Source organism: Hyphomicrobium nitrativorans NL23 (assembly GCF_000503895.1).
Lineage (GTDB): Bacteria > Pseudomonadota > Alphaproteobacteria > Rhizobiales > Hyphomicrobiaceae > Hyphomicrobium_C > Hyphomicrobium_C nitrativorans.
This window is the reverse complement of record NC_022997.1, coordinates 1,617,937-1,674,170: the sequence shown is the minus strand read 5'-3', so window position 1 is coordinate 1,674,170 and position 56,234 is coordinate 1,617,937. Positions and strand designations below refer to the sequence as shown.

53 protein-coding genes, 2 tRNA genes and 1 pseudogene (1 of these 56 running past the window's edge) are annotated in these 56,234 nt (G+C 62.8%); 21 read left to right on the top strand and 35 right to left on the bottom strand.

What is annotated here, in order from left to right:
- Positions 1–84 precede the first annotated feature (84 nt).
- A complete protein-coding gene (locus tag W911_RS17790; RefSeq protein WP_081717674.1) occupies positions 85–771 on the bottom strand; it encodes a DUF4145 domain-containing protein in 687 nt (228 codons plus the stop codon).
- Positions 772–1,205: 434 nt separating this feature from the next.
- Positions 1,206–1,281 (bottom strand) — tRNA-Arg (locus W911_RS07720).
- A 120-nt stretch (positions 1,282–1,401) separates the two neighbouring features.
- On the opposite strand from W911_RS07720, the gene W911_RS07715 reads away from it, so the two are divergent.
- A complete protein-coding gene (locus tag W911_RS07715; protein ID WP_023786978.1) occupies positions 1,402–1,917 on the top strand; it encodes a SixA phosphatase family protein in 516 nt (171 codons plus the stop codon).
- Positions 1,918–2,005: 88 nt separating this feature from the next.
- Here the strand turns inward: W911_RS07715 and W911_RS07710 are convergent, their stop codons facing one another.
- The 4 genes from W911_RS07710 to W911_RS07695 all read right to left on the bottom strand — a co-directional run bounded on the left by W911_RS07710 (position 2,006) and on the right by W911_RS07695 (position 4,627).
- A complete protein-coding gene (locus W911_RS07710; RefSeq protein ID WP_023786977.1) occupies positions 2,006–2,362 on the bottom strand; it encodes a response regulator in 357 nt (118 codons plus the stop codon).
- A 458-nt stretch (positions 2,363–2,820) separates the two neighbouring features.
- Entirely contained in the window at positions 2,821–3,681 is an 861-nt protein-coding gene (locus W911_RS07705; protein ID WP_023786976.1) for a response regulator, read from the bottom strand.
- 146 nt (positions 3,682–3,827) lie between these two features.
- Entirely contained in the window at positions 3,828–4,385 is a 558-nt protein-coding gene (locus tag W911_RS07700; protein ID WP_023786975.1) for a sigma-70 family RNA polymerase sigma factor, read from the bottom strand.
- 2 nt (positions 4,386–4,387) lie between these two features.
- Positions 4,388–4,627, bottom strand: coding sequence for a NepR family anti-sigma factor (locus W911_RS07695; protein WP_023786974.1), 240 nt, complete (start codon positions 4,625–4,627; stop codon positions 4,388–4,390).
- Positions 4,628–5,399: 772 nt separating this feature from the next.
- Between W911_RS07695 and W911_RS07690 the strand changes: the two genes are divergently transcribed.
- Both W911_RS07690 and modA read left to right on the top strand, forming a co-directional pair.
- Positions 5,400–6,293 (top strand): GGDEF domain-containing response regulator, encoded by an 894-nt coding sequence (locus W911_RS07690; RefSeq protein WP_023786973.1) that lies wholly within the window; start codon positions 5,400–5,402, stop codon positions 6,291–6,293.
- A gap of 181 nt (positions 6,294–6,474) precedes the next feature.
- A complete protein-coding gene (gene modA / locus W911_RS07685) occupies positions 6,475–7,281 on the top strand; it encodes a molybdate ABC transporter substrate-binding protein (protein WP_023786972.1) in 807 nt (268 codons plus the stop codon).
- A gap of 63 nt (positions 7,282–7,344) precedes the next feature.
- Here the strand turns inward: modA and W911_RS07680 are convergent, their stop codons facing one another.
- The gene (locus W911_RS07680; protein WP_023786971.1) at positions 7,345–7,761 is read right to left on the bottom strand and encodes a winged helix-turn-helix domain-containing protein; all 417 of its coding nucleotides are present in this window, start codon (positions 7,759–7,761) and stop codon (positions 7,345–7,347) included.
- A 185-nt stretch (positions 7,762–7,946) separates the two neighbouring features.
- Between W911_RS07680 and W911_RS07675 the strand changes: the two genes are divergently transcribed.
- Positions 7,947–9,626 (top strand): hybrid sensor histidine kinase/response regulator, encoded by a 1,680-nt coding sequence (locus W911_RS07675; protein WP_023786970.1) that lies wholly within the window; start codon positions 7,947–7,949, stop codon positions 9,624–9,626.
- A gap of 12 nt (positions 9,627–9,638) precedes the next feature.
- On the opposite strand, the gene W911_RS07670 is transcribed toward W911_RS07675, so the two are convergent.
- Positions 9,639–10,370 (bottom strand): response regulator, encoded by a 732-nt coding sequence (locus W911_RS07670; RefSeq protein WP_041317949.1) that lies wholly within the window; start codon positions 10,368–10,370, stop codon positions 9,639–9,641.
- 215 nt (positions 10,371–10,585) lie between these two features.
- Here W911_RS07670 and W911_RS07665 point away from each other — a divergent pair, with 215 nt between their 5' ends.
- Together W911_RS07665 and W911_RS07660 are read left to right on the top strand one after the other, a co-directional pair.
- On the top strand, positions 10,586–11,098 hold the full coding sequence (locus W911_RS07665; protein WP_023786968.1) for a hypothetical protein: 513 nt from the start codon (positions 10,586–10,588) through the stop codon (positions 11,096–11,098).
- A 124-nt stretch (positions 11,099–11,222) separates the two neighbouring features.
- Positions 11,223–13,922 (top strand): bifunctional acetate--CoA ligase family protein/GNAT family N-acetyltransferase, encoded by a 2,700-nt coding sequence (locus W911_RS07660; protein ID WP_023786967.1) that lies wholly within the window; start codon positions 11,223–11,225, stop codon positions 13,920–13,922.
- 27 nt (positions 13,923–13,949) lie between these two features.
- Here W911_RS07660 and ccoS read toward each other — a convergent pair whose 3' ends face one another.
- The 11 genes from ccoS to W911_RS07610 form a co-directional block, all read right to left on the bottom strand.
- A complete protein-coding gene (gene ccoS / locus W911_RS17785; protein WP_023786966.1) occupies positions 13,950–14,108 on the bottom strand; it encodes a cbb3-type cytochrome oxidase assembly protein CcoS in 159 nt (52 codons plus the stop codon).
- Complete coding sequence (locus W911_RS07655; RefSeq protein ID WP_023786965.1) at positions 14,105–16,330, bottom strand: heavy metal translocating P-type ATPase; 2,226 nt, start codon at positions 16,328–16,330, stop codon at positions 14,105–14,107. The genes ccoS and W911_RS07655 overlap by 4 nt, the downstream gene beginning before the upstream one ends.
- Positions 16,315–16,830 (bottom strand): FixH family protein, encoded by a 516-nt coding sequence (locus W911_RS17300; protein WP_023786964.1) that lies wholly within the window; start codon positions 16,828–16,830, stop codon positions 16,315–16,317. Before W911_RS17300 ends, W911_RS07655 begins: the two co-directional genes overlap by 16 nt.
- Complete coding sequence (ccoG, locus tag W911_RS07645; protein ID WP_023786963.1) at positions 16,827–18,329, bottom strand: cytochrome c oxidase accessory protein CcoG; 1,503 nt, start codon at positions 18,327–18,329, stop codon at positions 16,827–16,829. The genes W911_RS17300 and ccoG overlap by 4 nt, the downstream gene beginning before the upstream one ends.
- 37 nt (positions 18,330–18,366) lie before the next feature.
- Positions 18,367–19,239, bottom strand: a complete 873-nt coding sequence (gene ccoP / locus W911_RS07640; RefSeq protein WP_023786962.1) for a cytochrome-c oxidase, cbb3-type subunit III — start codon at positions 19,237–19,239, stop codon at positions 18,367–18,369.
- Positions 19,226–19,459, bottom strand: a complete 234-nt coding sequence (locus W911_RS07635; protein WP_023786961.1) for a cbb3-type cytochrome c oxidase subunit 3 — start codon at positions 19,457–19,459, stop codon at positions 19,226–19,228. The genes ccoP and W911_RS07635 overlap by 14 nt, the downstream gene beginning before the upstream one ends.
- Positions 19,460–19,462: 3 nt before the next feature.
- On the bottom strand, positions 19,463–20,197 hold the full coding sequence (ccoO, locus tag W911_RS07630) for a cytochrome-c oxidase, cbb3-type subunit II (protein ID WP_023786960.1): 735 nt from the start codon (positions 20,195–20,197) through the stop codon (positions 19,463–19,465).
- Positions 20,198–20,211: 14 nt separating this feature from the next.
- Complete coding sequence (gene ccoN, locus W911_RS07625; protein ID WP_023786959.1) at positions 20,212–21,888, bottom strand: cytochrome-c oxidase, cbb3-type subunit I; 1,677 nt, start codon at positions 21,886–21,888, stop codon at positions 20,212–20,214.
- Positions 21,889–22,031: 143 nt separating this feature from the next.
- A complete protein-coding gene (locus tag W911_RS07620) occupies positions 22,032–22,730 on the bottom strand; it encodes a helix-turn-helix domain-containing protein (protein ID WP_023786958.1) in 699 nt (232 codons plus the stop codon).
- A gap of 138 nt (positions 22,731–22,868) precedes the next feature.
- Positions 22,869–23,681 (bottom strand): universal stress protein, encoded by an 813-nt coding sequence (locus W911_RS07615; protein WP_023786957.1) that lies wholly within the window; start codon positions 23,679–23,681, stop codon positions 22,869–22,871.
- A 37-nt stretch (positions 23,682–23,718) separates the two neighbouring features.
- Positions 23,719–24,051 carry a hypothetical protein gene (locus W911_RS07610; protein ID WP_023786956.1) on the bottom strand — a complete coding sequence of 111 codons (333 nt, stop codon included), beginning with the start codon at positions 24,049–24,051 and terminating at the stop codon, positions 23,719–23,721.
- 152 nt (positions 24,052–24,203) lie between these two features.
- Between W911_RS07610 and W911_RS07605 the strand changes: the two genes are divergently transcribed.
- From W911_RS07605 to W911_RS07585, 5 genes are all read left to right on the top strand, one after another.
- Positions 24,204–24,641 (top strand): DUF805 domain-containing protein, encoded by a 438-nt coding sequence (locus W911_RS07605; RefSeq protein ID WP_023786955.1) that lies wholly within the window; start codon positions 24,204–24,206, stop codon positions 24,639–24,641.
- A 73-nt stretch (positions 24,642–24,714) separates the two neighbouring features.
- On the top strand, positions 24,715–25,452 hold the full coding sequence (locus tag W911_RS07600; RefSeq protein ID WP_244438638.1) for a sulfite exporter TauE/SafE family protein: 738 nt from the start codon (positions 24,715–24,717) through the stop codon (positions 25,450–25,452).
- A gap of 41 nt (positions 25,453–25,493) precedes the next feature.
- Positions 25,494–25,835, top strand: a complete 342-nt coding sequence (locus tag W911_RS19080; RefSeq protein ID WP_023786953.1) for a c-type cytochrome — start codon at positions 25,494–25,496, stop codon at positions 25,833–25,835.
- Between the two features lie 56 nt (positions 25,836–25,891).
- Complete coding sequence (locus W911_RS07590; protein WP_023786952.1) at positions 25,892–26,224, top strand: c-type cytochrome; 333 nt, start codon at positions 25,892–25,894, stop codon at positions 26,222–26,224.
- A 76-nt stretch (positions 26,225–26,300) separates the two neighbouring features.
- The gene (locus W911_RS07585) at positions 26,301–27,887 is read left to right on the top strand and encodes a bifunctional aminoglycoside phosphotransferase/ATP-binding protein (protein ID WP_023786951.1); all 1,587 of its coding nucleotides are present in this window, start codon (positions 26,301–26,303) and stop codon (positions 27,885–27,887) included.
- 75 nt (positions 27,888–27,962) lie between these two features.
- On the opposite strand, the gene W911_RS07580 is transcribed toward W911_RS07585, so the two are convergent.
- The 6 genes from W911_RS07580 to W911_RS07555 form a co-directional block, all read right to left on the bottom strand.
- Positions 27,963–29,306, bottom strand: coding sequence for a globin-coupled sensor protein (locus W911_RS07580; RefSeq protein ID WP_023786950.1), 1,344 nt, complete (start codon positions 29,304–29,306; stop codon positions 27,963–27,965).
- Between the two features lie 330 nt (positions 29,307–29,636).
- Entirely contained in the window at positions 29,637–30,980 is a 1,344-nt protein-coding gene (gene hemN / locus W911_RS07575; RefSeq protein WP_023786949.1) for an oxygen-independent coproporphyrinogen III oxidase, read from the bottom strand.
- 156 nt (positions 30,981–31,136) lie between these two features.
- Positions 31,137–32,120 carry an L-histidine N(alpha)-methyltransferase gene (gene egtD / locus W911_RS07570; protein ID WP_023786948.1) on the bottom strand — a complete coding sequence of 328 codons (984 nt, stop codon included), beginning with the start codon at positions 32,118–32,120 and terminating at the stop codon, positions 31,137–31,139.
- Positions 32,120–33,460: an ergothioneine biosynthesis protein EgtB gene (gene egtB / locus W911_RS07565; protein ID WP_023786947.1), complete on the bottom strand. Its 1,341-nt coding sequence runs from the start codon at positions 33,458–33,460 to the stop codon at positions 32,120–32,122. Before egtB ends, egtD begins: the two co-directional genes overlap by 1 nt.
- 266 nt (positions 33,461–33,726) lie before the next feature.
- A complete protein-coding gene (locus W911_RS07560) occupies positions 33,727–36,897 on the bottom strand; it encodes an efflux RND transporter permease subunit (protein ID WP_023786946.1) in 3,171 nt (1,056 codons plus the stop codon).
- Between the two features lie 27 nt (positions 36,898–36,924).
- Positions 36,925–38,121 carry an efflux RND transporter periplasmic adaptor subunit gene (locus W911_RS07555; RefSeq protein WP_023786945.1) on the bottom strand — a complete coding sequence of 399 codons (1,197 nt, stop codon included), beginning with the start codon at positions 38,119–38,121 and terminating at the stop codon, positions 36,925–36,927.
- 222 nt (positions 38,122–38,343) lie between these two features.
- Between W911_RS07555 and W911_RS07550 the strand changes: the two genes are divergently transcribed.
- On the top strand, positions 38,344–38,964 hold the full coding sequence (locus W911_RS07550; protein WP_051388529.1) for a TetR/AcrR family transcriptional regulator: 621 nt from the start codon (positions 38,344–38,346) through the stop codon (positions 38,962–38,964).
- A gap of 7 nt (positions 38,965–38,971) precedes the next feature.
- Here W911_RS07550 and W911_RS07545 read toward each other — a convergent pair whose 3' ends face one another.
- Together W911_RS07545 and W911_RS07540 are read right to left on the bottom strand one after the other, a co-directional pair.
- Entirely contained in the window at positions 38,972–39,358 is a 387-nt protein-coding gene (locus W911_RS07545; RefSeq protein WP_023786944.1) for a DUF930 domain-containing protein, read from the bottom strand.
- 163 nt (positions 39,359–39,521) lie between these two features.
- The gene (locus W911_RS07540) at positions 39,522–39,722 is read right to left on the bottom strand and encodes a hypothetical protein (RefSeq protein ID WP_144083557.1); all 201 of its coding nucleotides are present in this window, start codon (positions 39,720–39,722) and stop codon (positions 39,522–39,524) included.
- Between the two features lie 173 nt (positions 39,723–39,895).
- On the opposite strand from W911_RS07540, the gene W911_RS07535 reads away from it, so the two are divergent.
- Positions 39,896–41,443, top strand: coding sequence for an MFS transporter (locus tag W911_RS07535; RefSeq protein WP_023786942.1), 1,548 nt, complete (start codon positions 39,896–39,898; stop codon positions 41,441–41,443).
- A gap of 13 nt (positions 41,444–41,456) precedes the next feature.
- Here W911_RS07535 and W911_RS17295 read toward each other — a convergent pair whose 3' ends face one another.
- Positions 41,457–42,683 (bottom strand): SH3 domain-containing protein, encoded by a 1,227-nt coding sequence (locus W911_RS17295; protein ID WP_051388528.1) that lies wholly within the window; start codon positions 42,681–42,683, stop codon positions 41,457–41,459.
- A gap of 292 nt (positions 42,684–42,975) precedes the next feature.
- Between W911_RS17295 and W911_RS07525 the strand changes: the two genes are divergently transcribed.
- From W911_RS07525 to W911_RS07515, 3 genes and pseudogenes are all read left to right on the top strand, one after another.
- Positions 42,976–43,518, top strand: a complete 543-nt coding sequence (locus W911_RS07525; protein ID WP_023786941.1) for a DUF2478 domain-containing protein — start codon at positions 42,976–42,978, stop codon at positions 43,516–43,518.
- Positions 43,519–43,914: 396 nt separating this feature from the next.
- Positions 43,915–44,973 carry a nucleotidyltransferase family protein gene (locus tag W911_RS07520; RefSeq protein WP_023786940.1) on the top strand — a complete coding sequence of 353 codons (1,059 nt, stop codon included), beginning with the start codon at positions 43,915–43,917 and terminating at the stop codon, positions 44,971–44,973.
- 826 nt (positions 44,974–45,799) lie between these two features.
- Positions 45,800–45,979, top strand: a pseudogene (locus W911_RS07515) (tyrosine-type recombinase/integrase); the annotation flags it as partial.
- 91 nt (positions 45,980–46,070) lie between these two features.
- On the opposite strand, the gene W911_RS07510 reads toward W911_RS07515, so the two are convergent.
- Positions 46,071–46,979 (bottom strand): AraC family transcriptional regulator, encoded by a 909-nt coding sequence (locus W911_RS07510; protein ID WP_023786938.1) that lies wholly within the window; start codon positions 46,977–46,979, stop codon positions 46,071–46,073.
- Between the two features lie 97 nt (positions 46,980–47,076).
- Between W911_RS07510 and W911_RS07505 the strand changes: the two genes are divergently transcribed.
- Entirely contained in the window at positions 47,077–47,820 is a 744-nt protein-coding gene (locus W911_RS07505; RefSeq protein ID WP_023786937.1) for an SDR family oxidoreductase, read from the top strand.
- Positions 47,821–48,043: 223 nt separating this feature from the next.
- Here W911_RS07505 and W911_RS07500 read toward each other — a convergent pair whose 3' ends face one another.
- The 3 genes from W911_RS07500 to W911_RS07490 all read right to left on the bottom strand — a co-directional run bounded on the left by W911_RS07500 (position 48,044) and on the right by W911_RS07490 (position 50,869).
- The gene (locus tag W911_RS07500; RefSeq protein ID WP_081717672.1) at positions 48,044–49,705 is read right to left on the bottom strand and encodes an inverse autotransporter beta domain-containing protein; all 1,662 of its coding nucleotides are present in this window, start codon (positions 49,703–49,705) and stop codon (positions 48,044–48,046) included.
- A gap of 644 nt (positions 49,706–50,349) precedes the next feature.
- A tRNA-Glu gene (locus W911_RS07495) sits at positions 50,350–50,425 on the bottom strand.
- A 78-nt stretch (positions 50,426–50,503) separates the two neighbouring features.
- On the bottom strand, positions 50,504–50,869 hold the full coding sequence (locus W911_RS07490; RefSeq protein WP_023786935.1) for a hypothetical protein: 366 nt from the start codon (positions 50,867–50,869) through the stop codon (positions 50,504–50,506).
- 141 nt (positions 50,870–51,010) lie between these two features.
- Between W911_RS07490 and W911_RS07485 the strand changes: the two genes are divergently transcribed.
- Together W911_RS07485 and rpoH are read left to right on the top strand one after the other, a co-directional pair.
- Complete coding sequence (locus tag W911_RS07485) at positions 51,011–52,078, top strand: RluA family pseudouridine synthase (protein WP_023786934.1); 1,068 nt, start codon at positions 51,011–51,013, stop codon at positions 52,076–52,078.
- 296 nt (positions 52,079–52,374) lie between these two features.
- Entirely contained in the window at positions 52,375–53,262 is an 888-nt protein-coding gene (rpoH, locus tag W911_RS07480; protein ID WP_041316411.1) for an RNA polymerase sigma factor RpoH, read from the top strand.
- 80 nt (positions 53,263–53,342) lie between these two features.
- Here the strand turns inward: rpoH and W911_RS07475 are convergent, their stop codons facing one another.
- The 3 genes from W911_RS07475 to W911_RS07465 form a co-directional block, all read right to left on the bottom strand.
- Positions 53,343–53,600, bottom strand: a complete 258-nt coding sequence (locus W911_RS07475) for an SEL1-like repeat protein (protein ID WP_023786932.1) — start codon at positions 53,598–53,600, stop codon at positions 53,343–53,345.
- Between the two features lie 265 nt (positions 53,601–53,865).
- Positions 53,866–54,498: a glutathione S-transferase N-terminal domain-containing protein gene (locus W911_RS07470; RefSeq protein ID WP_023786931.1), complete on the bottom strand. Its 633-nt coding sequence runs from the start codon at positions 54,496–54,498 to the stop codon at positions 53,866–53,868.
- 27 nt (positions 54,499–54,525) lie between these two features.
- A complete protein-coding gene (locus W911_RS07465) occupies positions 54,526–55,494 on the bottom strand; it encodes a quinone oxidoreductase family protein (protein WP_023786930.1) in 969 nt (322 codons plus the stop codon).
- Between the two features lie 144 nt (positions 55,495–55,638).
- On the opposite strand from W911_RS07465, the gene W911_RS07460 reads away from it, so the two are divergent.
- A complete protein-coding gene (locus W911_RS07460; RefSeq protein WP_210163477.1) occupies positions 55,639–56,100 on the top strand; it encodes a hypothetical protein in 462 nt (153 codons plus the stop codon).
- Positions 56,101–56,209: 109 nt separating this feature from the next.
- Positions 56,210–56,234: the 5' end (the start) of a DedA family protein gene (locus W911_RS18135; RefSeq protein WP_023786928.1), read on the top strand. 995 nt of this gene lie beyond the right edge of the window; 25 of the gene's 1,020 nt are visible here — the first part of the coding sequence; its start codon is at positions 56,210–56,212; the stop codon falls past the right edge of the window.

Below are 56,234 nucleotides of genomic sequence, written 5' to 3'. Positions count from 1 at the left end.
GGACACGAGGTCTAAACCTGGCATCTGGCGCTATCCACAAAACCCTCAGCGTCCGTACCGCCAGCAAGATGCTAGCCTTAGGGACTAGGGAATCTTGGCGCTTTTGAGCTTTTGCATTCGTGCAATGAGCGTCTTGTGTTGGTACAATGCCTTTAGGATTTCCTTCGCTACCTCTACCGCAATCTCAGCTTCCTCCTTGCCAATAGCAGCATATTCTTTGGCTTCGATATGGGCAGCATCGTTGCCAAGGATTTTTAGTTCCATAGCCCCATCCAGAAGCGCCTCGGACAGCGGAACCTTGCTACGAAGATCGTGGAGGCGCTGGTGTAAATTGGGCCCTGTAGCCCCTTCTCTCTCACATATCTCTTCAAGAAGGCGCCTAACCATGAGCGCTGTGGCCTTGTAGGCTTCAACGGAATGACAAGCTACGGCTTCCGATAGAGTCGTGAGAAGATTGGCAGGTATACTTGTTCTGTCAAAGTCAAGTCGCGTAGGGGGTAAAACCTTTAGTAGCCCCATGAGGTTCTTCACAATTAGGACCACGCCCCGACAACTGGAGTTGGGGCATTGGTATACGCCCACCGAATGCTCCGTGAGTGCCAGTTCCCGTCCTTTTTGGTACGTGAGAACGCGATGAAGGACGTTGTTGAACGCACCATTTTCATTGCAGTGGGGACACCTGATAGAGATGTGACGGCTATTGTCCGAGAGCTTCTGATCGCCGCCAACTTGGTAGGGATTGTTATTTGTGCCTACGTCGATTTTCGCCATCTTTGATCCTCAAGGCAAATTGAGAAGTGCAATCGAGTAGCTAAGGCCTCTAGAATTTCTGCTGGCAATTTAGAAGGGGTAATTCCCTACGCGTACAGGGGGTGCCGCCCCCCACATCCCCCCAGGCAACCGCTTTATCCCCAGCGGAGGGTCCGTGAAGGAACAGGGTTCGACCCTCTCTTTGTTGTCTTCCCTCCTTGTGTCTTGGCCCCGTAGCTCAGTGGATTGTGAGCACCTTCATCCGAGCGCAGCGAGGACGAGGAGTGAGGACTTGTCCGAGCGACGAGGGTGCGAGTCGTGCGAGCTTAGCGAGCGCGGAGCATCAGGAGAACGAAACAGTGATTTCGCATACTAAACGCATACCAAATCATGGTAATATCAGCATGCCGCCATCTTAGGCGAACCACTAGGTCATTGATAAGATTCCAGATTTGTGGCGACCCCGGCAGGATTTGAACCTGCGACCCTCGGATTAGGAATCCGATGCTCTATCCACTGAGCTACGGGGCCAGGACGCGATGCGGCCTGCGACCCGTCCCCTCAATAATGGGTTGCAGGTTAGACATCAACAATTGACCGGCGCCTCATAAGCCCCCTTGACGAAACATCGCGTCTGGCCATGCTCGGGTCATGCTGACGCTCACCCTCCTCCGCCACGCCAAGTCGAGCTGGACCGACCCATCGCTCGACGACCATGACCGCCCGCTCGCAAAGCGTGGGGTTAAGGCCGTCCCTCTGGTCGCCGACTTCATGCGCCGGGAAGGGATTTCACCGGACATCGTCCTGTGCTCCGATGCGATGCGCACCCGCGCGACGCTGGCGCTGCTTCTTGCCCAACTCGGCACGCCCAATCCCCGCGTGGTCTACGACGAGACGCTCTATCTCGCAGCCCCGCAGACCATACTGTCGGCGGTCGCCGAAACCGGGGAGAAGCATGTCCTGGTCGTCGGGCACAATCCCGGCCTGCACGCCCTCACGCTTGAACTCGTGGGCGACGGAAATCACAAGCTATTGTCTGCACTCGCCCGCGAGTTCCCGACCGCGGCACTTGCCGTCCTCACGTTCGACGTTGCGAGCTGGAATGACGTGAAACCGCTGAGCGGCCATCTCAAGCACTTTACGACACCGCGAAAGCTTGCCGACTGAGGCATACGGATATGCCGAACGAACGCATTCGTGTCCCCCTGAAAACAGGCGGCACGCGCGACAACATGCAAAAAAGAAGAAGAGGCGCTTAGAACGGCGCGGGCGCAACCAACTCGTCAACGATCTTGCGCACGACCTCGAAATCGAACGGCTTGGAGACCGTAATACGCTCCCGGAATGCATCCGGCATAGCGTGCACGCCGTGCCCGGTGGCAAATGCAAAGGGAATACCGCGCCGGCCCAGCGCTTCCGCCACCCCGAAACAATCGTGATCGCCAAGCGTCACATCGAGGATCGCCGCATCGATCCGCGTCGAGGCCACAAGTTCGAGCGCCTGACTTTCGGAATGCGCAGGCCCGACAGTTTCGTGACCGTACTCCGCGAGCAAATCGCTGAGCATCATCGCGATCAGGGCTTCATCGTCGACGACCAAGACACGCGCCATGCTGCAACCAATCTCTCTGGCCGAGGCCACCCTGCTTAAACTAGCGACACATAACCGACCTTCCCCAAAGGGAAATCGCACTCATGGTACAGCCGAAGACGTCGCGCGTGAATCACGTTTTTGTTGTCCGTCGACGAAATGACGACGCACCATCGCGACCGTCCTGACACCCGACTTCGTAATCCACGCAAAGCCTAAAATAGGCAAAGCAAAGCATCCCTAGACAGGGAATACCCGGGCGAAGCAGGCCCACATACAGAACAGTCGGCCAGCTGACCCAGCGTTTCAGGCAGAAAACCTGCGCCGTTCCGGGCCGGATAGACCCTCTCACCAGAGGCTCCTCTACCGTCGTCGCTCGGCGACGACATTCCCGTTGAGGAACCACGTCGAGAGGCCCGCCGCCGAGCGCCAGTGTGCTGTCCCGGCGCGCAATGCCCGCCAGCAGCATTAGGAACGACTCAGGGCCGGGCCGCACGCGCACCCGGAGGCGACGATCCGGCCAGACGCGCATCCTGAGGGTTGCCCACTCCCGCCGTCGGTTCCGGGATACGGGCGCTGGTTCCGAAGAACAGCGCCTGGCTCACCAGGGCGCGCACGGTGTTGGGCTCGAATGGCTTCGTGATCAGAAAGGTGGGCTCCGGTCGCTCGCCGGTCAGCAAACGCTCGGGGAAGGCCGTAATGAAAATCACCGGCACATTGAACCCGAGCAGGATTTCGTTGACCGCATCGAGCCCGGAGCTGCCGTCCGCCAGATGAATATCGGCGAGCACGAGACCTGGCTTGCGCTTGCGGACTTCCGCCAGCGCCTCGCGATGCGTGCGGGCGACGCCGGAGACGCGGTGCCCGAGATCTTTCACGAGCGCTTCGAGATCCATAGAGATCAGTGGCTCGTCTTCGATGATGAGCACGTCCGTCGCCGTCTGCTCGGCGATCTGCGTGCCGGCTTCCTCGATGAGTTGAGTCACCGTCTCAGGCGTACAGTCCAGAATTTCGGCAATCTGCTGCGTGGTAAATCCTTCGACCGACGCAAGCAGGAACGCCTGCCTCGGCATCGGCGTGATCGCCTCCAGGCTGCGGTCGGCCTGCGTCTTCGGAGTGGCGGGCTCTTGATTGACGCTGATCGAGTTCCAGACTTTGAGGAAACACTTGTAAAGCCCCACCCGCTTCATCTGCCCTTGCGGAAAGCTCTCGGGATCGGCGACGAGCGTTTCCAGAACGGCCACGACGTAGGCATCTCCGCTTTCCTGGCTTCCCGTGAGCGCGCGAGCGAAGCGCCGAAGATACGGAAGATGAGGCGCAATCGTTTCGGCAAGTGACATCTGCAATTTCTCCCTGCAATGCGAGCTCAATCGACGCTGCCGACGAGCCGCGACCCTCGGTATCAAACGCGGGGTCGAAACCCATGGTTCCGAGATAAAACAAAGCTTCTAGATCAACACGTTACGATATCAGATCACTCCCGCAATCAACCTCGCACGGCATCCTTCACCAGCTTGTCGGCGACATGTGCCCCGGAACTGCCCTGTCCGCCCTTGAGATCGGGATCGCCCAGGATCTCGACAAGTCTGTTCCTTGCTCTGTTGACGCGGCTCTTGATCGTTCCGACCGCGCATCCACAAATCTCGGCGGCTTCTTCGTATGAAAAGCCTTCGGCACCGACGAGAACCAGCGCCTCGCGCTGATCCGACGGCAACGTGCCGAGCGCCGTACGAAAGTCGGCAAGGTCGAGATGGCCGTGCTGCTCGGGCGGCACAGACAAGGAATTCTGATATTGCTCGTCGGGGTCGTCGACCTCGCGGCGCAATTTACGATGCTGCGAGAAATAGACGTTGCGCAGAATCGTAAAGAGCCACGCGCGAAAGTTTGTCCCAGGCGTGAACGAGTCGCGGCTGTTCCACGCCTTGACCAGCGTCTCCTGCACAAGGTCGTCCGCACGCGCCGGATCGTTGGCGAAAGACCGCGCGAAGGCGCGGAGATGAGATATCGCCCCGACGAGATCGTGCTCGAAGTCAGGTGCTGCCATGGTTAGCCTTTGCCCGCGTTGCCACCCGCCGGCCCACGATCGCTCTCGGCCAGTTTCAGATCGTCGAGCAGCTTACGAAACTTGTCAGGCACCTCTTCGCGCACGACCTCTTCATAGCTCTCGCGAAGTCTGCGTCCGAGCGCGCCCTGGATCGCAGCATCGATGCCCGCAGCCGGCTCGTCGTCCATGTCGCTCTCCCCGGCGACATGCTGTGTCGGCTGAACGGATTTCGGAATGGTCATTGTGTAGTTTCCCTCTGAACGTCCGCACATGACGCCAGTCCTTCACATCGGGGTGTTAAAATACCGGCGCCGGGCTCCCTCTGACCGGCAAACCCGAAAAATGTCGCGGCGGGCGCGATACGGCCGGATGTCTTTGCGCCTCCCGCCACCCGACGGAGGGTGGCCCACAAATCCGGCGGTGTCTCTTCCATCCGTGCAATGCCCCCGGCGGAACATCTTCGGACAGATGCCCGAAAGCAGCAATTTTAATGACTTTCAATGTCCTACCGCCCCGGCGCGTGGTCGATATATCCTTAGGCCCGCGCATATGGCCGCTGTAGCCAGCATCGGAAACGCAAGACTCTCGCCCTGGTTCCGTGATGACGAACGAAAGTTTTCGCATCGTCAAAAAAGGCGTGTCGTCAAACTGGCATACCGAGCCAAGGCTTTGTGGAACCGCCCTGCCCGTTCGGCGTTACCCCGCAACCCCCGGCTTCCGACGGGGACCCAAGCCGGGGCGGCCCGGGTTTTTTCGGCCGCTCGAACAGTTTGCGTAGCTGACGCCGCTCGCACCCCCTCCCCGACCCTAGAGCACGGGTGGCGTCATGCTCGTGGTGCCGGCAGGCAGCTCCCTCCCGAATCCTGCCGCCGGCACCACTCTCCTTCCTCCTCTCGCGAAGACGGATCAGGTTCAATCCCCTGCCGCGACCTGCCCATCACGATCCGGTAATTATGTATTCACGCCGCGCGTGTACAGATCGGGCGCAGAGCCGCCAAAAAACGATTACAAAAGATGCATGTCGTCATCGTCGATCCCAGCCGGGTCGTCCAACAGAAGCTCGCCGTCGAACTTGAAGAGACGGGATGCCGTGTGGACTGCTTCTCGGCGTCGGACTTAGCGCTGCAGTACGTTCAGCAGGCGCGATCGGTTGACGTTGTGTTAACCAGCCTCGAACTTGAGCCCATCCCAGGCCTGGAACTATGCTGGAGCCTCAGAACCATCGTCGGCGAAAAGCGCCCGCTCCATATCATCGTCATGTCGTCGAATTCGAGCGAGCGAGCGCTCGCTGAGGCCCTGGATTGCGGCGCCGACGACTTCACGCTCAAGCCTGTGCGCCGACAGGAAATGATGGCTCGCCTTCGCGCCGCCAATCGCATCATTACGATGCAGCGCCAGCTCATCGCACTCGCGCAGACCGACGAACTCACGGGTGTGATGAACCGCAGGGCCTTCCTGTCCCTGATGGAGGAAAAGCGCCGTGAGCTTGCCCCCGGCGACAATCTTACGGTCTGCCTGCTCGACATCGACCGCTTCAAAAAGATCAATGATACTTACGGCCACGACGTCGGAGACATGGTGATCACCAAGGTGGCCGAACTCGCCGGCGAGGAAGCGCCGATTGTCGCCCGCCTCGGTGGCGAGGAATACGCCCTCGCGTTCCCGGTTCTCGACTGCACGGAATCCGCGCGCTGGTGCGAGGTGATCCGCGAAAGCATCTCGGCTTATCCGTTCGCATGCAAAGACGCGACCTTCAACATCACGTGCAGCATCGGTATCTCGGCCTGGCACACGGACGAACCTCTCGGAGCCGCCCTGAAACGCGCAGACGTTGCGTTGATGGAGGCGAAGCAGAGCGGCCGCGACCAAATTCGGATTGAAGCGAGAGCCGAGACTTTGCCGGCGTAAGGGATAGGGCGCGCCCGCTGACAGGACAGCGCCTCCCTCGAGTTTCCGCAATAGATGTCAGGCCCTCCGCAATCTCCCGCGTTCCGGGAATAGATCTTGCGCGCCGGATCACGCCGCCCCTTGACAGAAGATTGTCACATCATGGCTATATCCATTTCGATATAGCCAAAAGAGTCGCCCCATGATTTCATTCACCCGCCGTTTGGTGCTTGCCCTCGCGCTCACCCTGTTCGCAATGCCGCTGGCGCACGCGGAGCAGCCGCGGCCTTCAGCAAACTCCGCAACCGACACGAAACCCGTCGTCGTGTTCGCCGCAGCCAGCCTTAAAACCGCTCTCGACCGCATCGCTGCGGACTGGCAGGAAAAGACGGGCGCCCGCGTTTCGCTGTCGTATGCCGCATCGTCCGCCATCGCCAAGCAGATCGAAGCTGCGGCGCCCGCGGATCTCTTCTTCTCCGCCGATCTCAGGTGGATGGACTGGCTGTCGGAGCGCAAGCTGATCGCCGAAGGCACGCGCAAAACCCTCCTCGGCAATGCGCTTGTCCTGATCGCCCCGAAGGACAGCACCATCGAACTCAAGATCGAACCCGGCTTCAAGCTCGCCGAAGCGCTCGGCGCCGGACGCCTCGCCATGGGCGAGCCCAAGTCCGTTCCGGCAGGCACCTACGGGCAGGCCGCGCTCGAAAAGCTCGGCGTCTGGGATCAGGTTTCGACCAAATTTGCAGGCGCCGAAAATGTGCGCGTCGCACTGGCCTACGTCGCGCGCGGCGAGACGCCGCTCGGCATCGTCTACGCGACCGACGCAAAGAGCGAGCCGAGTGTCAAGGTCGTCGACATCTTCCCGGCCGGCAGCCACCCGCCGGTCGTCTACCCGGTTGCGCTCACGGCCTCGTCCACGAACCCCGATGCGAAGGCCTTCCTCGATCACCTCTCTTCGCCTGAGGCGCGCGTCGTCTTCGAGGGCCAGGGCTTTACGTTTATCGACTGATCCGTCAACGCGTCAGGCGCAATCGCCTGACGCGTCCTCCGTCGCGGTCTTCACTCGCCGGCATCACGGGTCGTTGTTGATGTCCGATTCGAAAGCGACGAGTTCCGAGCGTACCACCTCCGCCGTGCGATCCTCGATGCGCCGGTAAGCGGCAATCACAGCTCGGCCGAAATCCGTGAGTTCCGCGCCGCCCCCATGCGCTCCCCCGGCGGCCGTGGTCAGGATAGGCCGCTTGAACAGCCGCCCGAACTCGTCCATCAGCAGCCATGCGCGCCGATAGGACATGCCGAGTTCACGCGCGGCAGACGAGATCGATCCCGTACGCGCAATGGTCTCAAGCAAATCCACCTTGCCCGGCCCGATCTTCCGCTCCGCCGAAAACACGATGCGAAGCCGCAGCGTCGCGCGCGAAAGCGGGCCCTTGTCGGCAATGAGTTTGCGCCGAGGCACGTCGGCCTTCATCTTCTTCTGACCCGCCATGGAGCAGCCTTCCCCCTTCCTCAGCACCCGCCTTTGGCGAAAACTCTACCGCGCAGGCGACACGGAGGCGAGAGGCAACACGGCCTGTCCATTGCCGGGATCATCCGGGATCGGCAATTCGGCGCACCCGATTGGCGCATTGCGCCTCTGATGCTAGAAGGCCAGGAAACGTTTCGAGAGACCCCATGGCCGAGACGCCCCGCCCAGATCCGAAGCGCGACCCCCATGAGGATCTGCGCATCGCCGAATCCCAGATCTCGGCGATCCTGACCATCGCAGCAGACGCGATCATTTCTCTCGATCAGCGGTTCCGCATCACGCTTTTCAACGAGGGCGCGACGGCAGTCTTCGGCTACACCCCCGACGAAATCATCGGCCACCCGCTCGAACGGCTCATTCCCGAACGCTTTCGCGCCATTCACCCAAGCCACGTTGCGGATTTTGACGCGGCATCCGTCGCGGCGCGGAAAATGGGCGAGCGCCAGGAAATCTTCGCGCTCCGCAAGGATGGGACGGAGTTTGCGGCCGAAGCCTCCATCGCCAAGCATCAGGTGGGCGGCAAGAAAATCTACATGGTGGTGCTGCGCGACGTCACGGAGCGTAAGCGTACGGAGGCCGCCCTCGCGCTTGCGAACACGGAGCTCGAAAAGCGCATCGCCGCGCGCACGCGCGATCTCGAAGCTGAAATCCGTCGCCGCGAGGAAACCCAGGCCGCCCTCATCCAGTCCCAGCGCATGGAAGCGTTCGGGCAGCTCACAGGCGGCGTCGCGCACGACTTCAACAACCTGCTCACCATCGTGACGGGCAACCTCGAATTATTAGCCACCGAGATCCGGGACGAAAGCGCCAGCACCTATTTGAAACGCGCAACCGACGCGGCAGACATGGGCGCGGCCCTCACCAAGCGCCTGCTGACCTTCGCCCGCCGCCGCCGGCTCACCCCCCAGGTCGTGGACGTGAACGAGTTGGTGCTCGGCCTCACGGAAATGCTGAAGCGTTCGCTCGGCGAGCCGATCACTCTCACCACCATTCTCGCCGGCAAGCTGTGGCGTACCCGCGCCGACCCGAGCGAACTGGAAAACGCCATCCTGAACCTCGCGCTCAACGCCCGGGACGCCATGCCGTCCGGCGGACAGCTCGTGATCGAAACACGCAATGTGTCGACATCCGAAACGGCAGGCCCGCCCGTTCTCGCAGCGGGAGACTACGTTCTCGTCTGCGCCACCGACACCGGCGAGGGAATGGCTCCCGATGTTCTGGAAAAGGCCTTCGAGCCGTTCTTCACGACGAAGGAACAGGGGCGCGGCACTGGCCTCGGCCTCAGCACGATCTATGGGTTTGCCGAGCAATCGGGCGGCCACGCCACCATTACGAGCGCCCCATCCATGGGAACGACCGTGAGCCTCTACCTGCCCCGCGCCGACGCCGCGGGGGAGCCCGTTCCAGCCGCCGGACCTTCGGAACCCGTCCCACTCTCGGAGAACGCGGAAACCGTTCTCGTCGTCGAGGACAATCCCGACGTGCGCGAGCTGACGCTCCAGCGCGTCGAGGGCCTAGGCTACGTCGTCCAGGAAGCCGAGAACGGCCCCGACGCGATCCGCTTCCTGAAGGCAAACGAACACGTCGACCTCGTCTTGAGCGACATCATGATGATGGGCGGTATGTCGGGATACGATCTGGCCCGGTGGATCAAAACGGAAATGCCCCACATCCGCGTCGTGCTGACGACGGGCTACGCCGCGGAAGAGGCCCAGCAGGATCCCGCAGGTCTGGTCGACGCACCCATTTTGTACAAGCCCTATGCCAGAGCCGACTTGGCGACGACCCTTCACACCGCCTTGCATGCGAGCGCATCGCCTGTCTGAGGCATCGGATACTCAGGAACGCTTGACCACACCGGCAAAGGCATAGCCCACGCCGCGCACCGTCTTGATAAGCTGCGGGCGCTCGCTCTCCGGCTCAACCTTGCGCCTGAGGCGCGCAACGAGACCGTCGATCGAACGATCCATCGGCGTCCAATCGTGCCCCTTGAGCAGATCCATAAGCTCGTCGCGCGAGAGAACGCGCCCCGGCCGCTCGACGAAAATGAGAAGCAGATTGAACTCCGCCGTGGTGAGCGCACACACGGTGCCCGTAGGGTCGGTCGCCTCGCGTCGCGCCACGTCGAGCGCCCAACCGTCGAACGAAAAGCGGCGGCCGTCCGGGGCCGAAATCGCAACGTCGCTCTCGGCATTGACATAGCGCCGGAGCACCGCCCTGACCCGCGCGACGACCTCCCGCATCACGAACGGCTTGGCGATGTAATCGTCGGCGCCGAGTTCAAGCCCCACGATGCGATCGATCGCATCGCCCTTGCCCGTGATCATGATGATCGGTGTATTCCGCCGCGCACGCAGATCCCGCGCGAGCTTGAGCCCATCCTCTCCGCCGAGCTTGAGATCGAGCGTCATCAGCGCCACGGGCTGGCTCGCCAGATGCGCCTCCGCCTCGGCACTGTTGCCCGCTTCGAGCACGCCGAATTCTTCGGCTTCGAACCCTGCCCGGAGAAGGGCGCGGATCTCGGGCTCGTCGTCGACGATCAGGATTTGCTGAGAGCTGGTCTGGGACATCTTCGAAACGATTGAGCGGAAGAGATGAATTGATGCGCCACGTCTGGAGAAGCAAGGCGCCTGACACATCGTGACACACTTTCGCACAATGACATCATACACCCGAGACGCTCACCCCCACTAATGCCTAAGCCACAATGCCTCACTCGCAAAGGCCTGGTCCGCAGAGGACAGAGTTGCATGATCAGCTCCTTATGGGGTCACCCGGAGACCACATGGTAGCCGCCGTCGAAGGAAAGGCCCGTCGTTCCGAGGCCGCCCCCGCCGGGCCGCGCGCGCTGGTGCCTGCCAGCCCGGAGCCATCAGTCCGGGAGCGGGAGACCTTTGTGCTCGGCATATTCGCCGAACCCGATGCGGCCAGCACCGCGATCCGCCGGCTCTCCGCCACGCCTGAAGGCGGCGAAGACATCTTGCTCGTCTCCAGATCCAGCCTTCCCTCGGCCTGGCCGCCGTTCGATACCCTTTGGGCAAGCTTGTCCGTCCGGGACAACGCACAGCCGCACGCCGCGGAATCGCACGGATCGACATGGCTCGCACGGCATGTGGAACGAAGGCTCACCGCGGGGGCATCCATCGTTGTCGCGCGGACCGAAGGCCCCGAACGGCAACTCGCCGTCTCTCGCGCGCTCCTCGATGCCGGTTGCGACGTCCTCCTCACTCACGACGTCACAGCGCCCGATTCTGGCACAGAGGGAAACCACGCACACAACCCTGTCATTTTTCGATGACGTAGTGCCGCCTTGACCGCACCCGCAGGCCACGAAACCTTTGTCCCCGACATGACATCATGAGTGGCACGTCGCGTGTTCGGCGGCCAACACGCCGAGCACGAGAATTCGAGGAAATCCCCGCATGACCGTTCGCAATCTGGAGTTTGCCTTCTCGCCCAAGTCGGTCGTCTTTGTCGGCGCGAGCCCGAAACCTGGGAGCATCGGACGCATCGTCGCCCGGAACCTGTTATCGGGCGGCTTCGGCGGAGAGATCTTCCTCGTCAATCCGCGCTATCGGGAGATCGAGGGCACGCCGTGCTACGCATCCGTTTCGGCGCTCTCCAGCACGCCGGACTTCGCCGTTATCGCGACGCCGCCGCAGACGATCCCCGGCGTCATCGCCGAACTGGCGGAAAAAGGAACCCGTGCCGCCATTGTCATTACCGCCGGCATCGATGCCGGCTTGCGTCAACGAATGCTCGAAGCATCCCGCGAGACATGCCTCAGAATCGTAGGCCCCAATTGCCTCGGCATGCTCCTGCCGCACCTCGGCCTCAACGCGAGCTTTTCTCATCGCATGCCCAAAAAGGGCGACCTCGCGTTTCTCTCCCAATCGGGCGCCCTCGTCACCGCCGTCATCGACTGGGCCGTCTCGCGCGGGATCGGGTTCTCTAAAGTCGTGTCCATGGGCGAAATGGCCGACGTCGACTTCGGCGATACGCTCGACTACGTGGCGGGCGATCCGGAGAGTAAGGCGATCCTCCTCTATGTCGAGCAAATCACCCATGCGCCGAAGTTCCTCTCCGCAGCCCGCCGTGCCGCGCGCGCCAAGCCCGTCATCGTTCTGAAATCCGGCCGCCACGCCGCCGGCGCCAAGGCCGCCGCATCCCATACAGGTGCGCTTTCCGGATCCGACGCCGTCTACGACGCCGCCTTCCGCCGTGCGGGCCTCGTGCGTGTCCGCGATCTCGGGCAGCTTTTCGGCGCGGCTGAGATCCTGTCGTTCGCACCCCGACTCACGGGCGAGCGGCTGACCATTCTGACCAACGGCGGCGGCGCGGGCGTGCTGGCCGCCGACCGGCTCGCGGATTTCAACGTCGAGCTGCCCGAGCTCCCGGCTGAAACCGCCGCCGCCCTCGACTCGGTGCTCCCCCCCACATGGTCGAAGAACAATCCGGTCGACATCATCGGCGATGCAGGCCCCGAGCGCTACGAAGCAGCCCTCAAGATCCTGCTGGCCGACAAATCCTCGGACGCCGTTCTCGTCATCAACTGCCCGACGGCCCTCGCCTCCAGCGAAGAAGCTGCAGGCGCCGTGATCCGCGCGGTGAAGAGCGAAGAACAACGCACCGGACGCCGCAAGCCTATCCTCACAAACTGGCTTGGCGACGGCGCCGCCGAAGAAAGCCGCCGTCAGTTCGCTGCTGCCGAGATTCCGACCTTCGATGCCCCCGCCGACGCAATCGAAGGCTTCATGCAGCTTGTCTCCTACAGGCGCTCGCAAAACGAGCTGATGCGCACGCCGCCTCAATCTCCAGCGAGCCTCGCACCCGATGCGGATAAGGTGCACAGCATCATCCACGGCGCTCTTGCAGAGGGCCGCTCCATGCTCACCGAGTGGGAGTCGAAATCCGTGTTCGCCTGCTACGGCATCCCGGTGACGGACATCACCGTCGCGCGCGATCCCGACACGGTCTTCGACGCGGCAGGCAAAATTCTCGGCCACAGCAAGGCCTGCGTGATTAAGATCCTCTCCAAGGACATTTCCCATAAGTCCGACGTGGGCGGCGTACGTCTCGGGCTCCGCAGCGCCGAGGAAGCACGCGAAGCCGCTCGCGCCATGCTGGCCGACGTGGCGCGCCTGCGCCCGGATGCCAAGCTCGACGGCTTTGTCGTGGAGGAAATGATCGAGCGCCCCGGCGCGCATGAGCTGATCGCCGGCATGAGCGAGGACGCAACCTTCGGCCCAACGCTCATGTTCGGAGCGGGCGGCACAGCCGTCGAGGTGATGAAAGATACGGCTCAGGCATTGCCGCCGCTCGACGCACTCCTCGCCCGCGACGTAATCCGCGAAACGCGCATCAGCCGTCTCCTCAAAGGCTATCGCAATCGCCCGCCCGCGGATCTCGACGCCATTGCGGATGTGCTGATCCGTATCAGCTCGCTGGTCACGAACCATGCCGAAATCCGCGAGATCGACATCAATCCGCTGCTCGCCGACGAAAAGGGATGCATCGCCGTCGACGGACGCATGCGGGTCGTGGACGAAGCCAAAGAACCGCGACGCCCGCTCGCGATCAGACCCTACCCGGCCAAGTGGGAGACGACACGCGACCTCGAAACCCTGGGCACCATCCACCTCCGGCCCATCCGGCCGGAGGACGAAACGCTCTACGAGGCATTCTTCCAGGCCGTCACGCCGGAAGATTCGCACATGCGGTTCTTCTCCGTGCAGCCCGACAGGTCGCACCGTTTCGTGGCGCGGCTAACTCAGATCGACTATGCGCGCGAGATGGCCTTCGTCGCGGTGTCGAACGAGGGCGAGCTGCTTGGCGTGAGCCGTCTCTCCGCCCATCCGGATTACGTCCGCGCGGAATATGCCGTACTGGTGCGATCCGATCTCAAGGGGCGCGGTCTCGGATGGCTCCTGATGCAGCACCTCATCGATTACGCCCGCGCAGAAGGCCTGAAACAGCTTTTCGGAGAAGTCCTCGCCACCAACACGACCATGCTCGACATGTGCCGTGCGCTCGGCTTCCGTATCGAAACCGCACCCGGCGACATCACGATCCGCAAAGTTACGCTCGATCTCTCCGAAAACCGGAAGGTGGCCGCCACCTGATCGCACGCACCGCACGCGAAGCCCCCGTCAAGACTGCGGCTTGTCGTCCTCGTCGTCGGAGATGGCGCGCCAGCCGGAGCCTTCGAGGTCCTGAAACTGCCCCGAGTTGAGCGCCCAAATGAACGCGACGAGCCCCACGGCGCCAAGCGCAAGCGCGCAGGGAATGAGCCAGGCTAGAGCGGTCATCTGCGCCCTCCCACGGAAGAAAGCCGAAGCCGCGCCGTCTTGAGCCGCAACGCATTGAGCGTGACGGCGATCGACGACAGCGACATGGCGAGCGCCGCGATCAACGGCGTCACGTGCCCTGCCATCGCCATAGGAACCGACACGGCGTTATAGGCAAGCGCGATGGCGAAGTTCTCGATCGCCATGCCCTGCGACGCACGGGCAACTTTGATGGACTCGACCACCGGGCCGAGGTCCTCGCCCTGGAACACGGCATCCGCCGCCGTCTGGCTGATGTCGGCCGCCGTCGACGGCGACAGCGACGCATGCGCCGCGGCCAGCGCCGGCGCATCGTTCAGCCCGTCGCCCACCATCAGCACCTTGCGGCCCGACGCCTTGAGCGCATCCAAAACCGCGATCTTGCCATCCGGACGCACGGCGCCCTGCCAATCCTCGATCCCGACCTCATGCGCAACGCGCCGCACGGTTTCTTCGCGATCGCCGGAGATCAGGTAGACGCCGTAGCCCGCGCGCAGAAGATTGGCGACCACATCCGGCGCATCGGAACGAACCGCATCGTCGAAATGGAACGCAACGGGAGCCTGCCCGGCAACACCATACCACAGCGAGCCGGTTCCGCTATGCAGACCCGCCACGCCCTCGACCCATGACGCCGATCCGAGCCGCCGCTCGCCCGAGGCGGTGGCTGCCGAAAGGCCAGAGCCCGGCACCTCACTGACACCTTCCGCCGGCCGCACATCGAGGCCGCGCGCCTCGGCCGCCATCAGCACTGCCTTCGAATACGGGTGCCGGCTGGCAATCGCGAGAGACGCGGCTTCGGCCAGCGTCGCATCGTCGATATCCCGGGCATTGCTCAACACCGGAGCGCCGCGTGTCAGCGTCCCGGTTTTATCGAACACAACCGTATCCACTTCGGCCAACCGCTCCAATCCGTCGGCCGCCTTGAGAATGACGCCCTTGCCGAACAGCCGGCTCGTCGCCGTCACCTGCACAGCCGGCACTGCGAGCGCCAACGCGCAGGGGCAGGTGATGATCAGCACGGCGATGGCATGCGTGAGCGAAAGCTCCCAGCCCGCGCCCGCGATCATCCAGCCGATGAACGTCGCAGCACCCAGCACATGCACCGCGGGCGCATACTGGCGCGCGGCACGGTCGGCAAGACGCACATATTGCCCGCGCCCTTGTTCCGCCGCCTGCATCAGCCGCGCGATCTCTGCAAGCAGCGTGCTGTCGTCCGTCGCAGTGGCCTCGACCACCACCGGGCGCGTAAGATTGACGGTCCCCGCATGCACAACACCACCCATGCCGACCGCTTGCGGCAGCGTCTCCCCCGTGATCAGGCTCGCATCGACATCCGTCACGCCATCGACGATGCGCCCGTCCACCGGAATGCGCTCGCCCGCCGCAACCTGCACTTTCATGCCCGGAGCAAGCGCGCGCGCGCTGACGCGGCGTGCCGTCCCGTCATCGTCGAGCACGAGCGCACCCAACGCCTTGAGACCGAGGAGGTTCTCGGCCGCGCCCCGCGCACGCACGCGAACGCGTTGATCCAGATAACGCCCGATGAGAAGGAAGAACGTCAGCATGATCGCGGCATCGAAGTAAACGTGCGACGTCCCGCGCATGGTCTGGTAGAAGCTCATGATCGTCGCAAGAGAAATGCCGAGCGAAATCGGCACATCCATGTTGAGACGACGCCCCTTCAGCGCCTCCAGCGCAGAGCGGAAGAACGGCTGCGCGGAATAGGCGATCGCCGGCATCGCGATCAGCGCCGACAGCCAATGGAACAGCGCCGCGGCCGCCTTGTCCATGTCGCTCGCTTGCCCGGCCCACACGGAAACCGAAAGCAGCATCACGTTGGCCGCCGCAAATCCCGCGACACCGAGGCGGCGCAGAAGATCGTCCGCCCGCGCCACATCTTGATCGCCGCTGGCTTCCACCGCCTCGGCGGCGCGAAAGCCCGCACGCCCCAGCGCATCGACCAGGGCCTGGACCTCGACCCGATCCGGATCGAACGTCACCGAGGCCCGGCGCGCCGAAAGATTGACCCGCGCCTCCGAAACGGCGGAGATAGCCTTGAGACAGCGCTCGATGGACGACATGCACGCACCGCAGTGCATGTTCTCGACGACGAGCGACACGGTCTCCTCGCGCGCCTCTATCCGCTGGGTCTGCGCGTCGAACACGCCATCCGCAACGCCAAGCTTCAGGGCGCGATCCACAGCCGTCTCCTCACCTGATAATCCGGCGCGGCGCCGTCTTCGGAACGTGCGGAAACCCGCAAATCGACAACCCACGTCCCCGGCTCGGCATCTGCAAACGCAGCCTCGTAGACGCCAGGCAAAACCTCAGCCAGCTTGAGCGTGCGGTCGAATCGGTTGGTAGCCGGTCGCCCCACATCGGCAACGACATGTCGCCGCGCGAGGGCAACACCGTCCCGATCTTCGAGCGACACGCTCAAGCGGAGCGGCGTCCCCCGCGCCTCGACACGATCCATCCATCCGAGCGCCGCCTGCTTTTCGTCCACCGCGATACGCTGATTGTAGGCCAGCCCGTCCCGGTAGGCGTTCACGTTCTCCACGCCCCCGAACGTCGACACCGCCTTGTAGATCAAAACGGAATCCACGGCGATGATCGTTCCGAAGAAGGCCAGCATCGCAAGCAGAACATGTCCGCCACGGATCTCCCGCGCCGGGCGCACGCCTTCCGACAAATGCTTCATGATCCAGGGCTCCTGAATGTCGTCTCGCGAACGACGGTATCGCCACTCGCAAGATCTCTCACGGTCAGCGTCAGCGGCGTGGCGGCAGCATCGAGATGGGATGCCGCCTCACGTGGCACGCTCACATAGACTTTGATCGCTCTGAGCGTGTCGGGCTCCACCACAAGTGGGGCGTCAGCGGTATCGAACCCGATGATCGCGGCATGGAAGTCGGACAGCCCCTCGATCCGAAGCTGGAACGTGCGCGTCTCATGCGTCTTGTTGAGAACTTTGATCGTGTACCCGTTGCGAACACCGCCGTCCGACAGCACGACGAACAGCGGGTTGCGATCCGGAATCACGCTGATCTCGACCACGGACCTCACGATCCACGCCCACGCCATGAGCGCCATGATGAGCGCGATCAAACCGGAATAGACGAGCACCCGCGGCCGCAGAAGCCGAACAGGGGCCCGCTCGCTCCCGGACGGAGCTTCCACATTCCGGAATGTATCGTAGCTGATGAGACCGTAGGGGCGGTCGACCTTCCCCATGATGTCGTCGCAGGCATCGATACAAAGCGCACACTGGATGCATTCGAGTTGCTGCCCGTCGCGAATATCGATGCCCATCGGGCACACGGCGACGCACGCCTTGCAGTCGATGCAATCGCCGCGATTTTCCCACGGCTGGCCCTTCTTATGCGGTCCCCGCGGCTCGCCGCGATAGCCGTGGTAGGAAACGAGCAGAGATTCCGAATCGTACATCGCCGCCTGAATGCGCGGCCACGGGCACATATAGATGCAGACCTGCTCCCGCGCGATCCCGCCCAGGAGGTAGGTCGAAAATGTAAAGATGCCCATGAACACGTAGGCGACGAGCGGGGCTTCGCCTGTCACGAGTTCCATCGCGAGCGTCGGCGCGTCGCGAAAATAGAAAACGAGCACGCCGCCCGTCGCAAGAGAGATCAGAATCCACGAGACGTGCGTTGCCGTCTTCTTCCAGATCTTCTCGAAGGTCCACGGCGCCTTGTCGAGCCGCATGCGCGCGTTGCGGTCGCCCTGCCAGAACCGCTCGACGACGACCATAAGATCCGTCCACACGGTTTGCGGGCAGGCATAACCGCACCACATGCGCCCCGCCAGCGCCGTCACGAGAAAAAGCGCCAGCGCCGAGATGACGAGAATTCCGGTGATGAAATAGAGCTCCTGCGCCCAGATCTCGATCGGGCCGAAGTAGAGCCGCTGATTGGCGAAATCGAGCAGGAACGCCTGATCGGGGAGCGTCGGCCCGCGGTCCCAGCGAATCCACGGCAAGAGATAGTAGATGCCGAGCGTCACCAGCATCACCACCCACTTCACGGACCGGAAAGTGCCGTGCGCGAGCTTGGGATAGATCTTCTGCCGCGACGTGTAGAGCGAGCGGGACGCCTTCGACGACACTGCGTCGACATCGATACGTGTGATACCGGGAGCTGCCTCCGTGGCAACTCCCCTCTCGATCGATTTTTGCGGCTGCATGTGCGTCACGTCGGCCGTCTCCGTCCGCCTTCTGTCGCTATTCGCCGCCACCCAGAGAATGAACGTAAATCGCCAGCATCCGGATAGCGGTAGGATCGATACGGCCTTCCCACGCGGGCATCATTCCCGCGCGTCCACCGTGAACGCTCTCCACCACGTCTTGCTTCCGGCCGCCATAGAGCCAGATCGCATCGGCGAGGTTCGGCGCGCCCATTTCCACTATACCCTTGCCGTCGGCTCCGTGACACGCGGCACACTGCTCCGCGAACACCACGCTGCCGCGTTCGGCCTTTTCCGCATCTTCCGACTTTCCCGACAGCGAGAGCACGAACTCGGCGACGTCCGAAATCTGTCCTTTGTCGAGCAAGCCATCGAGACCGAAGCGCGGCATCACACCCTGATGCGTGCTGGCATGATCGGAGCGGACACCGAAACGGATCGTGTTCTCGATCGATTCCACCGATCCGCCCCAGAGCCAATCGTCGTCGTTGAGGTTGGGATAGCCCTTGAATCCCTGCGCGCCCGAACCGTGACAAGGAGCGCAGTTGTTCGCGAACTGCGCCGCCCCGCCACGCCTCACGAACTCCATGAGCCCGGCATCGCTGCGGATCTCCTCCACGGACTTGCTGGCAACCGCTTGCAGGAACGGAGCCTGGGTCTGCTTTGCGTCCGAAATCTCCTGCGCCACGACGCTGCGCTGGCTGTAGCCGAGCATGCCGCGCGTGTAGTCCTCAGCCAGCGGCCACGCCGGATAGAGGATCCAATATCCGATCGACCACACGATGGTGGCGTAGAGCACATACAGCCACCACTTCGGCAACGGCTTGTTCAGCTCCTTGATGTCGCCGTCCCAGACGTGTCCGGTGGTCTCCGCGCCTGTCGCGGCATCGTATTCCTTATGTCCGGCCATGCGTATCCTCCCCGTTCTCGTCATCTTCACGCAAGAGGGAGGGCCGTGCGGGCTTTTCAGCCGGGGTATCGTCCTCCACCACGAGCGGCGCACGCGCGGCCCGATCGAACTTCTCTTTGTTGCCTGGCCGCAGCGCGTAAAACAGCATGCCAGCGATGACCAGCCCGAACAGGATCATCGCGATCAACTGAGACCAGCCAAGAATGTTTTCGTACGTCATGGCTCACCTCAAGTTGGGACCAGCCGCATCGAACTTCGTAAAATCGACCAGCGTGCCCAGCATCTGAAGATAGGCGATCATCGCATCCATCTCCGTCACGGCGCCTTCCGGCTTTCCGTCGAACTTGCGCACCTGCGCCTTGGGATAGCGTTCGAGAAGCGCGCGCGCCTCGCGTGAATCCGGCTGCGTCTGCGCGACGAGATCCACCTTCGCGTTTTCGATCATCTCGTCGGTGTAAGGCACGCCCGCAAGCTTCAACGCCGTCATGTGATTTTTGATGTTGTCGGCATTGAGTGCCCGCGTCCCGAAGAAGGGATAGCCCGGCATCACCGTCCCCGGCACCACCTCACGCGGCGCGGTGAAATGATCCACGTGCCATTGGTCCGAATACTTTCCGCCGACGCGAGCGAGATCCGGTCCGGTGCGCTTGGAGCCCCACTGGAACGGATGATCGTACATGCTCTCGGCCGCAAGGCTGTAGTGTCCGTAGCGCTCCACCTCGTCGCGCAAGGAGCGGATCATCTGGCTGTGACAGCCATAGCAGCCCTCGCGGATGTAGATGTCGCGCCCTGCGAGTTCGAGCGGTGCGTAGGGACGCATCCCCTGCACCTTCTCGATTGTGGACTTGAGGAAGAACAGAGGTGCGATCTCGACCAGCCCGCCGATAGACACGACGACCAGGATGCCGATCAGCAGCACCATCGAGTTCCGTTCGAAGAATCCGTGATTGAATTTCATGAGACAACCCCCTCTCACGCCGCCGGCTGAGCCGCGAGCCCGGCTCGCAGTTCAGGTGCCGCAGCGACGCGCGGCTGATCGGCAATGTCGACCGGCTTCACGCCCTGAATGGTCTTCCACACGTTCCAGGCCATGATGAACGAGCCGATCACGAACAGGAGACCGCCGGCTGCGCGGATGATGTACGGCCAGTGCATGGCCTCCACCGTCTCGATGAACGAGTAGGTGAGGAAGCCCATGCTGTCGTAGGCGCGCCACATAAGGCCCTGCATCACGCCCGAGACCCACATCGACGAGATGTAGAGCACGATGCCGATGGTCGAGATCCAGAAGTGCCACTCGACGAGGCGGAGAGAATAGAGGCCCTCACGCTTCCACAGCCACGGAACGAGGCAGTAGATCGCGCCGAACGACACCATGCCGACCCAGCCGAGCGCACCCGAATGCACGTGCCCGATCGTCCAGTCCGTATAGTGGCTGAGCGAGTTGACGGCCTTGATGGACATCAGCGGGCCTTCGAACGTGGCCATGCCGTAGAAGGCGACCGACACCACGAGAAGGCGCACGACAGGATCCGTGCGCAGCCGGTCCCAAGCGCCGGAAAGCGTCATGAGACCGTTGATCATGCCGCCCCACGACGGCATCCACAGCATGATCGAGAACGTCACGCCGAGCGTCTGCGCCCAATCGGGCAGTGCCGTGTAGTGCAGGTGATGCGGTCCTGCCCAGATGTAGAGGAAGATGAGGCTCCAGAAGTGGATGATGGAGAGCCGATACGAATAGACGGGCCGCTCCACCCGCTTCGGGATGAAGTAATACATGATCCCGAGGAACCCGGCGGTGAGGAAGAAGCCGACCGCATTATGCCCGTACCACCATTGGGTCATGGCATCCTGCACGCCGGCGAACAGCGAGTAGCTCTTCGAGCCGAGCACCGAGACCGGAATGGCCAGGTTGTTGACGATGTGGAGAAGCGCAACCGTGACGATGAAAGCCAGATAGAACCAGTTCGCCACGTAGATGTGCGGTTCCTTACGCTTCCACAGCGTGCCGAGGAACACGAGCAGGTAGGCCACCCAGACAAGCGTGAGCCAGATGTCGATGTACCATTCTGGTTCCGCATATTCCTTGCTCTGCGTCGAGCCGAGCACGTAACCCGTGGCCGCAAGCACGATGAAGAGCTGATAACCCCACACGACGAACCAGGGGCTCCAATAGCCGGCGAGGCGCGCACGGCTGGTCCTCTGCACGACGTAGAGCGACGTTGCGATCAGCACGTTGCCGCCGAATGCGAAGATGACCGCCGAGGTGTGGAGCGGACGCAGCCGTCCGAAGTTGGTCCAAGGCATGTCGAAGTTGAGGACCGGGAACGCGAGCTGCCAGGCGATGAGATCGCCCACGAGGAAGCCGACCACGCCCCAGAACACGGCGGCCAACGTCGCAACTTTCACCGGACCGTCGAAATAGCTCTTCTGCTCGTCCTCTCCGCCTTTGCGCGGATTGGACATGACGTAGAGAACCGCCGCGATCGCGGACACCGCAATCAACGCGCCGTGGATCCGGATCACTTCGTCCAGACCCGCAAACGCAAAAATACCACCCACGGTGGCGATCAGAACGGCGGATATAACTGCGAGCGCGCCCGAGAACGCGATTGCCTCTTCACTGGTTGCTGCCCTCGGTACGGCCATGAGCTGCCCCTCTCCCGACTTGAAATAATTGGCGATTGATGAGGTTGGGTGCGCGGGCCTGCCTTGACGTAGATCAATAGACGATCCGATGCCGGCCCATTTGACGCAGGTGTGTCTGACGTCGCGCGAATGAGACGCCGCAACTACTCGTTCGCGAGATCCGCAAGACGCGCCGCATCGCGCAGCGTGACCGTCGTTCCGCCGAGTTCGACGTCGATGACCCCCATCGTGCGCAGCTTGGTCAGCGTGCGGCTAACGGTCTCGATCGTAAGGCCGAGAAGATCCGCGATATCGCTGCGGCGCATGGCGAGCTTCACCGTCTCACCGGCCTCGTCGCCCGAGCGCCGGCGCAGCCCGAGCAGGAACGCCGCGACACGTTCGACGGCACTGCGCTGCCCCACCGTAACCAGAAGGCTACGCGTCGCGCTCAACTCCTGACACACGGACTTGTAGAGCTTGAGCGCGAGATCCGCGTCGTTTTCCGCCATCGCTTCGAGGCTCGCCGCCGAGAAGCAGCGAACCTTGGCAGCCGATGTCGCCTGGGCGGAGAGAATGTGCTCGTCGAGAACGCCGAGCCCCAGAAGATCGCCAGGGTAAGCGAAGTCGATGATGCGGCGCCGGCCGTCGCAAAGCGTCTTGTAGATCGCAATCACCCCTTCCTCGACGCGGAACACGTGAAGCCTGGGGTCTCCCTCGCAAAAGACGTGCTCCTTGCTTTCGATCTTACGGACCGTTGCATGCGCCAGTCGATCTTCCAGGGACCGCTGCGGAGCCTCGCCCCGGCTGAGACGGCCGAGAGGGGTCTGAAACGGACGTGCGTCGAGGGTCTGGACTGCAAGCATCTCTCTCTCCTGGCCGGGAAATTCCGTAGCCGGGAATAGAGCCTGCATCCGAACCGTCGTTATGCGCCGGTCGTGACGAATTGTAAGAGAATGTAACAGGCGCCCGTCCGCGCCCGCTGGATGCCGATGAAGCAGCCCTCAGTGCGACATCAGGACCGGCACCGGCAGGGAGGCAAGCATGCGCCGCGTCGCCCCGCCGAGCACCATTTCGCGCAGCCGCGAGTGCCCATAGCAGCCCATGACCAGGAGATCGCTGCCCGAATCGCGAAGAAACCGCGTCAGCGTCTCGCCAACCTGCTCGTCCGGCGCCTTGATCTCGACAGCTTCCGCCGGCACCCGATGACGGGCAAGCGCCGAGCAAAGATCGCCCGTCGGCACACCCTCGGTCTCGTTGTCGTCCTCCGGGTTGATCCAGAGCACCTTGACCGCCTCGGCCGTGGCCAGCAGCGGCAATGCGTCAAAGGCCGCCCGCGTCCCTTCCCGCCGTGCGTTCCAGGCAACCGTCACCCACTTGCCGACGGCCCGCCCCGGCCCTTCCGGAACGAACAGCACCGGCCGGCCCGATTGCAGCACGATCTGCTCCGCGCCGTCGTCCTTCGGGGCCTGCGTGACAATGAGATCGGCCGCCCGCCCATAGGCAACCACGCGCCGCCAGACGGGAAGCAACCCCGCGTCCTCATCCACCCACTGAGCGCCCACGCCCGCCTCGCGCGCCAGAGCTTCGAACCGCGGCTTGAGCAGCAGCGTCTCCGCCGAAAAGTCCTTGCGATGCTGATCGCCCACCGTGGAATTGCTGCCGGGAAGAAAAGTCGGCTTGAAGACATAGGGCGGCACGACGGAAAGGCCGATGACATGCGCATCGAACCGCCGCGCGAGATCGAGCGCGGGAGTGAGAACGCTATCGAAACCGGCCTCGCCTGCGAGATGCACAAGGATCGTCTTGTAACCCATGTCCGTCACTCTCTCCTGGCCACTTAAAGGGCGGCCGTCAGCAAACGACGGGCTCGCAAAGCTCGATTCTGAATTTCTGGTGCTTTCGGCTACGGGTAAAATCGAACGCCCGGTCGTCGATGCACGAGACCCGTCCCTCGATCATGATCTCGTCGCCGAGAGGAATTTCTTGGTAGCTCAGGACCTCCTTGAGGTCACATCCTTTTTCCTTCTTGAGCTGGTCCTGGAGGATCATCCGCCACGGCCCATCGCCCGGCGCGCGCGGCGCGTCCTCGGCCGCAACGGCGAGGCCACCCCAAAGCCCGATCGTCACGACAAGCCCCAGCGCAAACGCCACCGCTGCATCGCCCCATCTCCGCCCGCCAGCCATCGTCGTATCTCCCTGCGAAGCCTGCGCCCATCTTTCAACGCACCGCGCACACGATCTTTGACGCGCATCAAAAACCCCGGCGGCGACATTGTTAGGCTCTCATCGAAAATCCGCGCGCCATCTCCGCTCGCGAAGCGATACGGGGGACCCCCATGATCGAACACTCCATAGACGCCGCATTCTCGCCGAAAGGCCGGATCAATCGCCTCGCGTGGTGGATCGGCATCCTCGCAACGGCCGGAGCCGGCCTGATCGGCACGGCTCTCATGAATGCCGACACGTTCGACGAGAGCGTCAATGCAGTGCCACATGCCCCCACCATGGCGGCGTTTCTTTGGGCTGCTCTCGCCGCTTATGTCGCAACGGTGCTGACGCTGAAACGGCTCGACGACGCTGGCCGCCCGAAATGGCTCGGCATTCTGTTTGGCGCGGCCGCCGCCCTCCTGCTTGCCGGCTGGGGCATCGGCGCCTTCAGCGACCCGTTTGTTCCTCCGGCAACCATGGGGACGATGTGGGGCCTCGTCCTCGCGATGACGCCCGCCCTCGTCGAAGCCGCCCACCGGCCGAGCCGGGCTCGCACGCTCCCTTGATCGCACGCAAGGAGCACGTCGCGCGCCCAGGCCATGCTCGCCGCCGAATGACAACAGTCGCCGGATCGCGCCCGTGGACTCCCTGATGTTCAGCATCGTCACCGGCTTCGGGCTCGGCCTCGCAAGCACGCTCCATTGCGCGGGCATGTGCGGGGCCATTTCGTCGAGCCTGCTCCTGGCCGGAGCCCCTGGCGGAGCCGCCCAAACGGGACGCCTCCTGGCTCTAACCCATAGCGGACGCATCGCATCCTACGTCTTGGCGGGCGTTCTGATCGGCGCCGTCGGCACCCCGGTCGTCGGCTGGCTCGACCGCGAGCTCGCCTTCCGGCTCGTGCAATGGGCCGGAGCCGTCGCACTCATGTGGATCGGCATGTCGACTGCGGGCCTTCTGCCCGCTATGAGCGGCCTCGACCGCCTTCTCGCCCCCATCGCAGAAAGGCTGACGCGCGCCACGCGCGGCGTACGTGGCACGTTGATGACGCCGTTCGCGGCCGGGCTCGCCTGGGGGCTCATGCCCTGCGCGATGGTCTATGGCGCCCTCTTCATGAGCCTGCTCACCGGCGCCGCGGCCCAGGGCGGTCTCGTCATGCTGGCGTTCGGCGCAGGAACGCTCCCCGGCCTGCTCGCCGCATCGCTCGGTGTGCGCGCGCTCGCCGCCGCCGGCCAGCGCCGGGCACTACGCACGTCCGCTGGTCTTGCCATCGCCGGCCTCGCAATTCTCAGCGTCTGGCTTCCTCACCCTGCCAACGATACCCTCTGCCTGGATACGGATCGCACGGCAGCGTTGGCCGAGCGCAACCAAATTCGCTAAGACGAGTCGTCGTTGGTCATCCAAGGCGAAGGAGATCTCCCGTGCCGTTCATCCTCCGGTCTGTCTTGTCCGCAACCCTATGGGCGTTTTCGCTCCTGCCCGTGCAAGCGGAACACCTTGGGGACGCAAGCAAGGGACAGAACTATGCCCGCTCCCATTGCGCAGAATGCCATGCCGTGGAGCAAGCGACCGACGACATCTCGCCGGACTTCGCCGCCCCGCGCTTCGTCGATGTGGCCAACACCCCCGGCATGACCGCCCGCGCGCTGGCCGTCTGGCTGCAGACCTCGCATCCCACGATGCCGAACTTCATCATCCCCGAAGCCGAGCGCGACAACGTCATCGCATATATTATGAGCCTGAAGGTCGATCCGCCGCTCTGAAAACGAGCGCACGGCGGTACGGAAGCGAAGAACACCGAAAGAGCCTGAGGCGAGCCATGAGAATTTCGGCATCCCTGCGCATTCTATGCATCGCGATGGCCGCCGCTGCGGCAGGCTGCGGCGAGGCCACCCCGGACGATCCGGGAAAGGCCGTGCTCGAATCGCGCTGCGCCCGTTGTCACGGCATCGGCGAGACCGACGCGAGCGCGCACGCCGAAGCGCCGCCCTTCCGCGACGTGGTCAAGCGCTACCCGCCGGAATCTCTGGCGGAGGCACTCGCCGAAGGGATCACCACCGGACATCCCGACATGCCCGAGTTCGTCCTGGCACCCGCCGAAATAGGCGCCGTCATCGACTATCTTACGACCCTGACGCCCAACCGTTCGTGAGACAGGGGATCCCCGCGCGCCGGCGCGTGACTTGGCTGAATGGGGCCCTCAACACCAATCGGAGCGACGACGCGCAATGGCGGACAATATTCCCTCCAGCGCTTCTACGAGCGCGGCCCAGGATGAGTTGGTCGCCTTCCTGTCCGATCCCGCATCCTACGGCACGCCGACAGGCCACGTCGAAATCGTCGAGACCCATGCCGCGCGCGTGTTCCTCACGGGCAGGAAGGCCTACAAGATCAAAAAGCCGGTGACGCTGCCGTTCCTCGACTTTTCGACAGAGCCCCAGCGCCGCAAGGCCCTCGCCCGCGAGTTCGAACTCAATCACCCGCACGCACCCGGAATTTATGTCGCGCTCGCAAGCGTCAATCGCGACGGCGCGAGCCGCCTCAGCTTTTCCGAAGGAACGCCCGTCGAGCCCGTGCTCGTCATGAACCGATTTGCGCAAGAAGACCTGCTCGCGCGCATCGCCGGGAACGGCCCGCTTCCGCGCGACACGGCACGCGGGCTCGCCGAGATGGTCGCGCGATACCATCAGGCCGCGCCCGCGGCGCCGGCCGCGTCCGGCTCCGGCATCGTCCGCGATGTCGTCGACCAACTCGCGGGCGAGATGAAAGACATCGCCCCGCCGGGAAGCGAACACGTTGTCGACGAGTTCGCACACCTCGCCCATATCGAGCTGACGCGCATCGCCCACCTTCTCGACGCGCGCGCAAAAGCCGGCTACGTCCGCCGATGCCATGGCGACCTCCACCTCGGCAACATCGTCATGCAGGATGGTGCACCCGTCGCCTTCGACGCTCTGGAGTTCGACGAACGCCTGGCCACCACCGACGTGCTCTATGATCTCGCGTTCGTGCTCATGGATCTTGACGTGCGTGGAGACAGAACGGCGGCAAACGCCATACTCAACGCATATGTCACCGCCGCCCCGACTGGCGGAGAGATCGAAGGTCTCGCAACGCTCCCACTCTTCCTCGCGACCCGCGCCGCCGTCCGTGGCGTCGTTGCACTGGAACGCGCACGCCAAGAGCCGCAAGAAGAAAAGCGGGCGGCCGAAATCGAGCATGGCCTCGCCTATATCAAGGCCGCCAATGCCTATCTCACGCCGCCCCCGCCGATCCTGCTGGCTGTCGGCGGTCTCTCGGGCACAGGCAAATCGACATTGGCCGCCGCGTTGGCGCCACGCCTCGGCCCCGCCCCTGGAGCCGTCGTCCTGCGCACGGACGTCGAGCGCAAACGCCTGTTCGGCGTCTCGGAAACGCAGCGCCTCGCAGAGGAGCACTACACGCAAACCGTCTCCTCCGAAGTCTACGCGCGCCTCTACGACAAGTCCGCGCAAGCACTTCTCGCCGGACATGCCGTCATCTTCGACGGCGTCTCGGCGCGCGCCGAGGAACGCGACCGGATTGCCTCCATCGCGCTGAAATCGGGCTGCGAGTTTGTGGGCTTATGGCTCGACGCACCGCTCGATTCACAAATCGCCCGCGTCGGCGCACGCCGGGGAGACGCATCGGATTCGGATGCGACGGTTGTCAAAGCTCAGGCCGAACGCAACCTCGGCCCCATCTCCTGGACCCGGATCGACGCCGGACAAACGCCGGAGCACACGCTCGACCAGGCGAAAAAAATCGTCGGCCTTCCACCGCCAACCAAGAAATAAACAACGGGCGGACCGGCAGCACGGATGCGCATGGCGCCGCTCGGGAGGCAACGCCATGCTACGTGACCGTGGCGCTTACGCCGCCGCCCGGCCCTTGGACGACATCACGCTTTCCGCGGTTTTCCTGAGGTCGGCAGCCTGCTGGCCGAGTTGTCGAGCGGACGCGAGCATCTGAGCGGCGGCCGACCCTGTCGTCGCCGCCGAGGTGTTGAGCCCCACCGCGTTGGACGCCACCTCCGACGTTCCGTGCGCTGCCTCCTGCACGTTACGCGCGATTTCGATGGTCGCAGCCCCCTGTTCTTCAACCGCCGCAGAGATCGTGCTCGCAATCTGATCCATCGACTTGATGATATCCCCGATCGCCCCGATGGACCCGACTGCGTCCACAGTAGACCCCTGGATGGCGTGGATCTGCGCGCTGATCTCGGCTGTGGCCTTCGCAGTTTGGTTCGCGAGCGATTTCACTTCCTGAGCGACAACCGCAAACCCCTTCCCGGCTTCTCCGGCGCGCGCCGCTTCGATGGTCGCATTGAGCGCAAGCAGATTTGTCTGTCGCGCGATGTTGCTGATCAACTCGACGACATCGCCAATGGCCTGCGACGCCTGCGAGAGATTGCGCACTTTTTCGGACGTGGCATCAGCGGTGACGACGGCACGCCCGGCAATCTCCGTCGAACCGGCAACCTGCCGCGAGATTTCCCTCACGGACGCGGAAAGCTCGTCGGCAGCAGAAGCCACCGTGCGGACATTGGCCGAAGCCTGCTCTGCGGCCGAGGCCACGGCAGACGTCTGGTCCGTGGCGGTCCTGGCGGCCTGCGCGACCGCTGCCGCCGCACCTTCCAGCTCGCCCGCCGTCGTCGCCACCGATCCCGCCATGGCGACGACCGAGCCCGCGAGCTGATCGAGATCCCGCCGCCCGGCGTCGAGATAGACCGAGATCGCAAGATCCATATCGAGCATCGCAACCTTGATGACGGCGCCTTGCAGCGCGATCTTCCGCTCCTCCGGCGAGGGAGCCTTCCCCTTCCAATCCGCCCGCGCGGGCAGCCGGAGCGCAATCGCTCGCAACAGGCCCGTAATCAGGGCGTTGTATCCGCCGATGTACCAGCGGGGATCGAGCCCGATCCGATGATGGGTTTCGCCTACCCTTTTGATCGAGGTTTCATAAGCGCCGTCGAAATGACCGTCGAGAATGGTGCCCCAATGCCGAAGCTGGCCGTTTCTCGCGCCCGTCATATCGGCACGGCTTTTGAAAAACGCGACAGTTTCCGGATACTTGGCGAGATGTTCGTAGAACCCGTCGAGAACGCTTGCCAATTCACTGAGTAGAAAGTCTTTGGATTCGCGAAGAAGCCGCCGGCTGTCGTCATCGATTTGGTTGAACGACAACCGTGCTGCCATGGACGTTTCGGCACTCATTGTTCATCCCTCTGCCTTGGCGCGCCATATGGCCCGGCGCGCACGTGCGCCCCACATGCGCGATCGCGCATGAGACATGCTCCGTGCAACATCACTTTCATTTGCTGGAAGAAAATATTGCGCAAAACAAAACGTCGTAAAAATTCCTACAAAGGTTGCAGGTCACCCAATAACAAACGCAATTTAGAGAAATGATTTCGAAACACTCACCGTCAAAGCCACACTCAACTGAGTCGCAGCTCAAAAACAAGGGTGGAGCCGGGATCGCACTTACTTCCGGTTGTAAAAATATCTTTGAAGCAGGGGCCGAATTTCGCGTGCGAAAATAATTCAGACGGAAAGCGCATGCCGGCGCCGGGTCATATCGCGGGAGAGATAGGGGTCGAACCACGCGCACACCGATCGCACGAACGGCCGTCCCCGGTCCGTCACGCGAACACCTTCGTCGTTGACCGCAACCAGGCCATCGGCATCACGGCGCGCTGCGGCCTCGGCCTCGAAGCGGACACGAGCGACCTCCGCACCGAACCGCTGCTTGAGATCGCGCCACGACACGAAAAACGCGCACATAAGCCGCTCGATCAGATAGGCGCGCAAAGCGTCATCTCCCGCCATTTCGTGCCCGCGCACGACGGCCAGCCCTTCGGTTGAGATCCGGCGCGTGTAATCGTCGACGGCAACGGCGTTCTGGACAAAGCCCTGCGGCAGCCGCGAGATGGCGGAAGCGCCGAACGCCAGCAACGCATCGGCCGTGTCCGTGGTGTAGCCTTGGAAGTTCCGCGCAACGGCACCGCCCGCGAGGGCATCCGTCGAACGGGCGAAATGGTCGATCCCGATCTGAACGTAGCCCGCATCCTGCAGCCGCTCCGCGATGTGTTGCGACTGGCTGAAACGTTCGGCCAACCCGGGAAGGGTCTTCTCATCGATCAGCCGCTGATGCTTCAGCCGCTCCGGCAGATGCGCATATCCGAAAACCGCAATGCGATCCGGCTCGATCGCAATCACATCGGAAAGCGTCCGTCCGACGCTTTCGACCGTCTGATGAGGCAGACCGTAGACCAAGTCCACGTTGAGCGAACGCACGCCCCGTGTCCGAAAAATCTCGGACGCCTTGCGCGTTGTCTCAAAGCTTTGGATACGCCCGATCGCCGCCTGCACCTTGGGATCGAAATCCTGAACTCCGATGGAAACGCGGTTGACGCCGATCTCTGCAAAGGCGTCTGCCTGGGCCTCGCTCAGCAGGCGCGGGTCGATCTCGACCGCAATTTCGGCACCCGAAGCAACCGCGAACTGACTGCGAAACGTGTGTCCCAGCCGGAGAATGTCGGCGGGCGTCAGAATATCGGGCGAGCCGCCGCCCCAATGAATGTGAGTGACGCGATGCCCCGGCGGCACGAGCGCCGACACATGCGAGATCTCGGCCTGCAGAGGAACCAGATACTCCTCCACTGGAGCGTACCGCCGCGAAGCCTTTGTGCTGCATCCGCAGTAGAAGCAAAGCTCCCGGCAGTACGGAATATGCGCATAAAGCGACAGCGCAGGGTCATCCGGCAGATCGGCCAGCCACGTTCTCAGATGAGCAGGCGTCACCGCCGCCGAAAAATGATTGGCTGTTGGATAACTGGTGTACCGCGGAACGGGTCCGCCGTGGCGTTGAAGGAGATCGGATGTCATCGGCCAACCGGACACGAAACGCCGCTCGGGGATGTCCAAGCCGCACGCCGAGAATAGAGACGCGACTCCGGTCGATATTGACCTGGATCAAGGATCGGCATCGTTGCGTGCCATTCCGCACGCCGGCCCCTGGCCATGCAGCGCCGGCGCTTCCATTCACCCCTTACCGAAACCGAAAAGCTCATGCACGCTGAAGTCCGTGTTCGCGTCCGTCCAAAGCCGTCCCACATGCCACCCCGCTGCCCCTGCCATCTCCCGGAATTGCTCGGCCGTGTACTTGTAGGAGTTCTCGGTATGAATGCTCTCGCCGGCCTTGAAGCGAAACCGGCACCCGAGAACATGAACGTCCTGGGTGACATCGCTCACAAGATGCATCTCGATGCGGCCCGCGCGCGGATCGTAAATCGCCTCATGACGAAAACTCTCGACATCGAAGTCGCCGGCGAGTTCCCGGTTGATGCGCACCAGAAGATTGAGGTTGAACGCCGCAGTCACGCCCTCGCGGTCGTTATAGGCGGCAACGAGCCTGCGCGCCTCCTTCTTCAAATCCACTCCGATGATGAACCGGCTGACGTCGGGTAGCGCCCGCCCGAACGATCGGAGCAAACGAACGGCGTCCGGCGGGCCGAAATTTCCGATGGTGGAACCGGGAAAAAAGCCGATAGCCGGTCGCGCCTTGAGATCTTCCGGAAGCCGGATCGGATGCGAGAAGTTCCCCGCGACAGGCCGAACATCCAGCGTAGGGAAGCGCGCCGATAGCCTCTGGGCAGCCTCGTATAGAGCGCTCTCGGACACATCGACCGGAACATAGACGACACCGGGTCGCAATTGAGAGAGAAGAAATTCCGTTTTGACGCTCGAACCCGAACCGAATTCGACCAGCACGCCGTCGGCTCCAAGCCCGTCCACCATCTCGGCCGCATACGCGGATAAGATCGCAGTCTCCGTACGCGTGGGATAATACTCGGGAAGCCCCGTGATCTCCTCGAACAGCGCACTGCCACGCGCGTCATACAGGAATTGCGATGAGATCGCTTTCTGCGGCTTGGAAAGCCCGGCGAGCACGGCATCCGCGAAATCGTCGGCGGGCGCAGCATGCACGGCGCCCTGATGCCTGGTCTGCACACCTCCGCGACGCATCAGGAAACCTCCGCCGCGAGCCGCACGCCCGCAAACTGCCAACGCTGATGCGGATAGAAGAAATTGCGATAGGTCGCGCGGCTGTGGCCGTCGGGCGTCGCACACGAGGCTCCGCGCAGCACCTGCTGGCTCACCATGAACTTGCCGTTGTATTCGCCGATAGCACCCTCCGGCGGTCGATAACCGGGGTACGGCAGATACGCGCTCTGCGTCCACTCCCAGACATCGCCGAACATCTGCCGCGGACTGGCTTCGCCGCGCGCCCCGGCTGGCACGGGCCGCAACGCACGCGTGCCGAGCGTATTCCCCTCGACCGGAAGCGTCGCGCCCGCCAGTTCCCATTCGAACTCGGTCGGGAGACGGAAGCCCGCCCATCGCGCAAAGGCGTCGGCCTCGTAATAGGAAACATGGCAAACTGGCGCTGCGGTCTCCAACGGCAGCAGCCCGTCGAGCGTCATCATGTGCCAGCCGTTGCCGTGCTCCTCCCAGTAGCGCGGCGCACGCCACCCAGCGGCATTGACCTTGGCCCAACCGTCCGCCAGCCACACAGACGCCGTCCGATATCCGCCGTCGCCCATGAAATCCAGCCATTCCCCGTTTGTCACCAGGCGGTCCGCCAAACGGAAGGGACGAACCAGCGCGTCATGCCGCGGGCTCTCGTTGTCCCACGCATATCCGTTGCCTGCGTGTCCAATTTTTACGAGGCCTCCATCGTAGGAAATCCATCCCGCCGCTGCGGAACCACACGTTTCGGACGGCTCCCCGACAGCGGATAGGGAGGTGCGCGCACGCCCCTCGCGATAGGCGGGACGGAGCGGGTTCACGGCAAACAGCGCAAGAATATCGCTCAGCAGTAGCTCCTGATGCTGCTGCTCGTGGTTGATACCAATCTCGATCAGTCGCGCCAGATCGCTGCCCGTCTCGAAACCACGCTCCGCGAGACGCTCCAGCGCTTCGTCCACATGCGCCCTGTAATCCATCACGCGCGCAGCGGACGGACGCGTCAGAAGCCCCCGCGCAGGCCGCGGCTGACGGGCCCCCATCGCTTCGTAATAGGAATTGAAACAGAAGTTGAATGCCTCGTCGAAAAGGCGATAGCCGGGCAGATGCGGCTTCAGCACGAACGTTTCGAAAAACCAGGTGACGTGCGCCAGATGCCACTTCGTGGGGCTCGCATCTTCCATGGCCTGCGCGGCCATGTCCTCGGCACTGAGCGGCGCTGCAAGTTCAAGCGACAGTCCCCGCGTCGCGAAAAGCCGCGCCGAGAGCGCATCCGATATATCCGGCGATTGAGGCTGTTGGGGCGGTGAAAAAGCGCGCTCGTGCGCGGCTCGGGCCATAGACGTCTCCTCCCAGAGGGTAGCGGCTGCGGCTGAAATGGACGGCCCGAGGCGCGGGAGCAGCCTCCGGACCACGCACGACGCAGACCTCAAATCCGTTCAAACAGCCCGGATCGCATGAGAAGTTTGTCCGCAATAACGTCACACGGCGTTGGCAGTTCCGATCTGGAGCGGAGGATTTTCCAATAGAAAGAACGCGCCGCAGGGATGTGCCCGCGGCGCGTTGAGATGCGCTGTGCTGTTTGGTTGGCGGGCGAGGCGCGCCTCTATTCGGCGGGAGCAGGTGTCGGCTCTTCCGCTGCGTGCCCGCGATGCACCTTGCCGCCAAAGCGTCGGCACAGCACGTAGAACACGGGAGTGAAGATAAGGCCGAACACCGTGACGCCGATCATGCCGTAGAACACCGGCGTACCCAGCGCTTGGCGCAACTCGGCGCCCGCTCCCGTCGCCCAAACCATCGGCGCCACGCCAAGAATGAACGCGAGAGACGTCATGAGAACAGGCCGCATCCGGATTCGCGCGGCTTCCGCAGCCGCCTGGAACCTGTTGCGCCCCTGTTCCTCAAGCTGCGCGGCGAATTCGACGATGAGAATAGCGTTCTTCGCGGCCAAGCCTATAAGAACGATGAAGCCCACCTGCGTCAGGATGTTGTTATCCATGCCTCGCATGATGACGCCGCTGATCGCTGCGATGAGGCTCATCGGCACAATCAGGATCACCGCCATCGGCAGCGTAAGGCTTTCGAACTGTGCCGCCAGCACCAGGAACACGAACAGAACGCCGAGCGCAAAAGCGAACATCGCCGTATTGCCGGCGCGGATCTGCTGGAACGCGAGGTCCGTCCACTCGTAGCCGAAGCCCTGAGGCAGCACTTCCGCGGCGATCTCCTGCATCATCGCCAGCGCCTGCCCCTGCGAATAGCCGGGCGCGGCCGAGCCGTCGAGCTCTGCTGCCGGGTAAAGGTTGTAGCGGGGCACGCGGGCCGGCCCCGAAATATCGCTCACCGTCGTGAACGATCCGAGCGGCACCGTATCGCCCTGCGCGTTGCGCACGCGGATCTGCAAAACGTCCTTCACGTCTGCGCGGAAATCGGCATCCGCCTGCGCCGTGACGCGGAACGTCCGTCCGAGCAGGTTGAAGTCGTTCACATATGCGGACCCGAGATAGGTCTGCAGCGCCTGAAACACGTCGGGGATATTGATGCCGAGCATCTGCGCCTTGACGCGATCGATGTCGAGGTAGAGCTGCGGCGTCGATGTTTCGAACAGCGAGAACACCTGCTGCAGCCCCGGCGTCTGATTGGCGCGCTGCATCATCGCACCGACGGCCTGCTGGAGCGCCTGCGGTCCCGCACCGTCGCGATCCTGCACCATCATGCGGAAGCCGCCGGAACTGCCGATACCGCGCACGGCAGGCGGCGCGATGACGAGCACCATCGCCTCCTGGATCACGGAAAACTTCTGCATCAGCGTCTGCTGAATGGCCTGTGCGGACAGCTCGGGTTTTCCGTCGCGATCCTTGAACGGCTCAAGCACGATGAACACCGCGCCCGCGTTGGATTGCATGGTACGGGTGGCGCCGGAGAAACCGATGAAGTTGACGGCGTGCTTGACCCCCGGTGTCTCAAGCGCGAGTTCCACGACACGCCTGTTGACCTCGTCGGTGCGCGAAAGCGCCGCTGCGGGCGGGAGCTGCGTCGCCGTGATCAGATAGCCGGCGTCGAGACCGGGAATGAAAGCGGTCGGCGTTTGCCGAAACTCGTTCATCCCGAACGCGATGACACCCGCGTAGATCACGAGCATAAGCGCCCCGAGCCGCACCAGCCGCTCGATCAACCAGCCGTATCCTTGCGAGGCCTTGTCGAAGCTCCAGTTGAAGACTCGGAAGAAGGCATGGATCGGCCACATGATCGGGCTTGGCCGATGTGTCCCGTCGTGCGGCTTGAGCAGCAGCGTGCAAAGCGCCGGAGACAGTGTCAGCGACACGATGAGCGAAATGATCGTCGCACCCGCCACCGTCACGGCGAACTGCTGGTAAAACTGACCGGAAATGCCGGTGATGAAGGCCGACGGAACGAACACGGCCGACAGCACGAGCGCAATCGCGATCAGCGCGCCGCCGACCTCGTCCATCGATTTGAACGAGGCATCTCGCGGAGAGAGCCCGGCCGCCATATTGCGTTCGACGTTTTCCACCACCACGATCGCGTCGTCCACGACGATGCCGATCGCGAGCACAAGCCCGAACAACGACAAGTTGTTGAGCGAAAAGCCCATCACATCGAGCAGGAAGAACGTGCCGATCAGCGAGACGGGAATCGCGACGATTGGAATGACGGCCGCCCGCCACGTCTGCAGGAACAAGATCACCACCGCGACAACCAGCACCACCGCTTCGAGGATGGTGAAGATCACCGCGTTAACCGATTCCTGAATGAACTCCGTCGGATTGTAGACGATGTCGTACGCGACGCCGGCCGGGAAGTTCTTCGCCAGATCCGCCATCGTCTGCTTGATCTGTTCGGCTGTCGCGATGGCGTTGGAACCGGGAAGCTGGAATATGCCGAGGCCAACGGCCGGGTTGCGGTCGAGATAGGAATTGACGCCGTAGTCGAGCGCCGCAAGCTCAACGCGCGCCACGTCCCTGAGCCGTACCACCGCATCGCCGTTACGCTTGACGATGATATCGCCGAATTCGGAAGGATCGGCGAGGCGGCCTTGCGTCTGCACCGCGATCTGGAACGCGCCGGGCATCTCGACGGGAGGCTGGTTGAGAACACCCGCCGCAACCTGGACGTTCTGCCCTTGAAGCGCCGACACGACGTCGGCGACCGTCATTGCGAGCGACTGCAGCCGATCGGGATCGAGCCAGACGCGCATCGAATAATCGCGTCCGCCGAAGACCGTCACCGACCCGATGCCGTCGATACGGCTCAACACGTCGACGATGTTGGCATTGGCGTAATTCGAAATGAACAGCGTGTCGCGCGACTGGTCGGGCGACATCATGTTCACGACCATCATGAGGTCCGGCGACGACTTCGCCACCGTCACCCCGATGTTGCGCACATCCGCAGGCAAACGCGGCTGGGCCACGGCGACGCGGTTCTGGACCTGAACCTGGGCCGTATCGAGATCGGTGCCGAGGTCGAACGCGACCGAAATCGTGAAGCGCCCGTCGTTCGACGAGTTCGAGGAGATGAACAGCATCTTCTCGACACCGTTGATCTGCTGTTCGAGCGGCGCAACGACCGTATTGGCGACGACCTCCGCGCTTGCGCCCGGATACTGCCCCGTAACGTTGACCACGGGTGGCGCAATCTCGGGATACTGACTGACCGGAAGCCGGATCAGCGAAACCGCGCCCACGATCAGGAAAACGATCGAGATGACGCTGGCGAAGATCGGCCGGTCGATAAAGAAATGCGAAATGCGCATGGATTAAGCCCTACCGCTCGGTTCGGGTCAGTTCGTGCCGACGACAGTCTCGCCGGCCGCTCCGTTTGCGGTCTGAGCCTGCTCCGGCGTGACCGTCACGCCGGGACGTATCCGCATCAGACCGTTGACGACCACGTCATCGCCCGCTTCGAGACCGGATGTGATCACGCGCAAGCCGTCGACGACGGGCCCAAGCGTTACGTATTTCGGATTGACGACATTATCCGCCGAAACCACGTAGACGAATTTCCGCACCTGCTCGGTACCGATAGCACCGTCCGGAACGAGCAGCGCTTCGGCCGGCTTCGAGGTTGCGACGCGGATACGCCCGAACATGCCGGGCGTCAGCCTGCCGTCTGCATTGTTGAACTCGGCCCGTCCGCGAATGGTGCCGGACGACCGATCGATCGTGTTGTCCACGAAGTCGATGCTGCCCTCGTGAACGAAATCGTTGTCGTCGATCAGCTTGAGCCGCGCCGGCAACGTCATGCCGCGGTTCGCCGCGCTGGAATTCTCGGCCTGCACAGCGCGCAGATAGCGCAGATACGACGCCTCATCCATCGTGAACTCGAAACGGATCGGATCGACGGACGCCACCGTGGCAAGCAACGTCGTGTTGCCGCCCGTGCCACCCGTCACAAGGTTGCCGAGCGATACGCGCCTGTCGCCGATGCGGCCCGAAATCGGCGCCCGGAGCTCCGTAAACTCAAGATCGAGCTCCGCCTGCGCGAGCGCAGCTTTCTGCGCAGTCACGGATGCCTCCGCGACGCGCTTGGCCTGCACGCGCTGGTCGATGGTCTGCTGCGTGATCGACGTACCGCTGACGAGACTTTCCGCGCGCGAGAGGTCGCTTTCGGCAAACGCGAGATTGGCTTCCGCCGTAACGACCGAAGCCTTCGCCTGCTCAAGCGCGGCCTCGAACGGCCTCGGATCCACCGTAAAGAGCGAAGCGCCTGCCTCCACGAGCTGGCCGTCGGTAAAATGGATCTTCGACAGATAGCCCGACACGCGCGCACGCACTTCGACGAAATCGAGAGCCACGAAGCGGCCCACATATTCGTCATGATCGGCAACGAGCTTCGTCACCGGCTTGGCGACCGTCACTGTGGGCGCGGGCGGCGCAGCGCCGGCGTTTGCGCCCGGCTCCTGCTCACGGCACGCACCGAGCGACGTCGCGACAGCAATAAGCGCGACAAAAGCGATTGAGGAGCGACGAGGCGACATAGGCCCTCCAGCGCGTGACATAATTCGTGATCCTGTTCATCCCCTGCCGAGCGGTGTACGCACCGGCCCATCCCGCGGATCTCGGCATTTGACAGAAATCAGCGACCTGGATTTCGTAGTCCGCGTAATGATCCGATGACAACGCAGGTCGAAGTGTGTTAGGCGGTACCGATCGGTAACATTAGTTTTGGTACCGATCGGTAACATCACAGTCAAGGGGCAATGAACAAAACGATCCTTCGCGACGGGCGAAATCCCGAGGCATCGGATGCCCTTGTGCCGCCTCCTCGCGAGCGGATCCTCGCCGTTGCCTGCGATCTGTTTTACCGGAACGGAATTCACGCCGTCGGCGTCGAATTGATCGCCGAAGCCGCCCGCACCAACAAGATGACGCTCTATCGGCATTTTAAGTCGAAGGACGATCTTGTGGTCGAATATGCGCGGCAGCTTGCCGCAGCGGGAGACGCGGTCTGGGTCAATCTCGCCGCCGAGCATCCCGGCAATCCAGACAAGCGCCTCGCCGCCTGGATCGATCACGTCGAAGACATTGTCACCAGCAATGCCGAACGCGGGTGCGCCCTTGCCAATGCGGCCGTGGAGCTTCAGCCGGGGCATCCCGCGCGGTCTGTGATCGAAGACTACAAGCACCGAAAGCGCGATCACCTGGTCAAGCTGTTCCGCGCGGCGCGATACCGCGAGCCGGAACGTCTCGCCGACGAAGTGTTTTTGTTGTTCGAAGGCGCGCGCATCAGCATCCAATGCGGCAGCCGCGGCCCGGCCACGCGCCTAGTGAGGATGTTGCGGGACCTTTTGGCCAAGGCCCCGCGCAAATCCCGCAGCTAAATCGGGTCTACCAGAGACCGACGTCTTCCCAGCGTTCCGGCGGAATTTCGTCGCCTAGCTGATAGGTGAAAGCCGTCACCTTGAGCTGGTCGTCAGCGAGCTTGCAATCGAAGCTCAGCGCATACCATCCCTTGCCTGCGCGCACGGCCGCCCCCTTCGCCGACACCGCCGTTCCATCGAACTGCGCACGTCCGAACGTGTCCGGCATGACGCGATCCACACCCTTCAACCGCTTGTCGCGCCGGATGGCGTCGATACCGCGAGCGACGCACGCCTGCTGCGCGCGCTCTTCCGGGCTGAGCTTCATCAGCGCTCTTTCATTGCGGCTCGGCTGAGCGGCCTCCACGATAGGCGCAGCAAGCAAACATGCAAACGCAACGAGCACGAAACGCATCGTGGTCCCCCAAGTGTCCCCTGAACATGATCGGAGGGAAGAAGGACCAATCAAATGTGGCATCATTGAGCGAGCGCCGTCACTTTTTTATCAGATGCCTGACAGTCATGCGCGTGATGTCGGCAAACGCCCCTCGATTGCCGGCCCGGCAGGACAAAAAACCTCACGCGCGTGTCGAAGGTGGTCCCTGATCTTCGTCAGTCCGCCCGTTTTGATCGTGGGAACGAGAGACGTCCTCCTCGCCGGACCGCCGGCGCCCCGCCTCGTCGAGATTTTCGAGCGCATCGATCATGCGCCAGGGCATAAGCGTGCGCACGACCCGGTCGTAGGTGCGCTTGAGCTGCGGAGTGAGATATCTGACCATTTTGTCCATCCCGCTAGAACCGGCAGCCTCGCGTCAGGTTCCAGACGTTCGCGCGCGCCCCAGCCGCACCAAGAAAGTCAAGCAATGAAAATGCTGCTCTTGGGCAGAATGTCCTGGATCGCAGCCCCGCCGTCTCGGCTATATCCTCGAAGTACGGCGACAGAGACATCCCCATGACCGACACGACCCAGCCTGCGGACACCAGGCTTCGGCAAACCCTTCAAACGGCGCTTCTGAACCCGATCCGCGCATTCCGCCTACGCTACCTTCCGTTGCTGATGGTCTATTTCGCGTACGGCGCCCTCGGCATCGTCACCATCGCGGAAACGTTCTGGATCAAATCCGCCCTCACCATGACGCCGGCCGAGCTTGCGGCGCTCTCCGTGTGGCTCACGCTGCCCTGGACCATCAAGATGGTGTTCGGCGAGTTGGTCGATGCCGTGCCGATCATGGGGTCCCAGCGCAAAGTCTACGTCCTGATCGGCGGCACTCTCGTCGCGGCCGGACTGATCACGCTGGCGGGCGCCGCGGGCGGATGGCTTGTCTTCGCGGAACCGCAGAACCTCTATCGCCTGGGCTCGTTTCTTTCCGTCGTCGGCGTCGTGCTGCAGGATGTGGCCGCCGACGCCATGAGCACGGAAGTCGTCGACCGCGAAAACCCCGACGGCACCCCGCGCGATCCCAACGACATCAACCGCGACCTCGGCATGGTCCAGGTCCTGGGCCGTCTCGCGCTCTCGTTCGGCATGGTGGCCGTCGCCGGCATTTCCGGTCTTCTCGCCAGCGCATTCTCGTATGAAACCGTCTTCCTGCTCGGCCTCGTCATCCCGCTGATCTCCGTCTCCGGCGCGCTGCTGATCGACATCACGCCGACGGAGACGCGCCCCGTCGATTGGCGCATCCTGGGGGGCGGCATCGCATTCGGCGCCGCCGTCGTGGCCGTCGCAACGACCGGGCTGCCGTTCGGCCAGGAGATCGTCTTCGTTTTCTCGATGGCGGTCGTCTGCGCGATGCTGTGGCGCATCGTGCGCGATCTCGACGCTCGCACGCAGGAAACGATCCTCTATGCCGCCATTATCATCTTCGTCTTCCGCGCCACGCCGCTCGTCGGCCAGGGCTACACCTGGTTCACCATCGATGTTCTGGGCTTCGACGAAGCCTTCCAGGGAACGCTGAACCAGATCGGCGCGGTACTGGCCCTCGCCGGAACCTGGCTCTTCTCCGACGCCATCACCAGGCGTCCGGTCCCGGTCGTTCTATTCTGGCTCACCATCGTCGGTACCGTGCTCTCGCTCCCGAGCCTCGCCCTCACGCTCGGCATCAGCGAATGGACGGAAGCGACGCTCGGCTTCGGCGCGCGCACCATCGCGATCATCGACACCGCCGCCTCCTCGCCTTTCATGCAGCTCTCGATGATCCCGCTGCTGACGCTCATTGCGATTTACGCGCCGCCCACGCGCCGCGCCACCTGGTTCGCGCTCATGAGCTCGCTCATGAACCTCGCGCTTGTCGCCAGCGCCTTGCAGACGAAGTACGTAAACCAGATGCTGATCGTGGATCGGGGCTCTTACGAGAACCTGCCGCTGCTGCTCGGCCTCGTCATGACCATCGGACTTGTGGCGCCGCTGGCGGCCATTCTCGTGTTCGGACGCAAGCTGAACGGTCAACGCCGCCAGGCCGGCGCGCAGGCGGGGGGCGCCGAAACGCAAAAAGCGTCTTGAAGGAAATGCGCGCTTACGGCTGCGCGAGATAGACCCGGCTTGCCGAACCTCTGCCCGGCGCCTCTTCGGAAAGATAGAAGCCGTGCACCCAGCCCGTCGCGCGGCGATAGCGGACCGGACACCACTCGCCCTGGCAGGCGCCCGTGATCTCGATCCGGCGCCCGTTCGGCGGAATGGATGCAACCGCCGGATGCCCGTCGGAAGGGCCTCTGCGCACGTTGAGCACATCGCTGCGCGCAACGCCGCGCACACGATAATGACCTGGTGCATGAATGGACGGAGCCGATGTCCACGGCTCGCGCCCCGCCCGCGTAATTTTTGCAGCAGGCTGCTTCAGCGATCCCGTTTCGGCGCGTGCAGGCTGCGACGCCACGACAGGTTTTGCCGTCGGTTCGGGCGCAGCACGCGCCGCAACGCGGATTTCCGCGGCGGGCTTCTGCTTTTCCGCCTCGACCGGCGTCACCGGAACGCGTGCGGGTTGGGACGCTTCTTCGCCCGCGATCCGAGCAGATGCCGCAAGCAATCCAGCCCCGCCAAACCGCATCATCGGCACATCCGGCATCGCTTCGGGTGCGGTGGCTGTCTGAACGACTGCCGCCCTGTCTTGAGGCATGCGGTGAGCCTCGCCTTCGGGCGCGAGATCGACCCCGGCAACACCCCGCGGCTCCGTCACCCGCTGAGGCGCACGCACCGGCAACGGCAGGGGATCGGCCGCAGACTGCGTGCGCGGGGCAGGCGCGCGGGCGCGCGCTGCATCCCCCTTTGTTTGTGATTTTGCTTTCGCAGATGGCGATGTCGGATGAGGTACGCTGTCGGCGCTCGCAACGACGGTCGCTTGGGGTGCGGCCTTTTCCGCGGGCGGTCCCTCCACAAGGGTCGCCGTCCCCTTTTTTCCGTTGTCCTGCTGCCAGAACAGCCGTGCGCCGTCCTGCTGCACACTGAGACACTGAGGCTCCGCGTCGAACCAGCGGAACCACTTGGAGCAGATCCTGTCGCCGTCGATCCACCAGCGGCCGCGATCGCGCGCGGATCCAAGCAGCGGCGCGAGTTCGCCCGCTTCGCCGGACACGAGCCCGTCCGTGCCGAAACGCACGGGGATCGTCGTCCCGAGCGGCGTATCCATCTCGACGAGCGCACCGTTGAACGATCTTTTCAGGTCATCGCCGGAAAGAGGCACGGGCCCCGCGAACGCGGCCGTCGCTCCCGAAACGACACTGAGAATGAGGAACGGCCTGAGCAAGCGATCGACCCTGACGCTAGAACATTCGACGCCCGAGCCCCTACCTCCTACAGGAGTATGGCAGGAACAGGATCGGCGCCGTCATGCGGCTCAAAAACTGACCCGCACACCAAGGCTTGCAACGGTGCACGGCCGCCCACGCGCTGCGCACGTAAGGCCACTCTAAGCAATAGGTCGAGGGCTCTTACCAACCCGTAAACAGTGGTAAACGAAAAGCAAAAGCGGGACCCGAGTCGACCTCCGTTGTGCTAGGTTCGCGCGCAGGCTCACTCTTTCCTCTACGAGGCCAACCATGCGCGTCGCGGCAATCCTCTACGCAGCCGACGAAGGACCGGCGGCAGACGCACTGCTTGCCGAGCTTGCGTGGCGCCTTCGCGAGCGTGGACTGAAACTCGCGGGCGCGGTTCAAAGCAACGTCTCTCAACCTGGCCAAAGCCGCTGCGACATCCTCCTCGAAGACCTCGCATCCGGCCGTGTCGTGCAAGCGTCGGAAAATCGCGGCCCCATGGCCAGCGGATGCCGCCTCGACGCCGGCGCCCTCGAAGACATCGTCGGCCTGTCGTCCGCATCCCTCGCACCTGAAACGGCGCTCGTCATCGTCAACAAGTTCAGCAAGCGCGAAGCGGAAGGCCACGGCTTCCGCCCCTTGATAGAACAAGCCGTCGTTCTCGGCATCCCGGTGCTGGCAGCCGTCAAGCCCGCACATCTCGACGCCTGGACGCAATTCGTTGGCAGCACGCCGGCACTTCTGCCCCTGGACGAGGACGCGGTCCGGCACTGGTGCGACGCGGCGATCTTTGGGGCGGCCTCCAACGAGAGCGCGGCACCGCGCTGACCGCAGCATCCGTGACGCGCAAGCATCATCCGACGGCAGGTCAGTTGGCGCCCTTCGCTGCGCAAATAAACGGTAATGCCTAACCAAACCGGGCCAGCTTTCGTAGGCTGGAGTCAGGAAAAGGCGTTGTCCTGAGTACCGCTACACGTGGGCCTATCGGCTCGGCGACGGTCGGGTCAAATGCCGCGCTTGCGGCCATCGCTATCGGCCTCTGAGCGCGTTCGACGCGAACCGCTTGGCACCGGCCGAGAATCCAAAAGCGGAACTCGCCAAGACCAGCCCAAAGAGGTGCCGACATTCGCTGAGGTTGCAGATGCGCCGATCACTCAGGACCGAGCGGGCGCAACCTGTTGACCAACATTTGCATTTCGTTGGTCAACCGGAGGCAAAATACCAATGCAACAGATCGACCTGGCAACGCAAACCATGTTCGCCGAACTTCTCCAGCGGTGCCTGGATGCCGAATTCGATGCTGAATTTCGCGAGAACGGAACCTTCGTCCGCAAGAAGTCCAAGGAACGTTTTTATTGGCACTATCAATGGCGTGACGGCGATAAGACGCGCAACAAATACGTCGGGCCTGTCACCGACAAGAGCATCACGGATCGTGTCAATCGCTTTGCGAGCATCAAGTCGAGTTTCAAGCGTCGGCAAACCCTGGTTCGTGCCGTAGCAGCTGCCGGCCTGCCGACCCCCGATCACCTGTCGGGTTCGATCGTCGAAGCCATGTGGAAGGCAGGCTTCTTCCGTCTACGCAGCGTGCTGGGCGGCACGTTGGCCTACCAGGCGTATGCCGGGCCTCTCGGCATTCGCCTCGACGGTCCGCCACTCATGACCCAAGACGCGGACTTTGCGCAGTTCTGGGGCATCTCCGAGAACATTGGCGAGAGCATGCCAGCCCCCCTCGCCGTGCTGCATAGTATCGACGCCACGTTTCGGCAAGTTCCCAACATCAAAGATCCCTTCGCATGCACGCGGTACCGCAATCAAATGGACTATGCCGTCGACCTTCTCACTCCGAACAGAGGATCGGACGAGCATCAGGACAAACCCGCAAGGATGAAGGCTCTGGCCGGTAGCGGCGCCCAACCTTTGCGCCATCTCGACTACCTGATCCATCAGCCTGAGCGCTCGGTTCTGCTCTACGGCGGCGGCGTCCCAGTCACGATTCCGCGCGCTGAGCGGTTTGCGGTTCACAAATTGATTGTAGCCGTGGAAAGAACGGATCAGGCGAAATCCGGCAAGGATATCCAGCAGGCTGAAACGCTCATTGCGGCGCTGGCCAACACACGCCCCGCGGAATTGGCGACGGCCTGGCGGACGGCGTGGGATACTGGTGATCGGTGGCGTGAGAAACTGGAGGCTGGGCGCGAGCGCCTCTCGAATGAGACGCAAGCAATCCTTGAAAGCACCTTGAAGCGCGCAAAACAAAGAAGGCGGAACCCAACCCGCTGACGGAAGCCGCCGACGACTTGGCGGCCCTGCGCGACCGCTCACCTCGTCCGAAAGAGATCGCAGAAAGACACTTCATCTCGACAAGATCGCCAGTTCCTGTCGGGGCACCAAGAAAACACAGATCGAAGAAATTTAGCTTCTTCAATAGCTTAGGTGATATTCGTGGCGCCCCGTCGGGGATCAAAAGAGCGCCACCTGCCCCAGCCAACCTATTGAAATATATATACATATAAATATTCTGACGCAAGTTCGAATGTTACACTCAATATTGCGGCTTTAAACGTGAAAAATCTCAGCACTTTAAGTTGATACCCACACTAGAGAGCTCAGAGCTTTTGATGCTTTGACAACCAAATTTCCACGTCAGAGAGCCGGTAAATCACCCTACCAACGCTGCCGAGACGGATGTAACGCGGGCCGCGACTTTCCAACCGCATTTTTTCAATCGAACGGGGTGCCATCTTGATCATATGGGCCAACTCCTCTGACGTTAGAAACCTCAAAACGCTTACATCTGTTGGCGACCCGCGCTGAACCGCCGATTCTGGCTGTTCGGAACCATCACGGGAGCGAGGCTCCATCGACTTTTTTGCGATCGCACCAGGCCGGTTGCACCGGGAGGGGACACCGCGTCTACGCGGCTTATCATGCTGTCAATCGGCATCCAAGTTTGATCCCTCATCGGCGTGCAATGTTGACCCCGTCGGAGCGTGAGCTTCTTCGCCTCCAAGCGCGGAGCTGCGGAGCGTAGCGAAGCAGTGGAGGGATTGGAGGCGGGGTCAGTTTTCGACGCCGATCGTCTCCAGTGAGCAGCGCCGGTTCACATCCGGCCAAGTTCGGCACGCACTCGCTGCGACGGACGAAAGCAGTGCTCATCTACCGGCGAACAGGCAACCTTAGAGCCCTACAGCTCTTGCTCGGGCATTCGAAAATCGAGAGCACCGTTCGATATCTTGGCATCGAGGTCGACGATGCGATCGAGATCGCTGAGAAGATAGACATTTAACGCGATACCGCAGAAAGCAGACGTGGTCGGCGATGGATTTCACTTCGCCGATCAGGGTGACGCCAACGGCAGCTATGGGACGCTGCCGACATCATACTTGATTGCCACCCTCGCGAGCGAAGCGGCCCGGGGGCTGTCCCACATGGCGGCTGAAGGCGGTGCTGAATGTGCTCGCAGAACTGTATCCAACGCGCTCTGCAACCTCGGCGAGGCTGATATCCTGTTGGCGCAGAAGATCCTTGGCGATGGCCATGCGCCAACCAAGAAGATACTCGATCGGCGGCACGCCGACGGCACTTGTGAAGCGATCGAAGAACACCGAGCGCGAGAGGGCCGCCGTCTTGGCAAGATCCTCGACCGTCCAGGTCCGCGCGGGATCCGAGTGCATCTCCCTTATCGCTATCGCAATGCGTGCGTCACCGAGGCCGCGTAGGAGCCCAGCTGGTGCCATATCGCCCTGGATCGTCCGTAGCGCCTCGATCAGCATCACCTCGACGAGGCGTCCCAGGACAAGATCGCGACCTGGTCTCTCGGCAGTTGCTTCATCGCGGACGAGGTGCACGAGCGTGGAGAGTCTTTCCACGCCGCGCACGTGCACCAGCGCCGGCAGCAGCGATACCAAGAGATCGGCATCTCTGGAGTCGAAGACGAACGATCCGCCAAGCAACCGCACATCAGGGTCGCCGTCAGGCGTGCCATGACGTACCTCGTTCGTTGGTGCAGATGATACCGTGGGATCGATGTGCTTTGCCGACGATGGCTCGAAGCCCGACATCGTGAAGCCGGGCGTCTTTGGCAGGAGCAGGAAATCTCCCGCTTCGAGGGTCAGAGGTTCGTGACCTTCGACGGTCAGACGGCAGCTCCCATCGAGTACCGTGCAAAAGCTCGGCTGGCCGAAGTCGGAATAGCGCACGGCCCAGCGGCCGGCGCCGCTGATGATCTTGGAGAAGACGGTGCGCGGCCGCAGCAGCGCGATGACTTCCGAAAGGGGGTCAACCATTTCAGGACGCTAACAAACGAAATACGGACGATCAATTGCAGATCGTCCGGAAAGCATCGTCTATCGTCCGCCTCGTTCAAACCAAGGAGGAACAACGATGAAGACCGTGCTGATTACCGGATGCTCCTCAGGCTATGGCCTGGAGACCGCGCGCTACTTTCATGCTCAGGGCTGGAGCGTGATCGCAACTATGCGCACACCGCGCGAAGGCATCCTACCGGTAGCCGATCGGCTGCGCGTGCTGGCGCTCGACGTCACGAAGCCCGAGAGCGTAGCCGCTGCTCTCGAAGCCTGCGGTCCGATCGACGTGCTCGTCAACAATGCCGGTATCGGCATGTTCGGGGCCTTCGAGGCGACGTCGATGACGGTCGTCCGCAATCTGTTCGAGACCAACACCTTCGGCACGATGGCGATGACCCAAGCGGTGCTCCCGCAGTTCCGTGGGCGCCGGTCCGGCGTGATCGTGAATGTGACGTCGAGCGCAACGCTGGCCCCGATGCCGCTGGTTGCGGCTTATACGGCCAGCAAGGCCGCCGTCGAAGGGTTCACAGGATCGCTCGCGCACGAGCTCAAAGGCTTCGGCATCCGGGTGAAGCTGGTCGAGCCGGGCTATGGGCCATCGACGCGTTTCACCCAGAACGTGCAAATGCCGATCGAAGCGACGATCCCTGAAGCCTATGCCTCGTACGCCAGTTCGATCCTTTCAGCGTTCGAGCAGCCAAGCGCGGTGACGACCGAATGCGATGTGGCAGAGGTTGTTTGGCGTGCCGCAAACGATTGGTCTGAGCAACTGAGGTATCCCGCAGGCCCCGACGCTATGGTGCTGGCGCAGGCCAGCTAAGTCTGCGGCTCCGGTCGCCACCAAGTTTATGTCAGCTTTCAGCTCGGTTGCGGACAGGCGGTGTAGCTGCGTCCGCGCCGAGTGTCTGAAGTCATGCGAGGACCGCTATTGGGACCGACCGGCGCGACGGATGGATGTCGCTATGGTCCCAAAGCCGTCCATAGACTATCGGCGCTTCGGGCCAGGAGCGGACGTTTGTTCGCGCGGCGCGAAGTGCCGAAGCCTATGGGCAAGATCCCGGTACGCCCCCGCTCGTATAACCGAAGGACCCGGTGAAGGTGCCCGAGCCGACAGTGCCGCACGTTCCTTGAGTAAAAACGTTTCCGTCGGAGTTCGGTAAGATCGCGAGCAAATCTCCTGGGTTGGATACCAAATAGGCTGCAAAGGTGGTGTTTCCGAACGCGCTGAGATCGTTTCCGGCAACCGTCAGCGAAGAATTGTTTGCATAAAGGCCGACCGCCGTCGCACCGGGCCGCGAGGTCGAAATGGTATTGCCCGTCACGACGACATTGCTGGAATCAATGATGAAAGCTCCGAACGCGTTACCGTTCGTACTGATCACGCTGACGATATTATCGACGATTGTTACGTCGCTCACTCCGACAACGTCTACCCCGCGGGGATCTACATTGGCGGGGTTCTGGGTTTGGGTGATCGTCATGCCCCGGAGGGTGCTGCCATTGGCCATCGCGACGGCACCGATACTGTTGGAAGCCGTCGATGCGTTGATCGTCGCTCCTGGCGTGGCCAGGGCGGCGGTGTGACCCGAAGGCGTTTTGACCGCAATAATGCCTTTGCCCATCATCGTCTGTCCGGCTTGCAAGGACGTGGCCGTCGTTGTGCTGAAGGTACCCGACAGTATGACGACACTGTTGGCGCCCGCATTCGTCACGGCGGCTTGCAGACCGGCACCGGTCGTTGCGGCGCTATCGATGACGTTTATGCTCGTGCCGTCCGCGGTCTGCGTCGCGGCTTCAACGATTGTCGCAGCTTGAGTGGTCTGCGTGCCGGTTACGATGTCGACGTCGCGTACGACGTAGTCGGTCATGCGGCGCGCCTGCCAATGCAGGGAGGGCCCGGTGCGTTGTTCCGCCTGCAGCGGGATGCGAAGGCGGGCCATCGCGAAACCCTGACTGCCGCGTACGTCGTCGTCCTGGTATTCCGCGCCGAGGGTCAGTCGCGACGCCTCCGGCAGAGAGGGTAGATCGTACATGGTGAGTTCCGCCCGCAGACGCGGACCGGTCACGGGCTCGACTGTGCTGTCGTCGAAATGGAATATGCCCGCGTAGAGCCTGAGCGCCTTGTCGGCGTCCGCCGACCACAGCGGCACGCGCCAGCCGATCTCGGCATCGAAGCCTCGCAAGGCGCGCTCCTCATGCGTAAAGCCGCCGAGCGTCGTTACCTCGATGGTTGTCCCGACCAGACTCGCGAATGAACCTCCTCCTGGCGTGGAGCTGATATGCTGAACACGATCGCCAAACGGAAGGTACGCGTTGACACGAAAATCAAAATCGCGGCCGAGCGCTTCCACACCCAGTGTTGCCTGTTCGAAAATGTTGTCGAAGTCCGTGCGCCTGCGATCGTAGTAAGCGTAACCGCCGACGTTCCATCCCGAGGGCAGCATATGGCGCAGGCCGAGGCCAAAGTTGCCTTCATGGCTGCCTTCGTTATCGGCTCGTGCGCGGATGTTGCTGAAGAAAAGTGTTCGGTCGTTTTGCCTCAACGGCAGGAACAGATCGACCTCGCCGAGATTGCGATCGGTGCCGAACTTGCCCTCGACGTCGACGTGGGCGCCCCACTTGGCGGTCTCTGTCGCAAAGGCTCCGACGGATACGCCGCATACCGCAGTACCGGCCATTGCCAGCAATCGACAGAACCGCATCATCGTTTCAAATCCTCAAGCCGCTCGGTCAGAACCCGACAGCTCGAGAGTGACGAGGCTCCTCATACTGAAATCTATAGGTGATTCGAATGAATATCGGGCCCGCGCGCCGCGCTATATTGCAGTTGGTGCCTATGTTGGATTTTCGGGAGGGAGGTCCGCTCCGGGTCACGAGCGATCGTCCATGGCAAAGGGCGCAGGGCCGCTCATCACCTCCAAGCAGACACGTCGAACTCGGACCTGGTGCAGCGAAGGTCGTGCGGCTGCGAATGACGGCTAATGGGACTAATATTCCGCGGACTTGGTCAGCGGCAGCCACAGAAGGCATTTGACGCTTCCAACCAGCGCTTCCGGCGCGTGCTTTCTAAAACGCACTATGATGAGCCGAACATTGCCGCGGGCGCCCGCTAAAACAATCCCTCGCGATCCTAGGATCGGATTGCACTCACCGCTGCGAGACGCCATTGCGGAGCATTCAGATAGGTTCGCCCAGTCGTTCGTCGCGTAACGTCTTTCCCGATCGGCCACACACATCTGTGACAGACAGCTATCGTCCGTGCGCAGACGCGCTCAAACTCTTCACACCACAAATAAAACAAATTTTTATCAAGAGAAATCAAAATGCTATTTAAATTGTGGCTAAATTGTGGCGCCCCGTAGGGGACTCGAACCCCTGTTACCAACGTGAGAGGCTGGTGTCCTAGGCCACTAGACGAACGGGGCTGCTCTCGAAGGAGGGCCACCTATAAGAGAGGCAGCCGCGCCGATCAAGGGCGATCTTCAGGATCGCAATCCTGTCCCTTAAGGCTCGGATCCGGCGGGCACGACATCGATTTGCCGGACGAGCGCACCGCTGGCCACGTCCACGACGGCGATCCCGGCCCCGCCTGCCGCTTCGTAATGAATGGCCAACCGATCGCCCGCGAGAGAAACGGACTTCACGACCGCGCCCGCCGGTAACGCAAGCCTGGCCGCATCGGCCGCCTCCCCTGCCGCAACCGCGGGCACTTCCGCCTGTTGTGCCGCAGGCTGCGACGAGAGATAGATGATCCGAAGCACCACCGCGACGATCCCGGCCACGATGAGCAACCCGAGAAACACCACGATAAAGACGAGCGTCCGCTCCGTCCGCTTGCGCGCGGCAGCATCGGTTGCCTGCCGGGTCATGCCGGTGCCATCCTGGGATCATCCCGCGTCATGCCGCGCCCTCCCTTTTAAGGCCCCTGCTCTAACAGCATCGCGCCGCCAGAAGCGAGCGAAAATCCGCTGCGGCCGAGACGCGCGCAGAGACACGCGCCGAGAAACGCCATGAACACGGACATCCAAGCCGACCCTCACGACCTCATCGCCACGGCCGACGACGCAGGTCAGCGGCTCGACCGCTTCCTCGCAACCCATATCGGCGACCTGAGCCGTGCACGCCTCCAAACTCTTATCCGCGAGGGGCACGTCAGCGGACCGGGCGGGAGGACGACCGATCCGGGCGCCAAGGTGAAGGCGGGCGACGCCTTCCGCGTGACCGTTCCTCCGCCCGAGCCAGCTGCACCGGCGGGGGAAACCATCCCCCTCACCGTCGTTCACGAAGACGCCGATCTCATCGTGATCGACAAGCCGGCGGGGCTTGTCGTGCATCCGGCCGCGGGCCACGCCACGGGAACCCTCGTCAACGCGCTCATCGCCCATTGCGGAGACGACCTCTCCGGCATCGGTGGCGTGAAGCGGCCTGGCATCGTCCACCGGCTGGACAAGGACACATCGGGCCTGCTCGTCGTCGCCAAATCGGACGCCGCGCATCGCGGGCTCGCCGAGCAGTTCGCAACTCACGGCGAAGATGGCCGCCTGACCCGCACATACGAAGCCTTCGTGTGGGGAACTCCCGACCAGCGCGTCGGAAGCATCGACGCAAACCTGGGACGAAGCACCGCCAACCGCACACGCATCGCCGTCATGCGCGGTGACGGCGGGCGGCGCGCCGTCACGCATTATGAGATTGCCGAGGCCTTCGTCGATGCGGATGGCAAACCACTGGCGTCACGCTTAAGGCTGAACCTCGAAACCGGGCGCACGCATCAGATCCGCGTCCACTTGGCGCACATCGGCCATCCGGTGATGGGAGACGCAATTTACGGTGCGGGCTTCAAGGCAAGCGCGCAGCGCTTGTCCGCTCCCGCAAAAGCCACCCTCGAACGCCTGGGCCGCCAGGCGCTCCATGCCGTCGAACTCGGCTTCGTTCACCCCGCGACAGATAAGCCGCTCCACTTCACAAGCCCGCGACCTGCGGACATCCAAGCACTCTACGAAGCGCTGAAAGGCACCGCGGCGCCGTCAGCTAAAACCAGCAGGCGCGGCACAAAATCCAATGTTTCCAAACGGTAATTAGGCCCGCCGACGGATTCGGCGGTAGGATGACGTTAACGCCTCGGAAAACGGAAACCGCCAAGCGATCCACGCGTTGGAAATCGACGTAGAAAGACAACAGGCAAGACAAACGGCATCCCCGCCGGGACGGCAGCAGAACGGCGAGGAAGCACAGGCCTTGTACGCCGGTAAGCGCGGCGTTGAAGCGGCCTTCACGGCCATGACGGCGTAGAGCCTGGATCAGTCCGGTTCCAGGCAGAGACATGGGGAGCGCGGCAAATCCGGTCAAGTCGGAACTCCGCGTCTTGAGGAAAATGGCTACGAAATCTCTTCCGACGATTGCCAACGGTTCAGGCGGCCTCTCGCGGTACCTTGAGGAGATCCGCCGCTTTCCGATGCTTGAGCCCAATCAGGAGTACATGCTGGCCAAGCGCTGGCGTGAGCACGGTGACGCCGAGGCAGCCCACGAGCTGATCACGTCGCACCTTCGGCTGGTTGCGCGCATCGCCATGGGATACCGCGGCTACGGCCTGCCGATCGGAGAGGTGATCTCCGAAGGCAACGTCGGCCTGATGCAGGCGGTAAAGCGCTTCGAGCCCGACCGCGGCTTCCGCTTGGCCACCTACGCCATGTGGTGGATCCGCGCCTCGATCCAGGAGTACATCCTGCGCTCGTGGAGCCTCGTGAAGATGGGCACGACTGCGGCTCAGAAGAAGCTGTTCTTCAACCTGCGCCGGGCGAAAAGCCAGCTGCAGGCACTTGAGGATGGCGATCTCCGCCCCGAGCATGTCCAATCCATCGCCAAGAAGTTCGGCGTGTCGGAAGAAGACGTCATCTCGATGAACCGTCGTCTCGGCGGTGACGCGTCGCTCAACGCGCCCGTGCGTGCCGACTCCGAATCCGGAGAATGGCAGGACTGGCTTGTGGACGACGGCCCCGATCAGGAGCAACTCCTCGTCGAGACCCAAGAGCTCGGCCGGCGCAAGTCCTACCTGTCGGATGCGCTTTCGAGCTTGAACGACCGCGAGCGCCGGATCTTCGAAGCCCGCCGTTTGGCCGAGGATCCGATTACGCTCGAAGAGCTGTCCACCGAGTTCGGCGTCTCGCGCGAGCGTATTCGCCAGATCGAGGTGCGCGCCTTCGAAAAGGTGCAGAAGGCGGTTCAGAACTCCGCGCGCCTAGAGACGGGCGACGTGGCCTGATAACGCTCTGTCATCCCGGCTGAAGCGGCAAACCGCTGAAAGCCGGGATCGACGCGCGTCGCGCACCATTCCCGGCTTTGTCAGTGCAGCTTCAGCCATTCGCGGGCGCTCTTCTGGGCGGCCGCGATATCTTTCTTGGTCATCTCGCGCGAGATATCGAGCCGATACTGCTTGGCGGACTCATTGCCCCGCAGCGCAGCCAGATTGAACCACTTGTGCGCCTGGATAAGATCCATTTCGACCTCGCGGCCCGTGCAATACATCAGGCCCAGGTGAAAGAGCGCGTCCGCACCCGTCGCGCCTACGACGTCCTCCGCCGAAAATTCAAAACGTGCCATTCCCATTTACCTCTGTCGGGTTCTCCATCGAATATCGAAGCCCGCGCCCTGCCACATAACGTCCGGCAAAAGGGCGGCTTCTGAGGGAAACGGTACGGCGGTCTCTGATGAAAAGCAGTAAACGCGGGAACAGGCTATTCACGAACGGAGCCTTTCGGCGCCGCCCCGTTTCGGGTCAAACGGAAGACTTCCGGCCAGCTTGAAATCCAAGCTTAAGATTTCCGGAAACCCCTTGCTAACCATGCAGAAAGAAGAGACGTCGCGCCTATTCCAGCGCAGTCGAAAGTCCCCGCTCCACGGCCTCGCGGCGCGAGAGCCTCGCAACCCAGGCTTTGATGCGGGGGTAGTCGTCCAGATCTTGTCCCTGTTTCTGCCAGCTCAGGACCCAGGGGAACGCGGCGATGTCCGCGATCGAATAGTCACCCGCAATGTAGCTGCGGCCACGCAGGCGCTTCTCCAGCACGCCGTAAAGCCGCGTCACCTCCGTCGTGTAGCGCTCGATGCCGTAGGGCACCTTCTTCTTGGCGTAGACGCGGAAGTGGTGAGCTTGCCCGGCCATCGGCCCAAGTCCGCCAACCTGCCAGTAAAGCCACTGCTCCACTTCGACGCGCTCACGCTCGTCATCCGGATAGAGCAAGCCCGTCTTGCGTCCGAGATATTGCAGAATGGCGCCGCTCTCGAACACCGGGATCGGCTTGCCGCCGGGGCCGTCCGGATCGACGATGGCGGGCATCTTGTTGTTCGGCGACACTTTGAGAAACGCCGGCTTGAACTGGTCGCCCTTGCCGATATCGATGGGCTTGATCCGATACGCGAGGCCGCACTCCTCCAGCATGATGCGGATCTTGAACCCGTTGGGCGTCGGCCAGAAATAGAAGTCGATCGGCTTCTTTGCCATGCGGCGCTCCTCGTTGTGCGGATGAGATCAAATGGTGAGTACGGTCGAGCCGGTCGTCTGGCGCGCTTCGAGCGCACGATGCGCCGCAGCCGCGTCCTTGAGCGGGAACGTCTGATTGATCGTAATTTTGACGGCGCCGTTCTCGACCATCCGGAACAGCTCGGCGGCATTCTCTCGAAGCTCGCTGGCCGTCGCCGTGTATCCCATCAGCGACGGCCGCGTCGCGAAGAGAGAGCCTTTGAGCGCGGAGAGATCGAATGGCGGCACAGGTCCCGACGCATTGCCGAAGCTGACCCAAAGACCGCGCGGCCTCAAGCAATCGAGCGAACGTGGAAACGTATCGCGGCCGACGCTGTCATAGACGACATCGCATCCCTTACCGTCCGTGATTTCCTCAACGCGCGCGACGAAATCTTCGCGCGAGGTGACGATCACGTGCTCCGCGCCATGCGCCCGCGCGAGCGCGGCTTTCTCGTCGGTGCTCACCGTACCGATGAGCGTCGCGCCCAGCGCACGCGCCCACTGGCACGCAATCAGGCCGACGCCGCCCGCCGCCGCATGAAACAGCAACACCGTCCCCGGCACGACGTTGTACGTCTCTCGGAGAAGATAACGGACGGTCATGCCCTGAAGCATCATCGCGGCAGCCGTCTCGTAGGAAATACCGTCCGGGAGCTTCACCACGCGGTCGGCGGCGATCAGGCGTTCTTCCGCATAGCCGCCGAGCACGCTCCCGTAAGCCACGCGGTCGCCGACAGCGAGCCCGCTCACGCCCTCGCCCACCGCGACCACGTCTCCGGCACCCTCCATGCCGATCACGGCGGGCCAGCTCTGAAGCGGGTACAGCCCGGTGCGATGATAGACGTCGATGTAGTTGAGACCGGCCGCGCGCTGTTTGATTCGCACCTCTCCCGGCCCGGGATCCGCAATCTCGATCCGTTCCCAGACGAGATGGTCGGGGCCACCGACCGAATGAAGGCGCACGGCATGGACCATAGGGCAACTCCATGAAAGGGAACGAAAATCGTGACGCAGCCTCGCGGCTTCGCCAAGACGGCGCAAAAGCGCATGTCACGGCCGCCTTGACCCTGCCACGTCTGGCTAATATGGCCACACGCTAATGAGCACAAGAGGATGGAGATGAGCGTCTTGCACGCGATCGCAAGCGCAGCCAATTTCGCCCTGGTCGCCGGACTGCTGGCCCTGGGAGCCTGCACTCTGGGGGCCTGCGCCATGTCCAGCCCCCAGATCGGTACGCGCGCGGGCCTTGGCTGCGTCGACGACAGCCCCGCGTGCATCGACCAGCGCCAAGCCACGCTGCGCCACATGGTCAATGATCGGTCGAGAAGCTGGGTGCACGAAAGCCCCACCCCCGAAGCCTACGCATCAGGCGTCCGCCTCTTCGCCTACAAAAGCAAAAAGAAAGAGCTGACCTGCGACGAGCTGCGCCGCGGCAAACTCGAAGCGGACACGGCGCGATCCAGCCTCAACAGCGTGGGCGACCGTCTCACACCCGCCCAGGTCTCGCGCAGCGTGATGCTGGCAGGCGAAGTGGGCCGCGAGCTCGAACGCGAATTCAATCGCCGTTGCAAGAGGGGCTGAGCCTGTTGGAACTGCGCGCCGCCACCGGATGAAACCGCACGCGGCGGCCGCGGTAAGCTCCCCACCATTTCGCGCTTCCGCGGCCAGAGCCCACAAGAGAGACGTGTCCATGACACTTGAGTCCTTCGTCGAAA

What these genes read in the sequence shown, in the direction of transcription:
- W911_RS07555 (WP_023786945.1), bottom strand. Translation starts at nt 38,121, where the DNA reads ATGTCGCCTCGTCGCTCCTCAATCGCTTTTGTCGCGCTTATTGCTGTC.
- egtD (WP_023786948.1), bottom strand. Translation starts at nt 32,120, where the DNA reads ATGCGTCGCGGAGGTGTGCAGACCAGGCATCAGGGCGCCGTGCATGCT.
- ccoN (WP_023786959.1), bottom strand. Translation starts at nt 21,888, where the DNA reads ATGGCCGTACCGAGGGCAGCAACCAGTGAAGAGGCAATCGCGTTCTCG.
- W911_RS07710 (WP_023786977.1), bottom strand. Translation starts at nt 2,362, where the DNA reads ATGGCGCGTGTCTTGGTCGTCGACGATGAAGCCCTGATCGCGATGATG.
- rpoH (WP_041316411.1), top strand. Translation starts at nt 52,375, where the DNA reads ATGGCTACGAAATCTCTTCCGACGATTGCCAACGGTTCAGGCGGCCTC.
- hemN (WP_023786949.1), bottom strand. Translation starts at nt 30,980, where the DNA reads ATGACATCCGATCTCCTTCAACGCCACGGCGGACCCGTTCCGCGGTAC.
- W911_RS07475 (WP_023786932.1), bottom strand. Translation starts at nt 53,600, where the DNA reads ATGGCACGTTTTGAATTTTCGGCGGAGGACGTCGTAGGCGCGACGGGT.
- egtB (WP_023786947.1), bottom strand. Translation starts at nt 33,460, where the DNA reads ATGGCCCGAGCCGCGCACGAGCGCGCTTTTTCACCGCCCCAACAGCCT.
- W911_RS07585 (WP_023786951.1), top strand. Translation starts at nt 26,301, where the DNA reads ATGGCGGACAATATTCCCTCCAGCGCTTCTACGAGCGCGGCCCAGGAT.
- W911_RS07470 (WP_023786931.1), bottom strand. Translation starts at nt 54,498, where the DNA reads ATGGCAAAGAAGCCGATCGACTTCTATTTCTGGCCGACGCCCAACGGG.
- W911_RS07485 (WP_023786934.1), top strand. Translation starts at nt 51,011, where the DNA reads ATGAACACGGACATCCAAGCCGACCCTCACGACCTCATCGCCACGGCC.
- W911_RS07675 (WP_023786970.1), top strand. Translation starts at nt 7,947, where the DNA reads ATGGCCGAGACGCCCCGCCCAGATCCGAAGCGCGACCCCCATGAGGAT.
- W911_RS07705 (WP_023786976.1), bottom strand. Translation starts at nt 3,681, where the DNA reads ATGTCACTTGCCGAAACGATTGCGCCTCATCTTCCGTATCTTCGGCGC.
- W911_RS07695 (WP_023786974.1), bottom strand. Translation starts at nt 4,627, where the DNA reads ATGACCATTCCGAAATCCGTTCAGCCGACACAGCATGTCGCCGGGGAG.
- W911_RS07715 (WP_023786978.1), top strand. Translation starts at nt 1,402, where the DNA reads ATGCTGACGCTCACCCTCCTCCGCCACGCCAAGTCGAGCTGGACCGAC.
- ccoP (WP_023786962.1), bottom strand. Translation starts at nt 19,239, where the DNA reads ATGGCCGGACATAAGGAATACGATGCCGCGACAGGCGCGGAGACCACC.
- W911_RS07680 (WP_023786971.1), bottom strand. Translation starts at nt 7,761, where the DNA reads ATGGCGGGTCAGAAGAAGATGAAGGCCGACGTGCCTCGGCGCAAACTC.
- W911_RS07580 (WP_023786950.1), bottom strand. Translation starts at nt 29,306, where the DNA reads ATGAGTGCCGAAACGTCCATGGCAGCACGGTTGTCGTTCAACCAAATC.
- W911_RS07665 (WP_023786968.1), top strand. Translation starts at nt 10,586, where the DNA reads ATGGTAGCCGCCGTCGAAGGAAAGGCCCGTCGTTCCGAGGCCGCCCCC.
- W911_RS07605 (WP_023786955.1), top strand. Translation starts at nt 24,204, where the DNA reads ATGATCGAACACTCCATAGACGCCGCATTCTCGCCGAAAGGCCGGATC.
- W911_RS07610 (WP_023786956.1), bottom strand. Translation starts at nt 24,051, where the DNA reads ATGGCTGGCGGGCGGAGATGGGGCGATGCAGCGGTGGCGTTTGCGCTG.
- W911_RS07620 (WP_023786958.1), bottom strand. Translation starts at nt 22,730, where the DNA reads ATGCTTGCAGTCCAGACCCTCGACGCACGTCCGTTTCAGACCCCTCTC.
- W911_RS07465 (WP_023786930.1), bottom strand. Translation starts at nt 55,494, where the DNA reads ATGGTCCATGCCGTGCGCCTTCATTCGGTCGGTGGCCCCGACCATCTC.
- W911_RS07660 (WP_023786967.1), top strand. Translation starts at nt 11,223, where the DNA reads ATGACCGTTCGCAATCTGGAGTTTGCCTTCTCGCCCAAGTCGGTCGTC.
- W911_RS07590 (WP_023786952.1), top strand. Translation starts at nt 25,892, where the DNA reads ATGAGAATTTCGGCATCCCTGCGCATTCTATGCATCGCGATGGCCGCC.
- W911_RS07550 (WP_051388529.1), top strand. Translation starts at nt 38,344, where the DNA reads ATGAACAAAACGATCCTTCGCGACGGGCGAAATCCCGAGGCATCGGAT.
- W911_RS07540 (WP_144083557.1), bottom strand. Translation starts at nt 39,722, where the DNA reads ATGGTCAGATATCTCACTCCGCAGCTCAAGCGCACCTACGACCGGGTC.
- W911_RS07500 (WP_081717672.1), bottom strand. Translation starts at nt 49,705, where the DNA reads ATGATGCGGTTCTGTCGATTGCTGGCAATGGCCGGTACTGCGGTATGC.
- W911_RS07460 (WP_210163477.1), top strand. Translation starts at nt 55,639, where the DNA reads ATGAGCGTCTTGCACGCGATCGCAAGCGCAGCCAATTTCGCCCTGGTC.
- W911_RS07670 (WP_041317949.1), bottom strand. Translation starts at nt 10,370, where the DNA reads ATGTCCCAGACCAGCTCTCAGCAAATCCTGATCGTCGACGACGAGCCC.
- W911_RS17300 (WP_023786964.1), bottom strand. Translation starts at nt 16,830, where the DNA reads ATGAAGCATTTGTCGGAAGGCGTGCGCCCGGCGCGGGAGATCCGTGGC.
- W911_RS07690 (WP_023786973.1), top strand. Translation starts at nt 5,400, where the DNA reads ATGCATGTCGTCATCGTCGATCCCAGCCGGGTCGTCCAACAGAAGCTC.
- W911_RS07700 (WP_023786975.1), bottom strand. Translation starts at nt 4,385, where the DNA reads ATGGCAGCACCTGACTTCGAGCACGATCTCGTCGGGGCGATATCTCAT.
- W911_RS07510 (WP_023786938.1), bottom strand. Translation starts at nt 46,979, where the DNA reads ATGGTTGACCCCCTTTCGGAAGTCATCGCGCTGCTGCGGCCGCGCACC.
- ccoO (WP_023786960.1), bottom strand. Translation starts at nt 20,197, where the DNA reads ATGAAATTCAATCACGGATTCTTCGAACGGAACTCGATGGTGCTGCTG.
- W911_RS07560 (WP_023786946.1), bottom strand. Translation starts at nt 36,897, where the DNA reads ATGCGCATTTCGCATTTCTTTATCGACCGGCCGATCTTCGCCAGCGTC.
- W911_RS07545 (WP_023786944.1), bottom strand. Translation starts at nt 39,358, where the DNA reads ATGCGTTTCGTGCTCGTTGCGTTTGCATGTTTGCTTGCTGCGCCTATC.
- ccoG (WP_023786963.1), bottom strand. Translation starts at nt 18,329, where the DNA reads ATGCAGCCGCAAAAATCGATCGAGAGGGGAGTTGCCACGGAGGCAGCT.
- W911_RS17790 (WP_081717674.1), bottom strand. Translation starts at nt 771, where the DNA reads ATGGCGAAAATCGACGTAGGCACAAATAACAATCCCTACCAAGTTGGC.
- ccoS (WP_023786966.1), bottom strand. Translation starts at nt 14,108, where the DNA reads ATGACCGCTCTAGCCTGGCTCATTCCCTGCGCGCTTGCGCTTGGCGCC.
- W911_RS07615 (WP_023786957.1), bottom strand. Translation starts at nt 23,681, where the DNA reads ATGGGTTACAAGACGATCCTTGTGCATCTCGCAGGCGAGGCCGGTTTC.
- W911_RS07635 (WP_023786961.1), bottom strand. Translation starts at nt 19,459, where the DNA reads ATGACGTACGAAAACATTCTTGGCTGGTCTCAGTTGATCGCGATGATC.
- modA (WP_023786972.1), top strand. Translation starts at nt 6,475, where the DNA reads ATGATTTCATTCACCCGCCGTTTGGTGCTTGCCCTCGCGCTCACCCTG.
- W911_RS07520 (WP_023786940.1), top strand. Translation starts at nt 43,915, where the DNA reads ATGCAACAGATCGACCTGGCAACGCAAACCATGTTCGCCGAACTTCTC.
- W911_RS07525 (WP_023786941.1), top strand. Translation starts at nt 42,976, where the DNA reads ATGCGCGTCGCGGCAATCCTCTACGCAGCCGACGAAGGACCGGCGGCA.
- W911_RS07505 (WP_023786937.1), top strand. Translation starts at nt 47,077, where the DNA reads ATGAAGACCGTGCTGATTACCGGATGCTCCTCAGGCTATGGCCTGGAG.
- W911_RS07490 (WP_023786935.1), bottom strand. Translation starts at nt 50,869, where the DNA reads ATGACCCGGCAGGCAACCGATGCTGCCGCGCGCAAGCGGACGGAGCGG.
- W911_RS07535 (WP_023786942.1), top strand. Translation starts at nt 39,896, where the DNA reads ATGACCGACACGACCCAGCCTGCGGACACCAGGCTTCGGCAAACCCTT.